Annotated in this window: 52 protein-coding genes and 3 tRNA genes (1 of these 55 running past the window's edge); 24 read left to right on the top strand and 31 right to left on the bottom strand. The window is 42.8% G+C overall.

Annotated features, from left to right (window positions below; all coding sequences use genetic code 11):
* Positions 1 to 840: the 3' portion of a LysR family transcriptional regulator gene (locus tag FTU39_RS06155; RefSeq protein ID WP_180051873.1), read on the top strand. 42 nt of this gene lie to the left of the window's left edge; 840 of the gene's 882 nt are visible here — the last part of the coding sequence; the start codon falls outside the window, past its left edge; the stop codon is at positions 838 to 840.
* A gap of 71 nt (positions 841 to 911) precedes the next feature.
* On the opposite strand, the gene FTU39_RS06150 is transcribed toward FTU39_RS06155, so the two are convergent.
* Positions 912 to 1,157, bottom strand: coding sequence for a DUF2789 family protein (locus tag FTU39_RS06150; protein WP_136144729.1), 246 nt, complete (start codon positions 1,155 to 1,157; stop codon positions 912 to 914).
* A gap of 154 nt (positions 1,158 to 1,311) precedes the next feature.
* Positions 1,312 to 1,962, bottom strand: coding sequence for an HAD family phosphatase (locus tag FTU39_RS06145; protein WP_180051872.1), 651 nt, complete (start codon positions 1,960 to 1,962; stop codon positions 1,312 to 1,314).
* A 183-nt stretch (positions 1,963 to 2,145) separates the two neighbouring features.
* Between FTU39_RS06145 and FTU39_RS06140 the strand changes: the two genes are divergently transcribed.
* Both FTU39_RS06140 and ptsP read left to right on the top strand, forming a co-directional pair.
* Positions 2,146 to 2,628 (top strand): RNA pyrophosphohydrolase, encoded by a 483-nt coding sequence (locus tag FTU39_RS06140; RefSeq protein ID WP_004976084.1) that lies wholly within the window; start codon positions 2,146 to 2,148, stop codon positions 2,626 to 2,628.
* Positions 2,629 to 2,727: 99 nt separating this feature from the next.
* Entirely contained in the window at positions 2,728 to 5,025 is a 2,298-nt protein-coding gene (gene ptsP, locus FTU39_RS06135) for a phosphoenolpyruvate--protein phosphotransferase (RefSeq protein ID WP_167845752.1), read from the top strand.
* Positions 5,026 to 5,040: 15 nt separating this feature from the next.
* On the opposite strand, the gene FTU39_RS06130 is transcribed toward ptsP, so the two are convergent.
* Positions 5,041 to 5,232 (bottom strand): hypothetical protein, encoded by a 192-nt coding sequence (locus FTU39_RS06130; RefSeq protein ID WP_004976081.1) that lies wholly within the window; start codon positions 5,230 to 5,232, stop codon positions 5,041 to 5,043.
* Between the two features lie 442 nt (positions 5,233 to 5,674).
* Between FTU39_RS06130 and FTU39_RS06125 the strand changes: the two genes are divergently transcribed.
* Positions 5,675 to 6,166, top strand: coding sequence for a macro domain-containing protein (locus FTU39_RS06125; protein ID WP_004976080.1), 492 nt, complete (start codon positions 5,675 to 5,677; stop codon positions 6,164 to 6,166).
* 135 nt (positions 6,167 to 6,301) lie between these two features.
* On the opposite strand, the gene FTU39_RS06120 is transcribed toward FTU39_RS06125, so the two are convergent.
* Positions 6,302 to 7,954 (bottom strand): acyl-CoA dehydrogenase family protein, encoded by a 1,653-nt coding sequence (locus FTU39_RS06120; protein ID WP_131261059.1) that lies wholly within the window; start codon positions 7,952 to 7,954, stop codon positions 6,302 to 6,304.
* An 81-nt stretch (positions 7,955 to 8,035) separates the two neighbouring features.
* Here FTU39_RS06120 and FTU39_RS06115 point away from each other — a divergent pair, with 81 nt between their 5' ends.
* Positions 8,036 to 8,668, top strand: a complete 633-nt coding sequence (locus FTU39_RS06115) for a TetR/AcrR family transcriptional regulator (protein WP_131261060.1) — start codon at positions 8,036 to 8,038, stop codon at positions 8,666 to 8,668.
* Positions 8,669 to 8,936: 268 nt separating this feature from the next.
* Positions 8,937 to 10,457 (top strand): catalase, encoded by a 1,521-nt coding sequence (locus FTU39_RS06110; protein ID WP_096902685.1) that lies wholly within the window; start codon positions 8,937 to 8,939, stop codon positions 10,455 to 10,457.
* A 163-nt stretch (positions 10,458 to 10,620) separates the two neighbouring features.
* Here FTU39_RS06110 and FTU39_RS06105 read toward each other — a convergent pair whose 3' ends face one another.
* From FTU39_RS06105 to hcaE, 8 genes are all read right to left on the bottom strand, one after another.
* A complete protein-coding gene (locus FTU39_RS06105) occupies positions 10,621 to 11,673 on the bottom strand; it encodes an MBL fold metallo-hydrolase (RefSeq protein ID WP_180051871.1) in 1,053 nt (350 codons plus the stop codon).
* Positions 11,674 to 11,920: 247 nt separating this feature from the next.
* Positions 11,921 to 12,829 (bottom strand): DMT family transporter, encoded by a 909-nt coding sequence (locus tag FTU39_RS06100; RefSeq protein WP_096902690.1) that lies wholly within the window; start codon positions 12,827 to 12,829, stop codon positions 11,921 to 11,923.
* An 88-nt stretch (positions 12,830 to 12,917) separates the two neighbouring features.
* A complete protein-coding gene (hcaD, locus tag FTU39_RS06095) occupies positions 12,918 to 14,144 on the bottom strand; it encodes a 3-phenylpropionate/cinnamic acid dioxygenase ferredoxin--NAD(+) reductase subunit (protein ID WP_131261062.1) in 1,227 nt (408 codons plus the stop codon).
* Between the two features lie 4 nt (positions 14,145 to 14,148).
* Positions 14,149 to 15,114 carry a 3-carboxyethylcatechol 2,3-dioxygenase gene (locus tag FTU39_RS06090; RefSeq protein ID WP_167845747.1) on the bottom strand — a complete coding sequence of 322 codons (966 nt, stop codon included), beginning with the start codon at positions 15,112 to 15,114 and terminating at the stop codon, positions 14,149 to 14,151.
* A 71-nt stretch (positions 15,115 to 15,185) separates the two neighbouring features.
* Complete coding sequence (gene hcaB / locus FTU39_RS06085; protein WP_004976058.1) at positions 15,186 to 16,001, bottom strand: 3-phenylpropionate-dihydrodiol/cinnamic acid-dihydrodiol dehydrogenase; 816 nt, start codon at positions 15,999 to 16,001, stop codon at positions 15,186 to 15,188.
* Between the two features lie 2 nt (positions 16,002 to 16,003).
* Entirely contained in the window at positions 16,004 to 16,330 is a 327-nt protein-coding gene (hcaC, locus tag FTU39_RS06080) for a 3-phenylpropionate/cinnamic acid dioxygenase ferredoxin subunit (RefSeq protein WP_004976057.1), read from the bottom strand.
* Positions 16,330 to 16,848 (bottom strand): 3-phenylpropionate/cinnamic acid dioxygenase subunit beta, encoded by a 519-nt coding sequence (hcaF, locus tag FTU39_RS06075; protein ID WP_104853007.1) that lies wholly within the window; start codon positions 16,846 to 16,848, stop codon positions 16,330 to 16,332. Before hcaF ends, hcaC begins: the two co-directional genes overlap by 1 nt.
* Positions 16,845 to 18,212: a 3-phenylpropionate/cinnamic acid dioxygenase subunit alpha gene (gene hcaE / locus FTU39_RS06070; protein ID WP_180051870.1), complete on the bottom strand. Its 1,368-nt coding sequence runs from the start codon at positions 18,210 to 18,212 to the stop codon at positions 16,845 to 16,847. Before hcaE ends, hcaF begins: the two co-directional genes overlap by 4 nt.
* Positions 18,213 to 18,493: 281 nt before the next feature.
* Between hcaE and hcaR the strand changes: the two genes are divergently transcribed.
* A complete protein-coding gene (hcaR, locus tag FTU39_RS06065) occupies positions 18,494 to 19,393 on the top strand; it encodes a DNA-binding transcriptional regulator HcaR (RefSeq protein WP_180051869.1) in 900 nt (299 codons plus the stop codon).
* A gap of 314 nt (positions 19,394 to 19,707) precedes the next feature.
* Positions 19,708 to 20,385, top strand: a complete 678-nt coding sequence (locus FTU39_RS06060) for a DUF1345 domain-containing protein (protein ID WP_180051868.1) — start codon at positions 19,708 to 19,710, stop codon at positions 20,383 to 20,385.
* Positions 20,386 to 20,450: 65 nt separating this feature from the next.
* Here FTU39_RS06060 and FTU39_RS06055 read toward each other — a convergent pair whose 3' ends face one another.
* From FTU39_RS06055 to FTU39_RS06025, 7 genes are all read right to left on the bottom strand, one after another.
* A complete protein-coding gene (locus FTU39_RS06055) occupies positions 20,451 to 21,311 on the bottom strand; it encodes an alpha/beta fold hydrolase (protein ID WP_004976044.1) in 861 nt (286 codons plus the stop codon).
* Positions 21,312 to 21,589: 278 nt separating this feature from the next.
* Positions 21,590 to 22,909, bottom strand: a complete 1,320-nt coding sequence (locus FTU39_RS06050; protein WP_179989465.1) for an OprD family outer membrane porin — start codon at positions 22,907 to 22,909, stop codon at positions 21,590 to 21,592.
* Positions 22,910 to 23,336: 427 nt separating this feature from the next.
* Positions 23,337 to 24,356, bottom strand: coding sequence for a 4-hydroxy-2-oxovalerate aldolase (gene dmpG, locus FTU39_RS06045; protein WP_096901305.1), 1,020 nt, complete (start codon positions 24,354 to 24,356; stop codon positions 23,337 to 23,339).
* 11 nt (positions 24,357 to 24,367) lie between these two features.
* Positions 24,368 to 25,264, bottom strand: coding sequence for an acetaldehyde dehydrogenase (acetylating) (locus FTU39_RS06040; RefSeq protein ID WP_096901306.1), 897 nt, complete (start codon positions 25,262 to 25,264; stop codon positions 24,368 to 24,370).
* 25 nt (positions 25,265 to 25,289) lie between these two features.
* On the bottom strand, positions 25,290 to 26,087 hold the full coding sequence (locus FTU39_RS06035; RefSeq protein ID WP_180051867.1) for a 2-keto-4-pentenoate hydratase: 798 nt from the start codon (positions 26,085 to 26,087) through the stop codon (positions 25,290 to 25,292).
* 429 nt (positions 26,088 to 26,516) lie between these two features.
* Positions 26,517 to 27,185 carry an HAD-IA family hydrolase gene (locus FTU39_RS06030; protein WP_180051866.1) on the bottom strand — a complete coding sequence of 223 codons (669 nt, stop codon included), beginning with the start codon at positions 27,183 to 27,185 and terminating at the stop codon, positions 26,517 to 26,519.
* A gap of 353 nt (positions 27,186 to 27,538) precedes the next feature.
* Positions 27,539 to 28,501: an RluA family pseudouridine synthase gene (locus FTU39_RS06025; RefSeq protein ID WP_180051865.1), complete on the bottom strand. Its 963-nt coding sequence runs from the start codon at positions 28,499 to 28,501 to the stop codon at positions 27,539 to 27,541.
* Between the two features lie 762 nt (positions 28,502 to 29,263).
* Between FTU39_RS06025 and FTU39_RS06020 the strand changes: the two genes are divergently transcribed.
* From FTU39_RS06020 to FTU39_RS06000, 5 genes are all read left to right on the top strand, one after another.
* The gene (locus FTU39_RS06020) at positions 29,264 to 32,695 is read left to right on the top strand and encodes an Rne/Rng family ribonuclease (RefSeq protein ID WP_180051864.1); all 3,432 of its coding nucleotides are present in this window, start codon (positions 29,264 to 29,266) and stop codon (positions 32,693 to 32,695) included.
* A 259-nt stretch (positions 32,696 to 32,954) separates the two neighbouring features.
* The gene (locus tag FTU39_RS06015; RefSeq protein WP_180051863.1) at positions 32,955 to 34,796 is read left to right on the top strand and encodes a long-chain-acyl-CoA synthetase; all 1,842 of its coding nucleotides are present in this window, start codon (positions 32,955 to 32,957) and stop codon (positions 34,794 to 34,796) included.
* Positions 34,797 to 34,990: 194 nt separating this feature from the next.
* Positions 34,991 to 35,066: transfer RNA gene (locus FTU39_RS06010), tRNA-Lys, on the top strand.
* 21 nt (positions 35,067 to 35,087) lie between these two features.
* Positions 35,088 to 35,163 (top strand) — tRNA-Lys (locus FTU39_RS06005).
* Between the two features lie 52 nt (positions 35,164 to 35,215).
* Positions 35,216 to 35,291: transfer RNA gene (locus tag FTU39_RS06000), tRNA-Lys, on the top strand.
* Between the two features lie 261 nt (positions 35,292 to 35,552).
* Here FTU39_RS06000 and FTU39_RS05995 read toward each other — a convergent pair.
* Positions 35,553 to 36,080 (bottom strand): hypothetical protein, encoded by a 528-nt coding sequence (locus FTU39_RS05995; protein ID WP_368856237.1) that lies wholly within the window; start codon positions 36,078 to 36,080, stop codon positions 35,553 to 35,555.
* A 363-nt stretch (positions 36,081 to 36,443) separates the two neighbouring features.
* On the opposite strand from FTU39_RS05995, the gene FTU39_RS05990 reads away from it, so the two are divergent.
* Positions 36,444 to 36,710, top strand: coding sequence for a PspC domain-containing protein (locus FTU39_RS05990; protein ID WP_096901311.1), 267 nt, complete (start codon positions 36,444 to 36,446; stop codon positions 36,708 to 36,710).
* A 226-nt stretch (positions 36,711 to 36,936) separates the two neighbouring features.
* On the opposite strand, the gene FTU39_RS05985 is transcribed toward FTU39_RS05990, so the two are convergent.
* Positions 36,937 to 38,040, bottom strand: a complete 1,104-nt coding sequence (locus tag FTU39_RS05985; RefSeq protein ID WP_096901312.1) for an HPP family protein — start codon at positions 38,038 to 38,040, stop codon at positions 36,937 to 36,939.
* A gap of 201 nt (positions 38,041 to 38,241) precedes the next feature.
* Between FTU39_RS05985 and glyQ the strand changes: the two genes are divergently transcribed.
* From glyQ to FTU39_RS05960, 5 genes are all read left to right on the top strand, one after another.
* The gene (gene glyQ, locus FTU39_RS05980; protein WP_004976017.1) at positions 38,242 to 39,228 is read left to right on the top strand and encodes a glycine--tRNA ligase subunit alpha; all 987 of its coding nucleotides are present in this window, start codon (positions 38,242 to 38,244) and stop codon (positions 39,226 to 39,228) included.
* On the top strand, positions 39,228 to 41,297 hold the full coding sequence (glyS, locus tag FTU39_RS05975; protein ID WP_180051862.1) for a glycine--tRNA ligase subunit beta: 2,070 nt from the start codon (positions 39,228 to 39,230) through the stop codon (positions 41,295 to 41,297). The genes glyQ and glyS overlap by 1 nt, the downstream gene beginning before the upstream one ends.
* 70 nt (positions 41,298 to 41,367) lie before the next feature.
* The gene (locus FTU39_RS05970; protein WP_096901352.1) at positions 41,368 to 42,315 is read left to right on the top strand and encodes a COG2958 family protein; all 948 of its coding nucleotides are present in this window, start codon (positions 41,368 to 41,370) and stop codon (positions 42,313 to 42,315) included.
* A gap of 66 nt (positions 42,316 to 42,381) precedes the next feature.
* Positions 42,382 to 42,771 carry a hypothetical protein gene (locus FTU39_RS05965; RefSeq protein WP_004976007.1) on the top strand — a complete coding sequence of 130 codons (390 nt, stop codon included), beginning with the start codon at positions 42,382 to 42,384 and terminating at the stop codon, positions 42,769 to 42,771.
* Between the two features lie 359 nt (positions 42,772 to 43,130).
* The gene (locus FTU39_RS05960) at positions 43,131 to 43,646 is read left to right on the top strand and encodes a hypothetical protein (protein WP_180051861.1); all 516 of its coding nucleotides are present in this window, start codon (positions 43,131 to 43,133) and stop codon (positions 43,644 to 43,646) included.
* Positions 43,647 to 43,712: 66 nt separating this feature from the next.
* On the opposite strand, the gene FTU39_RS05955 is transcribed toward FTU39_RS05960, so the two are convergent.
* Together FTU39_RS05955 and FTU39_RS05950 are read right to left on the bottom strand one after the other, a co-directional pair.
* Positions 43,713 to 43,913, bottom strand: coding sequence for a hypothetical protein (locus FTU39_RS05955; RefSeq protein ID WP_180051860.1), 201 nt, complete (start codon positions 43,911 to 43,913; stop codon positions 43,713 to 43,715).
* Positions 43,914 to 44,031: 118 nt separating this feature from the next.
* Positions 44,032 to 45,300: a hypothetical protein gene (locus FTU39_RS05950; RefSeq protein ID WP_154321092.1), complete on the bottom strand. Its 1,269-nt coding sequence runs from the start codon at positions 45,298 to 45,300 to the stop codon at positions 44,032 to 44,034.
* A gap of 120 nt (positions 45,301 to 45,420) precedes the next feature.
* On the opposite strand from FTU39_RS05950, the gene FTU39_RS05945 reads away from it, so the two are divergent.
* Together FTU39_RS05945 and FTU39_RS05940 are read left to right on the top strand one after the other, a co-directional pair.
* Positions 45,421 to 46,197 (top strand): class I SAM-dependent methyltransferase, encoded by a 777-nt coding sequence (locus FTU39_RS05945; protein ID WP_180051859.1) that lies wholly within the window; start codon positions 45,421 to 45,423, stop codon positions 46,195 to 46,197.
* Between the two features lie 14 nt (positions 46,198 to 46,211).
* Positions 46,212 to 46,766: a hypothetical protein gene (locus tag FTU39_RS05940; protein WP_180051858.1), complete on the top strand. Its 555-nt coding sequence runs from the start codon at positions 46,212 to 46,214 to the stop codon at positions 46,764 to 46,766.
* A 6-nt stretch (positions 46,767 to 46,772) separates the two neighbouring features.
* Here FTU39_RS05940 and FTU39_RS05935 read toward each other — a convergent pair whose 3' ends face one another.
* Both FTU39_RS05935 and FTU39_RS05930 read right to left on the bottom strand, forming a co-directional pair.
* The gene (locus FTU39_RS05935; RefSeq protein WP_104852989.1) at positions 46,773 to 47,975 is read right to left on the bottom strand and encodes a TIGR03862 family flavoprotein; all 1,203 of its coding nucleotides are present in this window, start codon (positions 47,973 to 47,975) and stop codon (positions 46,773 to 46,775) included.
* Positions 47,976 to 47,981: 6 nt separating this feature from the next.
* The gene (locus tag FTU39_RS05930; protein ID WP_257224400.1) at positions 47,982 to 48,674 is read right to left on the bottom strand and encodes a tRNA (guanine-N(7)-)-methyltransferase; all 693 of its coding nucleotides are present in this window, start codon (positions 48,672 to 48,674) and stop codon (positions 47,982 to 47,984) included.
* 86 nt (positions 48,675 to 48,760) lie between these two features.
* Here FTU39_RS05930 and FTU39_RS05925 point away from each other — a divergent pair, with 86 nt between their 5' ends.
* Positions 48,761 to 48,934, top strand: a complete 174-nt coding sequence (locus FTU39_RS05925; protein ID WP_180051856.1) for a DNA gyrase inhibitor YacG — start codon at positions 48,761 to 48,763, stop codon at positions 48,932 to 48,934.
* Positions 48,935 to 49,368: 434 nt separating this feature from the next.
* Here the strand turns inward: FTU39_RS05925 and FTU39_RS05920 are convergent, their stop codons facing one another.
* The 5 genes from FTU39_RS05920 to FTU39_RS05900 form a co-directional block, all read right to left on the bottom strand.
* Positions 49,369 to 50,013, bottom strand: a complete 645-nt coding sequence (locus FTU39_RS05920) for an MBL fold metallo-hydrolase (protein WP_178866025.1) — start codon at positions 50,011 to 50,013, stop codon at positions 49,369 to 49,371.
* Between the two features lie 18 nt (positions 50,014 to 50,031).
* Positions 50,032 to 51,045: a ferrochelatase gene (hemH, locus tag FTU39_RS05915; protein ID WP_104852985.1), complete on the bottom strand. Its 1,014-nt coding sequence runs from the start codon at positions 51,043 to 51,045 to the stop codon at positions 50,032 to 50,034.
* A gap of 65 nt (positions 51,046 to 51,110) precedes the next feature.
* Positions 51,111 to 52,139, bottom strand: a complete 1,029-nt coding sequence (locus FTU39_RS05910; RefSeq protein ID WP_096901324.1) for a DUF4062 domain-containing protein — start codon at positions 52,137 to 52,139, stop codon at positions 51,111 to 51,113.
* A gap of 86 nt (positions 52,140 to 52,225) precedes the next feature.
* On the bottom strand, positions 52,226 to 53,101 hold the full coding sequence (gene murI, locus FTU39_RS05905) for a glutamate racemase (RefSeq protein WP_004975969.1): 876 nt from the start codon (positions 53,099 to 53,101) through the stop codon (positions 52,226 to 52,228).
* A gap of 46 nt (positions 53,102 to 53,147) precedes the next feature.
* Entirely contained in the window at positions 53,148 to 53,759 is a 612-nt protein-coding gene (locus FTU39_RS05900) for a DUF1285 domain-containing protein (protein ID WP_004975967.1), read from the bottom strand.
* Positions 53,760 to 53,954: 195 nt separating this feature from the next.
* On the opposite strand from FTU39_RS05900, the gene FTU39_RS05895 reads away from it, so the two are divergent.
* Complete coding sequence (locus FTU39_RS05895; RefSeq protein WP_004975965.1) at positions 53,955 to 55,667, top strand: electron transfer flavoprotein-ubiquinone oxidoreductase; 1,713 nt, start codon at positions 53,955 to 53,957, stop codon at positions 55,665 to 55,667.
* A gap of 408 nt (positions 55,668 to 56,075) precedes the next feature.
* Positions 56,076 to 57,209, top strand: coding sequence for a hypothetical protein (locus FTU39_RS05890; RefSeq protein ID WP_180051855.1), 1,134 nt, complete (start codon positions 56,076 to 56,078; stop codon positions 57,207 to 57,209).
* Positions 57,210 to 57,346: 137 nt separating this feature from the next.
* Here the strand turns inward: FTU39_RS05890 and FTU39_RS05885 are convergent, their stop codons facing one another.
* Entirely contained in the window at positions 57,347 to 57,598 is a 252-nt protein-coding gene (locus FTU39_RS05885; RefSeq protein ID WP_180051854.1) for a hypothetical protein, read from the bottom strand.
* Positions 57,599 to 57,671: the final 73 nt, after the last annotated feature.

Here is a 57,671-nt window from a genome sequence, read left to right as displayed (position 1 = left end):
ACAGGTTCTATTTCTTTGGCAGCAGATCAGTTATTTATTACCCAACCTGCGGTGACCAAACGTATTCACAGCCTAGAAGACTATTTTGGCGTGAAACTGTTTGAATCGGCAGGTCGCGGGGTGCAAGCCACGCATGCAGCACACTCACTATTGCCCAAAGTCAAAAACTGGCTGAATGAACTGGGCGATATTCACCACACCCTCAGTCATGAGCAAGGACAGGTTCAAGGCAAACTGAAAATCGGCACCAGTCACCATATTGGTTTGCACCATTTACCCAATCATTTACGTGAATATGTACAGGAATTTCCCAACGTCACGTTAGATGTGCATTTTGTCGACTCAGAACAGGCACATGAACAAGTTTTGGCAGGCGATTTAGAACTGGCTTTTCTGACCTTACCGCCCAAATTAGATGAACGTCTGTCTTATGTCACCATTTGGAATGATCCATTGGTGTTTGTGGTCGCATCTTTTCATCCGCTTGCACATCAGAAAAACCTGCAATTGACCGATTTACTCGCCTACCCTAGTTTGTTGCCTGCCGCGCAAACCTATACCAGTCAAATCACTTTGGCAGAGTTTGAAAAGCAAGGTGTTAAACCTAAAGTCACCATGAGCAACAATCCGTTAGAATCAATTCGGATGTTGGTGTCAATTGGTTTGGGATGGTCTGTTTTACCTAAAACGTTGGTCAATCAGGACTTACAACAGTTAGATATTGACTTAGAAATGAACCGTCAATTGGGCATGGTATGGCATCCGGGACGGACGCAATCACGCGCTGTTTTAGAATTGATTGAGATGATGAAACACTCAAAGATTAATGGTTTCTTTTGAATGAAAACACCCTCAAACACGATTGTATTGAGGGTATTTTTTATTGGCTTAATTTAGGTGCAAGTGAGGTCTTAACGATTCACCGAATCTTCATGTAAAGATTCATTCAATTGATCTACCACAATTGCCCATGAACCATCCGATTTCATTTTTTCGACGATAAACTGACGCTGTGCTTCCGTCCAAAATTCTGCCTCGGCAATTGTTGTTTCTGCATTCAATTGATGCGTTTCAATAAATTGCTGAATCGCAGCTTCACTGGCATCCAAACCCAGTTGTTCAAATAAATGTGTCATTCTTGGGCGTACACCACTCATTTTTTCACTCCTGATCATTTTTAATTCTTGTCTTACCTTAGCATGCCTATTCTAAAAATGAATGACATAATCCAACATTGCAATAAATAAAAACAAAAAACAAATCAATAAGCTAGTAAAAGCCAAAGTAGCAACACCTCAAAAAAATTCAGACTTAAATTGACCAGTCCTGCACACCCCAACCTTGCTCTTCAGCCAAAGCCTGTAAACGTGCATCAGGATTTACAGCAATGGCGTGATCTGCATATTCCAACAAGAAACGGTCATTAATTGAGTCTGAATATGCCCAAGATTCTGTGACTTCGCGCCCTGCAAGCCACTGCTCCAAACGCACCAACTTGCCTTGTTGATAACACGCAGTATTAATGACTTTGCCTGTATATTTACCATCGACCACTTCGGCATTGGTGGCAATAATTTCACTAATACCAAACTCACGGAAAATAGGTGCAGTAATAAAGTCAGATGTTGCTGTAATCCCCACCAATTCATGCCCTAATTCTTGATGACGCTGAATAGCTTTAAACCCTTCAGGGCGCATTTGTGGACGAATCACCTTTTGCATAAATAATTCATGCAAATCTGTGAGGTACTGATTGTCGTGCTGGGTTAAAAACTCAAATACAAATTCGTTATATGCAATTGGGTCGAGTTGCCCTGCTTTGTAGTCTTCATAAAACTTGTCGTTCATGGCGCGATGGCGAACAGGATCGACCAAGCCTTCACTTACCAAAAACTCACCCCAAGAATGATCTGAATCAGTATTTAACAAGGTGTGATCGAGATCAAATAGCGCCAATTTCATGAAAATACTCGTAAAAACTGAAATTTAAGAAAAAAATTGTAAATCTATCTCCGCTAGTCGATAGAAATTCGTTAAGATCATAGCAATTTTAACATTATTTACACTTTGCGTTTTCGAGTTGGAGAAAAGAAATCATCATCCCCGAGTGCAAAGTCATAAATTAAACAATATTTAGGTAGCCAAATGATCGACTCAGAAGGTTTCCGACCCAATGTCGGGATCATTTTGGCAAACGAGTTTGGACAAGTTTTATGGGCAAAACGCATTGGTCACAATGCATGGCAATTTCCGCAAGGAGGTATCCAATATGGAGAAACCCCTGAACAGGCACTTTATCGTGAGCTGAGAGAAGAAGTTGGCTTACTGCCCGAACACGTCCAAGTTATCGCGCAAACTAAAGGTTGGCTGCGTTATCGTTTGCCACATCGGTATATACGCACGGATTCGGATCCCGTATGTATTGGTCAAAAACAGAAGTGGTTTTTATTGCAACTGACAGCGTCAGCGCATCATATTCGGCTGAATTTGTCAGATCCACCCGAATTTGATCAATGGCAATGGGTCAGTTACTGGTATCCGCTTGGTCAGGTCGTCAATTTTAAACGTGACGTCTACCGTAAAGCGATGGTGGAGTTGTGCAATCAATTGCCCCTGAAAAAACCTTAAAATTTGCATGAAGATGTAGATTTTTTAGCTTATTGTTATAGGGTCATCTGTGGTGTAAAACTGACCTCAAATCATTGATTGGAATATGGAGTAGCGCGTATGTCGAACATGCAACTGGATACCCTTAGACGCATTGTACAAGAAATCAATGCGTCCACCAGTTTGCATGAATCACTCGATATTATGGTCAATCAGGTCGCAGAAGCCATGCATGTGGATGTCTGCTCTATTTACCTGCTCGATGAACGCAATCAACGCTATTTGCTCATGGCATCAAAGGGTTTAAATCCTGAGGCTGTGGGGCATGTGTCTCTACATACCAGTGAAGGTTTGGTCGGTTTAGTCGGACAACGTGAAGAAATTGTCAACCTAGACGACGCACCTAAACACGAACGCTTCATGTATTTGGCCGAAACAGGCGAGGAAATTTATAATTCTTTCCTTGGCGTGCCTGTCATGTATCGCCGTAAAGTTATGGGCGTTCTTGTGGTGCAAAACAAGGACAAACAAGACTTTTCTGAAGCGGCAGAATCCTTTTTAGTCACACTTTGTGCTCAGCTTTCAGGTGTCATTGCGCATGCGCATGCCGTGGGCAACATTGATGTGTTCCGCAAACCCAACAACCTGCCTGCCTACAAAACCTTTCAGGGCGTATCAGGTTCGGGCGGGATTGCACTGGGTCGTGCGGTAATTCTGTATCCACCTGCAGATTTGGCGGCTGTACCTGATCGTGAAGCTGAAGACATTAGTGAAGAGTTAGAATTACTAGACAACGCACTAGATGCAGTGCGTCAAGAAATTCAGGCACTAGATGACAAAATGCAGGATGCCTTAATGGCAGAAGAACGCGCTTTATTCAGTGTGTTCCTACGCATGTTGGATGAAAATGCCCTGCCTGCAGAAATTAAAGAACTGATTCGTGAAGGTAACTGGGCACAAGGTGCAGTGCGTATTGTAATTGACAATCACATTGCCCTATTTTCGCAAATGGAAGATGACTATTTACGCGAACGTGTTTCTGACCTGAAAGATTTAGGGCGTCGTATTCTCGCCTCTTTACAAGAAGCCGATGCCAGTCACCGTGAACTGACCGATGAAAGTATTTTAATTGGCGAAGAAATTTCCACAGCAGCTTTGGTAGAACTACCTGTCGATAAAATTGCAGCGATTGTTACCACCGAAGGCGCAATGAATTCTCACATGGTAATTGTGGCACGTGCTTTGGGTATTCCAACCGTAGTTGGCGTAACTGAGTTGCCGATCAACAGCCTAGACGATGTGGAAATGATTGTAGATGCGCACCAAGGTCGGGTGTTTATCAACCCGCCACGTCGCATGCGGACACGCTATAAAGAAATTCAAAAAGAAGAAGAACAGATTGCCAAAGACCTCAAGCAATATGAAACCAAAGATGCCATTACCCCTGACGGCGTAGCGGTAAAATTGTATGTCAATACAGGCTTGATGATTGACGTGGTGCGTGGCGTACAACGCGGTGCTAAAGGTGTTGGTTTATATCGTTCTGAAATTCCATTTATGCTGCGTGACCGTTTCCCGGGCGAAGAAGAACAGCGTGCTATTTACCGCCAACAGCTCAGTCACTTTGCCAACAAACCTGTGGTGATGCGTACGCTAGATATTGGCGCAGACAAGGACTTGCCGTACTTTTCGATTGAAGAAGAAAACTCAGCCTTGGGTTGGCGCGGGATTCGCTTCACGCTAGATCATCCTGAAATTTTTTCTTCGCAAATTCGTGCCATGCTCAAAGCCAGTATTGGTTTGAATAATCTGCATATTTTGCTGCCAATGATCACCAGTGTCAGCGAGGTTGAAGAAGCCTTGTATTTGCTAGATCGTGACTTGCAAGCAGTGCAGGAAGAAGAACAGGTTAAAATCACCAAACCGAAAATTGGCATTATGGTAGAAGTACCGAGTGTGCTGCTGCAAATTGATGAATTTGCCCCGTTGGTGGATTTTTTCTCGGTAGGATCAAACGATTTAACCCAGTATTTATTGGCAGTGGATCGTAACAATCCGCGTGTGGCCAACGTCTATTCACACTTTCATCCTGCAGTACTGCGCGCCTTAACCCGCTTGGTGAAAGAATGTCATAAATATGACAAGCCTGTGAGCGTTTGTGGCGAAATGGCAGGAGATCCGCTGTCTGCGGTAATTCTGATGGCAATGGGCTTTAATACCCTGTCGATGAGTTCAAGTAATATCTTGCGGGTGCGTAAAGCAATTTGTCATGTACCGATGACCGATGCGCAACATTTATTAGATCAGGCGTTAAAAATGAATAATCCGCTGATGGTGAAAAGTCTGATGGAATATTATTTTAAAACCCATGGCTTGGGCGATATGGTGAAACTAGCGACACGTATCGTATCTCCATAAAACTTAGTTTAAGCCTCAAGCAACACACCATTCACTCCAAAAACAACAAGGGCGATAATCATCGGAATATCGCCCTTGTTTGTGTTTGCTATAGCCTCGTTTGGCATTTTTCTTACGGTCTACAAAAACCTGACTTTTGTTGACTTCGTGCATGTGTTTGGCCACAAAGTTATGCTGAATAAGCTCAGGCTGTTTTTTCTTTGCCATTGCGCTGTTCCTTTCGGTTGATCATAGAAATGAGCAGTGTCACTACTCTTTATAGATGGAGATGTTGAGGGAAAATTCAAGCCAATTGCTTCTGCATAACGTGACTATTCTCTCGCCAATGTTCCATGTTCAATTGGGAAGCCGATCATACGCTTTTTTGTACATTTTACAAGCGACTTTCATTCAATAGTGCTAAGATAAAAAGAAGGGTAAATAAATTATTGCGCCACTTTATCAGATTTTTCTGACGGTTATTTTTGAAGGCTATTTTAAAGAATACTCAGCGGCTTTACCCATACAATTATAGCATGAAATTCTAAAAAATTTTATTACTTTGCAAAGACTTAGTAGTTATAAAATCCGCTAGAAAAACGGCAATGATTGGCTAATATGAATATAGAAGATCAGTTTAACAAGACCATTAAAAACAGGAGTCAAATTCATGATTTATGAAGTTTCTGGAGATATTTTACTGAGCGAAGCACGTGCGATTGCTCACGGTGTTGCCCCTAACGATAACTTTGCAACAGGTTTGGCTTTAAGTCTGCGTGAGCACTGGCCTGCGCTATATAAAGACTTCCGCAACTATTGTCATATTTACCATCCTAAAGCGGGTGAGCAATGGACTTGGGTCAATGCCGAAGGTCAACGCATCGTCAACCTGATGACTCAGGAAGCGGCTTATGACAACGGTTCAAAACCAGGTAAAGCATCGACAGAATACGTCAACCGCACTTTGAAAAACTTAAAACAGTTGATTGAAGAAGAGAAAATTGAAAGCTTGGCGTTACCGCGTCTTGCAACAGGTGTAGGCGGTTTAGATTGGGAAGATGTACGTCCACTCATCTACAAACACTTAGAAGATTTGGATATTCCAATTTACATCTACACTCTATATCAAAAAGGTGTAAAAGCTGAAGAGCCTGCGAAATAAGTTTCGCTGAAGCAATCAGCTTTGCTACAAGCGAGCGTGATTGATCACGACTCGACTGCAATATACGGTTCAATTCACCCGTTTGGTTTTACCAAGCGGGTGAATTTTTTGTGCAGAATCAAGTAGCAAGGGATGCTATGCTGAAAATGCACGCTGCAAGATGGATGCAACATCGACCTGTTTAGGTTTAAGCATACCCACCACTTGCCCATGCAATGCACTATAACGCGACTGAATAAAACCTTCTGCCACAAAACTTGGCGCATAACGCAACAACAAAACCGCTTGTGCCAAAATCACCAAACGGCTCACCAAAGCACGTGCCATAAATTGTAAATCGTTGCTGTTCGTGGTCTGCAATAACTGCTGCAAACCATCTAATTCACTGCCCAAAATAGGATGAGTAACGGCAGTGCGAGCAAAATCCTGCAATAACACCTGAATCAGCTCAGGTTCTCGCTGCATAGCGCGTAGTACATCCAGACACATGACATTGCCTGAACCTTCCCAAATGGTATTTACAGGTGCTTCTTTGAAAATACGTGCCATGATGCTGTTATCGACATAACCATTGCCACCAAAAACTTCCATCATCTCACCTGTAAGTTCCACCGCGCGTTTGCAAATCCAGAACTTTGCAGCAGGGGTCATTAAACGCTTCCATGCCAAAGACACAGCATCATCGCTTTCATAACAATGTGCCAAATGAAAACTGAGCTGTACCGCAGCTTCAGTTTCCAAAGCCAAATCTGCCAAGACTGCCTGCATTAATGGCTGATTCGCCAAAGTCTGTCCAAATGCTTGACGTTGTCGAGTATAGGCAAGGCATTGCACCAAGGCTTGACGCAGCATGGCACTACTGCCCACAGCACAGGTTAAACGAGTGTAGTTCGCCATTTCAATAATGGTGGGAATACCGCGCCCTGCTTCGCCAATCATGATGCCCCACGCCTGCTGAAATTCGACTTCAGAACTGGAGTTACTCCGATTTCCCACTTTGTCTTTTAAACGCTGTACCTGAATATTATTTTTTCTGCCATCTTCTAACCAACGCGGTACAAAGAAACAAGCCAAACCATCTTGTTCGGTATTGGCGACCACCAAATGTGCATCACACATTGGTGCAGAGAAAAACCATTTATGACCTGTGAGCAAATAGGCTTGCCCACGCCCTGTTGCTGCGACTGGAATGGCAAGCGTTTGGTTGGCACGTACATCTGAACCACCCTGCTTTTCGGTCATGCCCATGCCCAACCAAATAGATTTCTTTTGTGAAATCGGCACATCACGCGGGTCATATTCATGCGATAACAGTTTTTCGCCCATGCTTGCCCATAATTCAGGTTCACGCTGAATGAGCGGAATACTGCCTAAAGTCATGGAATTTGGACATAAATTGCCACACTCAACCTGTCCTGCCAAATAAAAACGACTGGCCCAATCGACCCATTTTGCCGTAGATTGCGGTTGCTTAAATGGATGTGCATGCGTGTCAAACTTACGATTCAGCGCCATCCAGTGATGCCACGCAGGATGAAACTCCACTACATCTTTACGACGTCCACGTGCATCGAAGGCATGTAAAATAGGCGTATGCCGATTGGCTAAATCGGCATAGTGATAATATTCTGCCGATGCTGCAATATGTCCCAATTCGCTCAGTCGAGTCTGATCTTGACTGCCATAACGGGTTAAAATTTCTTGTAAAACCGTATCGGTTTCAAATAAGTTATAGTCTTGTAATTCATCAAACTGATTTTGAATTTGATGGGTCATCCATGTCTGCATTGTGTCACTCCTAGACAAACGCGATGCTATCATTGCATTTAGTATAGAGAAAAATATGTGCTCAGGTGTTCGGCTTTATTTATGAAAAATTCTGAGGTTCAAGTGCGCCGTAAGCCGCGCCAATCGCGGGCTAAACTGACTCAAGAGGCTTTACAGGAAAGTTTTGTTCGGCTTTTGCATGAACGCTCGGCAGCTGAAATTACCATTCGTGAAATTACTAATTTGGCAGGTGTCGGTTTAGGCACTTTTTATGAATACTTTGCCAAGAAAGAAGATTTACTGGCATTGACGATTCACCTGCAAGTCAAACAGCATGCAGAACACTTAAAAAGTTATGCCCAACAGCAACTTGAGTTATCCACAGTTGTTGAAATAAACCGCTATATTGCAACCATCATTCAGTTTCAGCTTCAGCAAATTCAGGCACAACAATGGCTTTGGGCGCAGACTTTTTTACTGGAACGGCAGGTATCACACATTGAAACTTACCAAAAAAGTTACAGCATGATGCTACAGATGTGGCAACAGATTTTCGCACCTGTCATACACAATGCCGAACAACAACTGCGCCTTGCTTTGAATCTGCATCGCATCAGTTATGGTTTTATTTCGCAAAGTTTATTAATCAATCCACATTATCAAGATTGGGATGCCTTGCACACCGATATTTCATTGGCGATTCAACCGTTTTTAGCAGCAGTTTCAGACATTTAGTGCAGCAAAACTGATTATTTAGTTTACAAAGATCTATCGAATACACCAATCATAAACAATAAATTTATCTATTTGTAAAATTATAAAAATCGTTTTACATTAAAATGGTGAGATTTGAAAAGCTTTCATCTACAAAGCCCGATCTGCATGGTATTGTGGTGTTGTAGTTGATTTTTTAAACAAACAAAACGGTTCATGGCCGCTTGTTTTAGAAGCTAAATTTCTAATACAGCCCACCACATGATGATCACAATAATGGAGAACAACGATGAGCCAAGAGATAAAAAAATGCCCTGTAACGCATTTAACCACCGATGCAGGCGCACCTGTTGTAGATAACCAAAATAGTATGACTGCGGGCGCACGTGGCCCACTCCTTACTCAAGATTTATGGCTCAATGAAAAGTTGGCAAACTTTGTACGTGAAGTAATTCCTGAGCGTCGTATGCATGCCAAAGGTTCAGGTGCGTTTGGTACGTTTACGGTCACGCACGACATCAGCCAATATACCCGTGCCAAAATTTTCTCTGAAGTTGGCAAAAAAACTGAAATGTTTGCTCGTTTCTCTACCGTTGCAGGTGAGCGTGGCGCTGCCGATGCAGAACGTGACATTCGTGGTTTTGCTTTAAAATTCTATACTGAAGAAGGCAACTGGGATTTAGTCGGTAACAACACACCAGTGTTCTTTTTCCGCGACCCACGTCAATTCCCTGACCTGAATAAAGCGGTAAAGCGTGACCCACGCACCAACCTGCGTAATGCGACCAATAACTGGGATTTCTGGACTTTGCTGCCAGAAGCACTGCACCAAGTCACCATTGTGATGTCGGATCGTGGTATTCCTGTGGGTTATCGTCACATGCATGGTTTTGGTAGCCACACCTATAGTTTTATTAATGCCAATAATGAGCGTTTCTGGGTGAAATTCCACTTCCGCACTCAACAAGGCATTCAAAACCTGACCGATGCAGAAGCAGCAGAATTGATTGGTCGTGACCGTGAAAGCAGCCAGACTGACCTTTACAATGCCATTGAACGCGGTGATTTCCCGAAATGGACGCTGTTCGTGCAAATCATGCCTGAACTGGATGCAGAAAAAGTCCCTTATCACCCATTTGACCTCACCAAAGTTTGGCCGAAAGGTGATTATCCACTGATTGAAGTGGGTGAATTTGAACTGAACCGTAACCCTGAAAACTACTTCCAAGATGTTGAACAGGCTGCCTTTGCACCAAGCAACCTTGTACCAGGAATTAGCTACTCGCCAGATCGCATGTTACAAGCGCGTTTGGTCAACTATGCCGATGCTGCACGTTACCGTGTTGGTGTGAACCATTCACAAATTCCAGTGAATGCTGCACGCTGCCCTGTGCACTCAAACCGTCGTGATGGTCAGGGTCGTATGGATGGCAACTATGGCAGCTTGCCACACTATGAGCCAAACAGCTTCCATCAATGGCAAGAGCAACCACAATACCGCGAACCACCGCTAAAAATTCGTGGCGATGCAGATTTCTGGGATTATCGTGAAGATGATAGCAACTATTTTAGCCAGCCGCGTGCCTTGTTCAATTTAATGAACCCTGAGCAAAAACAAGCACTGTTTGATAACACGGCACGTGCTATGGGTGATGCTTTAGACTTTATTAAGTATCGTCATATTCGTAACTGTTATGCATGTGACCCTGCTTATGGCGAAGGCGTTGCAGCAGCTTTAGGCATGACCGTTGCCGATGCGCAAGCAGCACGTGCCAGTGACCCTGCACTTGGTCAGCCTGGCGTACTGTAATCTTTGTAGTTAAAGATCAAGTCAGTCTAAACAGCAAGACTTTAAACACCAAAACAAAGCCCCTATTTCGATAGGGGCTTTGTGTTCTATATCTATCATTGCCACTTTTCAGTAGCGTGAAAAGTAGCGTGTCACTTTTATTTAAGGTCAAGTTTTTAAAAGATTAAACAATTAATTTCTTACCCTCACGAATACAATAAAACGGATTCATTAATTTAGATGAACGCTTCATGGCATGATGCAAGTCTGCCTCTGGTTGCTCACGCCCTTCATCGGTCAGCTCAAAAGTGCGGTAATGAATGGCCAAAGAACATTTGGAATGTAAATCTTTATGGGCCTGAAAGGCATCTTCAGGGTTCATATGCATATAACGCATCAGATTCCGTGGCTCGTAAGAACCTATAGGTAAAAGTGCCACACGTGGTGCGCCCATACGGGTTTGAATTTCTTTAAAGTGTGGCGAATAACCCGTATCACCCGCAAAGAAGCAATGATCTTGCCCATGTAAAATAGAAAAACCACCCCATAACGCCATGTTCTGATCGCGTGCGCCACGTCCAGAACCATGTTGTGCAGGAGTGTACACAATTTTCAACTCTTTAAACAAAGCCGACTGCCACCAATCCATTTCAATCACATGCAAGTCTGGTGGTAAATACCAACTATTGCCCAAACCTGTATAAATAGGCATGGCAAATTTGTGATTGAGCCATTTTAAGGTGGCTAAATCCATGTGGTCATAATGGTTATGGCTTAAGAAGACGGCATGAATGGTCGGTAAATCTTCCAGTGCAATCCCTGCAGGACAGGCACGTTTAGGCCCTCGCCCCTGTTTCGGACTGGCATGCTCTGCCCAGACTGGATCGGTTAAAAAGTTATACGGTCCAATTTGAATCAGCACCGTTGCATGCCCCACAAACCAAACTTGCCAATCATCCAAACTGGCGTGTGGACGTAATTGTGGCAAAGCACTTGGCGCTGTAAAAAATTGCTGTGCTTCTTGTTGCGGATTGACATTCCAACTGTTCGATTTGCGTTTTAGCAACCATTTCAATAAATCAGTTTGGCTGCGCCCCTCAGGACACGCAATCGGATTAAAAAACTGCGCTCCATCATAATGATTTGAAGGCAAAAACTGCAGCTTGGGTTTACGCCAAGTATGCGACCAACAGGCTTCCGTTGGCAGTTGAAAATGCTTTTGTTCCACGTTGTTCATGTAAGCCCAATAATATATAGCGCATCTACCATGATGCTTTTTATCCTGATCTGTTCAGAAAAAAACACAGCTTTGGTTCATGTGTTGACTCTATCACGCATAGTAGCGAAATCAAGCAGGCAATTTCCTTTATGTTTTTGTTGTTTTGAGAAAAAAGTCGTATCGACAGCGGGTTAATGATCGGAAATTTACACCTCAGATAAACGAGGCTTTAGAAAAACCTAAACACGGGTATAGCAATGCGGGCTTAGCGTTTAGCAAAATATTGTTCGCGCCATTCTTTCCAGAAATACATCACAATCCCGAACATCACCACGGCAATGCCAATAAACGCATTCATGCTGATGTGTTCATTATTTAAGGTCGCACCTAAAATTAACGCGATGATGGGAGTCATCACATTACTTAAAGATACGGTTGAGGCATTTAAACGACGAATCAGCCAGAAATAACACAGCATGGCGACAATAGACGACATGATCATGGTAAATACAAAACCAATCATGGCTTGGCTGCTTGGCATTTGAGTCGGGAAATGCGACCAAATAAAGGGAATTAATAACAATGACCCTGCCGATGATACCAATAAAGAACCTGTGGCTTGTGACATCGGCTTTAAAGGAGCATTGATTTGTTTGACCCAAAAAATTGAGCTGATATAGGACAGCATACTGATAAACATCAACACCACGCCCCATGGATTCACTTTGCTGTCGGCAGAGTCTGCAAAGACAAAGCTGAGTCCTGCAATCGCAATTGCCATCCCTGTCCACTGTAAGGCAATCAATTTTTGCGTGCGTAAAATCACATGACCAATCAAGCCTGCGATTAAAGGAGAAAAACCAAAAATCAGTGCCATTAAGCCTGAAGTTAAATAATTGGCGGCCAAGTAAATAAATAGCTGTGCACCAATTAAATTCAGACTACCCGCCAAATAGCTTTTCATTGAGGTGTGATCAAAAGGCAGTGGATCGCGCATGAGTTTAAGCACGCACAGCGCAATCACGGAAGCCCCAAAGTAGCGGATAATCAAAACCCACATTGGATGAATTTCCTGCACACTCCAGACAATCGCCAATGGCGTGGTCGCCCAGATGAGTACCAATAAGGCATAAATACTGGCGGTTACCACAACAGGAGATGTATTCGTATTCATCGCTTGCTCAACATAAAATGGACACTTTTCTTCGGCAGATAAAAAACAGACCCAAGTTGCCTCAGGTCTGTTTTTCATCAGTTCAAGCTTACTTCACCAATTTGCGAAGGTCTTGGCTCACATCTAAATATTTGTCTGCTTCAAAAGCAGCTTGTTTAGCAATCAGCTTTTTCAAGTGACGCATATCTTTGGCTGAGTTGACGGTAATTCCGCCGACAATCACGCCATCGGTCACACCAAACAATACGAATGAAGACTCACTGCGTTTGGAAGCATCCATCTCACCACGCACATGCCATTCTGCTGCTGACATATCTCCTACAAATTGGTAGTTAATGTCGAGTTGATCAGTCCAGAACCAAGCGGGATTGGCTACAGGATGTTCCACGCCCATCACATGACGCGCGAATATACCTGCTTGCAGGTTGGCATTTTCCCAAGTTTCTACACGACGATGGTTGCCACATTCACGCAGTTGTGATGCGACATCACCCGCGGCATAAATATCTGGGTTTGAAGTTTGACAGTTTTCATTCACATGCACCGCAAAGTCTGCATCTAAACCTGCTTCAACTGCCAATTGTGCGTTTGGAATAATGCCAATACCGTAAATCACCGCATCGGCACGTAGTTCTTCGCCACCTTCTAAGGTCACGACAATTTCTTCACCATCTAGCTTGCAGTCTGCAATTTGCGTAGACAGACGTACATCAACTCCTGCCAATAACTGCTGTTGCAGTAAAAACTCACTCAAGATGAGTGGTGATGAACGTCCCATCACCATTGGTCCCATTTCAATGACGGTTACCTGACAGTCTTTAAAGCGTGCTGAAGATGCCAACTCTAAACCAATCACACCACCACCAATTAAGATGATGCGACGACCCGCTTGTAATACAGGGACTAAGGCTTGCGAGTCTTCAAGATTACGCAACGTGTAAACGTGTTTACCTAAGGCATCAAAATTTGGCAAGCGACGTGCAGCACCGCCTGTGGCAAGTAACAACTTGTCGTAGGCAATAACCTCACCATTTTGCAATTCAACCGTATGTGCTTCGGCATTGATTTTGCTCACGCCATTGCCACGAATAGTGGTCACACCTAGTTCTGCCAATTTTTCTTCCGACAGAATCTCGATTTTGGTTTCTTCAGGACGCAAAATCACATCTTTAGACAACGGTGGACGCTCATAAGGCAAATGTGTTTCATCACCAATTAAGATGATATTGCCTGCATATTGATTGCCGCGCAGCTCAAGAATGGCGCTCGCCCCTGCCTGACCTGCACCCACAATCACAATTGTTTCTACGCTCATGGGCTTAACCTTTTAACTCGGCAGATACGATGCCAAAGCCCGCAATCCACTCACTAATATCTTCATAGCAATGCGTGGTCATTTCATACGCACCCAGTTCATCTAACGCAGCAAAAGCAGCCATCCACGAACGGACTTCCTGACCACCACGACCACCATCTCGACGAATTTCAGCTTCGGTCATGGCTTCCATAGCCACAAAGTCTGCCTGTTTGAATTTTTCAAGCAAGGCAATATCCCACTCAGGGCTGAGCGGCACAGCCACAGAGGTATCACCTGCTGCAAGTTTTTGACCGACTGCAATCACTTTAGCCTGACGTGCATGACGTGCTTCAGGACTCGGATTACGACCTGCAATTAAAAATTCTTCAACTTCAGGCGGTACTGAACCCATTTGCGGTGTTGGTGGATCGTGCGACAAACCACCTGTACCTAAAACAAGAACACGTTCATTTTCAAGATTCAACGACTTGATAAATTGACCCACAGCACGCCCCAAAGCAATGGTACGCTTGGTGGTTGGCATCGGCGCTGCAGCGCCATTAATAAACACGGGAATGGTTGGATAACGATCTAGCTGCCCTTCACACAAAAAGTGTAATGGCTGAGTCACCCCATGGTCGGCCTGCATACGATACGAATATGCAACATCTACACCTTCATCCAACACACGGCGCACCATCGCCAAGGCTTTGTCTTCAGGCACATCAATACGGTTGTTGTCTTTGCCGTAGTCCCAGTCACCCGCAGCCGTAGCACGAATACCGACACAGAAACTTGGCATCAAATCGTAAAAGAAACCGTTGAAATGGTCTGGACCAAAGGTAATGATCAGGGTTGGATCGTATGCTTTGACTTCGGCAGAAAGTTGCTCAAAGGCAGCACGAACTTTTTGTTCTTTAGATTGATCTTGCGGTGTTGCAAATTCCATTAAAGGACTGTGCGATGCACAAATGAGTTTAACGGCCATGAAAGACTCCTAAATAAGGAAGGCAGCCCAGAGAAAGGCTGCCGATTCGTCTATTGAATTTAGACTCAATTTTATTCGTCAAAAAAACCTGCACGTGGTTGACGCAAACCACGAATACCCAAACCACATTCTGCATTGATCAGAACGCCAGTCAGCGCACGGTTATTTTGACGCGATGCCAAGAGCACATACGAACCAGTCATGTCTTCTGGCTCAGGCAAGAAATTCAGCGGCATACCGCGTGCAATTTTTTCAGGATCACGTGCATCGAGTAAGCCTAGGTTTTCCTGACCTAAAGATGCTGCGCCCTTAATATTGACATTCATCGCTGAAGGCGCAACAGCATTGACACGTACTTTAGGTGCCAATTCATAAGCCAACTCTTTCATGATGCCAACACCTGCATGTTTAGATGCAGTGTAAACAGGACCACCGCCTGAAGAATACAGCGCAGAATTGGATAAGGTTAAGATGATAGAACCTTCAGATTTCACCAACTCATCCAGTGCTGCTTTTGCCCCCAAGATTAACGCCTTGGTATTGATGCCCATGATTTCATCAAAGGCTTTTTCAAGCTGCTCACCAGAAGTATTGACGATATCTGCGTAGTGATCCCAAATCCCTGCATTGCCAATAAAGCAATCCAGCTTTCCAAAACGCTCCACAGTGGCCTGCACAGCACGGACATTGTCTGCATAGTTGGCAACATCACCAGCGACTGCCACGATTTGATCACCAAAACGTTCTTTTAAGGCATCGACTTTAGATTGTGAGCGCTGTAACACGCCCACATGCGCACCTTCTTCAAGAAAGCGCTCGACCAAAGCCCAACCTAAACCAGAACCGCCACCTGTAATCAGTGCCACTTCGCCTTTTAGCCAACCCATGCTTACTCTCCTGCCATTTCTACATATAACGCGCCGTCTTCAACCACCACAGGGAAAGTTTGAATCGGGTCGGTGGCTGGCAAGCATAATGCTTGACCAGTCTTTAAACAGAAACGTGCAGAATGCAGTGGGCATTCAACTGTGCCATCATCTTCAAGATAACCTTCAGACATTGAGGCATTGCCGTGTGAACAACGGTCATTCATGGCAAAGAACTCACCACCGTTGTTGAATACTGCCAGTGCTTCAATACCATTCACACCGCAATCCACTTTTAACGCTTCGCCTTCGTCTAATTCGTCAACTTGGCAAACAAAGATTTTATTCATTAGAAGAATACACTCAGGTTGTGTGAGTTATAGGTTACTTGGTCAAGTACAATCTTACGGTTGAAGATCTGGAAGCCTAAGCCACCTTCAACACGACGGATTTTGTCATGGCGCTTACCACAGTAAATAGTCACGTCTTTCTCTTTTTGAGTACGGTACAACAAGTAAGTCACGTGTACGTCGTATTCGCCTTCTACCTCTGTCGCTTCAACAATCACGTTGCTGACCATATGCGTGGTACGTGACGGAGGTTCTTCAGCCCATGCCATACCTGTTTCCAGACGTGCAACACGGCGCTCAAGCAAGTGTTTGTTGTCGTTGAACACCCAAGTTGTAGGTGGTTCAACTGAACGACGACGGTCACGGGTTTGCGCATTTGGTGTGGTACGCAAGGTATAAGAAATGTCTTCTGCCATGAGGTCTAACCACTCACGGAATTTCCAGTCGTCCAGCAATTTTGCTTCGCGATACAAGAATTGGCTCACTTCATGTTGAAGTTCTAAACTGATTTGACTCATTTCATTAGCTCCTTCTCGTATTCGTCAGCTGCTTTTTCAACGTCTTCCCATTTTTCATGGATCAGCAAGTCTGCCCAACGGCGGTACATACCACGTGCTGCAGTTTCAGAGAAAATGTAGTTGGTGATTCCTGGAATACCATCTTCACGTACTTTTTCGTTGCCTTTACCCATTTCGACAATGAGCTTGTTTTGACGTGCTTTATAGCCGCGCAATACTTTTTGAATTTCAATCCAGTTTTCAGAGTCATCTTGCTCTAAGAAACCTGCAGGACCGAAAGCACGTGTTGCAGAACGCTCAAATGCTTCTTTCACGTCTTGAGGTGCTTCAGCATCGGCAATACAGAATGCCCATACTTCAGTTTTGTTTGGACCACGTGGATGCCATACGCGCAGTGTTGCAGTACCGTTCAACCAAGACAGTGTTGGGAACATGGTGTTGTGACCTGCAAGACGTAAAGCACGTACTTCGCCTAAACGCTCTTTCACTTCTTCGTAAGTTTCGCGGAAGTAATTGGCAACTTCACCATCAACCCATACGTTTGCATCTGGTTTTTCTGTAAAGAAGAAACCTGAACCGTGACCACGTGAACCGTATTGAAGTGCGTCTTTCGCAGTTTCCCAAACAGGACGAGCGGTTTGTGCAGCACCCAATTGTTTACTGCTGTCATCATCTGGTTTTGCACCCAAAACCTGAATGGCAGATGCGTGAGAGAACAATGCGTGGTATTGGTCAGAGGCAAACTGTTCTGCAGCAAATTTCCAGTTACAGTCAATTTCCCACTTGTGTACACCACCAATAATTTCTGTACCACCCGGACGACGATCCACTACGCCATCTAAGTACCAAGCGATATCACCCATGTATTCTTCTAGGTCAGGAGTCGTTTCATCCCAACAACCGAATACCAAGCCTTTGTAAGACTTCACACGGTTCACTTCCACCAAGCCCCATTGCTCTTTACAAGCACCTTGAGGATAAGCACGTTCTTCTAATGGAATATCTTTGAGTGAACCATCAATACCGTAAGACCAGCCGTGGTATGGGCAAGTAAATGCACGCGTATTACCACAGTCTGCGAAGCTCACACGCATTGAGCGGTGACGGCACTGGTTTAAAAATGCTTTGATTGAACCGTCTTTTTGACGTGCCACAATAATTGGATCTTCACCCATGTAGGTGTTGAAAAAGTCGCCAGCTTTAGGAATTTGGCTTTCATGACACAGGAACAACCACGTACGGCCGAACACGCGTTCAAGTTCTAATTCGTAGATATCTGGATCTGTATAAATAGATGGAGTGATACGTCCATTTTGTGCATCGACCAAAGCGTCGATTTCGCGCACATCAATTTTTCCACTCATGAAAAGCTCTCCTGTGACCAACAACGGCACAAAGTAAATAGACTCAACTTTGGATGGATAATGATTTTTTAGGGACGTTTAGTGAAATATTTTTTTTGTTTCAATTAATAGATTTTATAGATTAATAAAACTTTATATTATGCGATTAAAACATTACACAATGATAAAACCCTATTTACTTCCTAAATGACACAATAATTTTCATCTGATGGTTGTTTATAGATTATACTTTTATTAATCTATAGTAAGACATATTTTGAATTAATCTTTGGAATGGCTGTATGGAATTACGTCACCTTCGCTACTTCATTACCGTGGCTGAAGAACTCAACTTCAGTAAAGCGGCACTTAAGCTTTATACGGCTCAACCTTCGCTGAGTCAGCAAATTAAAGACTTAGAAGAAGATGTTGGCGTTAAACTGTTAAACCGTACCAAACGCAAGGTTGAACTGACCGAAGAAGGCGCTGTATTTTTGGAACAGGCTCGCCTGACCCTTGCCCAAGCCGACAAAGCCGTTGCCATGGCACGTCAAGTTTCACAAGCCAAACAGCAAATGCTGCGTATTGGCTTTGTACCGGTGGCGGAAATGAAAATTTTCCCCTTTGTACTGCCTAACTTACGGGTACAAAACCCAGATTTGAAAATTGAATTGCTCAGCTTGAACAATACCGAGCAAATGAAGATGATCAAAAAAGGTGGGCTCGACATCACCTTTACCCGACACAATATCAATAGTGATGAAATTGAAAGTCAGTTTGTGCTACGTGAGCCGCTGATTTTTATTTTGCCTAAAGATCATCCATTAGCAAAATATGAGCGTATTCCTGTTAAAGCTTTAAATGGCGTAGATTTTATTATTCCTGCGGCAGAAGCATCTTATACCTTGCACCATTTGATTGTCGATTTTTCTAAACAACATAATATTGAACTGAATATTGTGCAAAAAGCAGACAATATTTTATTTAATATCAACTCTGTAGGCATGGGTTTGGGCTGCACTATTTTACCGGGCTATGTTGCGCCGCTGACCATGGAAAATACTGTGATTCGCCCCTTAGATGTGGAATTACCATATTTAGACTTATATGTGAGTTATGGCAAAAACAGCAACTCACATGCTGTACAGAAATTTTTAGAGCTGCTCACTCGCGTGTTCTATTTGGACATAAACCGCGAATAAGCCACAAGTCTGAAATACCCAATCATAAAAGTGCTTTTTCTCCATTACGATAAAAAGCACTTTTTTATTGTTTCTGCATCAATACTCAGCTTTAGACTTAAGTCTAAACTTATTTTTGAAAAATAATACAAAATGAATGCTTATTGACTTCAAATATCACAGCGCCTTTCTATATAAAATTGCTGCCATCTAGCGTCTTAAATTACAACTTAAGTCTAATAAGCAAACCTACCTGAAATACCCAGAATTACTTAGACTCATGCCATAAAACAGCGCACAATCAGGTGAGAACAAAAGCCTTAAAAGGAATAAGAATGCTAAAAAATCCATTTACACGCATGCGATCTGGTATTCAGTCACGTCCTTATTTCTTTATTAGTTTTGTAATTACTATTGTGCTGTATGCCATATTTCAAACTTTCAGTACATGGGTATGGTCAAGTTGCTTATTACTAAGCTGGAGTATTGCCATTTCCTGCTATTTACTGCTGACCATGCTTAATCTGTGGCACAGTGATCATGCACATATTTTGCAACGCGCCCAACAGCAAGATGCCAGCAAATGGCTGATTTTATTCTTGGTATTTCTAACCTTAGTGATGTGCTTTATTGCGATCATTGTCGAGGTGAATTTATTTGCACAAAGTGAGTTTGTGCGCATGGGACATTTTATTTTATCCATTACCACTATTTTATGTGCTTGGTTTTTTATGCACACCATTTTTGCGATTCACTATGCGCATGACTATTATTTGGCACTGCAACAGCAGCAAGAAGGTGGTTTGGATTTTCCCAAGACGTCGCATCCAACCTATCCTGACTTTTTATATTTCAGCTATGTGATTGGTACATCTGCACAAACCGCCGATGTCTCGATTAGCTCACAACCCATGCGGGTACTGAACACGCTACATATTATTTTGGCTTATAGCTTTAATACCACTATTTTGGCAATTTGCATTAACTTGGTCGCGAGCTTTATTCAGCACTAAATTGGGTACATAAAACATCCATAAAAAAGGATGGCAAATTGCCATCCTTTTTTACCTCACTGCGCTTAATTTACGCCACGTGCAGTTAAGTAGTTTTTAATCACAGTGTTAAATTCTTCCGCTTTTTCAACCTGTGACCAGTGACCACATTGGCTGAAAATGTGTGCATCGGCATGTGGCACAATATTTAAAATATCCCATGTACGCGATACTGGAATCACCACATCTTGCGTACCGTGAATCAGCAATACAGGCACAGTGATGTCTTTCATTTTGTCAAAGTCGAGTGGGAACTCGAAACGGTCACGGTCACGCGCGCCCACAACATCCATTAAACGGTCTGAAGCATAGTCATTTTTTGCAGAAGCAAAACGGACTTTGACCAACTCATCTGTAATCAAGTCTTTATTTACCACGAACATTGAAAGCGTCTTTTTAATGCCTTCTTCAGTCAATACAGGATTTGCATGCGCTTTGAGGGCTGCAGTCTGTTTTGCACCGCCTGTACCCATTGAGATAATACCAAGAACACGCTCTGGGTAATCCAATGCCAACTGGAATGCCAACCAGCCACCCAACGAGTTACCCACCAACCAAGTTTTTTCAATGCCCAATGCATCTAAAGTACGTACAGCATGATCTACCCATGCACGGATGCCATATTGTGTGCCCGGTGCAACCACAGTTTGACCATAGCCGATGGTATCAATGGCGATACAACGTGCTTGCTCACCAATTTGTGGCAAGTTTAACCACCAGTTTGCAGCAGCCGATACGCCTGTACCTGAACCGTGTAAAAATAGAATAGGTGTACCTTCACCCACTTCATGATAATGCGTTAATTCGCCTTCTGCTGTTTCAATCCATTTATCTTCTAAGCCAAAGAATGGATCTGTTGTATAGTCAGGGATTTGAACAGTGCTCATATATACTCCTCGTACAGTCTTTAGCTTGCGTTTGGCTCTAGGTATAGAATTTGACGTCAAGTGGACTCATTCAACATTACTTTTACAGGCTTATATTACCTGTTCACACGGCATCAACTGATACAAATTTACGATCACAACCTACAAAAAAACGATTAAACAACTCTTTGAATTTTATAAATTTAATAAAATAAAAGTCTTAATTTATATAAGGTATTTATTCAGTAAATATTAAAAAAAGAGCGACTATAAAAAGCCGCTCTGATTTTTATCTAGCTTTAGAATTTATAAGTGTAAGTCGTGGCGATACGGTGTTCTTCTAAGTCATTCGCAAAGTTAAAGTTGGTATCGATGAACATGTACTGAAAACCAAGTCCTTTAAGTTTACCTTCAGGCACAACATAATTTACGATTACATTCGTTTCGTTTTCTTTACCCTCTTTAAGCGACTGACCAGCATTGTTGGTTAACTTATGGTAAGTACCATCTATATTATCACCGCGAAAATGACGTACTGTCGCTGTTAAACCAGATACACCCACATCAGCAAAATTATAGGTATAACCCAAACTCCAAGAACGCTCATCTTTACGAATGAAGCTCGCCACAGACCAGTTGTCTAAGTAAGGCTGCGGCACCCACCCGCCCAAGGTCGGGAACATTGGGGCTTTTGTACCGTGCTCACCAAACATTTGTTGATAACCTAACTGTACAGTGTGCATCCCATTGTTGATTTTTGCACCCGCAGACACGGCCTGGCTGTCAATATTGCCATACAGCTTGTCACCCGATTCGCTGTTGTCAAAATAGCGTACATGGGTATCCAGCTTAGTTTTTTCAGCCAAAGTCGTTTTATAGTTTGCAGCGACATAATGTTGTTGATAGATGTTGGTTACATCCGCATACCAATAACTTCCACCTACTTTAGGGGTAAATTGATGATCTACTCCCACAAGATACATGCCATCGTCTGTGCTTAATTTATTCGCTTCAGCAGCAGAAAAATTATTTTGAGGGAACAACGTAAAATCTTGGTATTGGTTATCATAACGTGCATTAATACCATCTAAATAAGCCAAAGTTAATTTAGTATCTTTTAAATCCTTTGATTCTAACCATGCACCGCTATAAGTCGTTAACAATTGACGCGATGGGTCAAAAAACACCACAGGTGACATTGGTAATAAGTCACCTACTTTTAATTCAGTTTCAGAAAATTTAACTTTTAGAGTTGCACCAACTTTTGCATTATCACGCTCAGTACGCTTCTCGGTATAGTTAAAAGGCATGTGAATATCATTCACTTCACCACGTGATTTTAAACCTATCGCATATTGAGCTAATAAATCTGCACCGACTTGAATGCCTGCACCAATATCTTGATAGCCAGATTTGGCATCTAAAGTTACAGCTTGAGTCCAGTTTCCATAACCCGGAGTAACTGAGCGTCCTGCTTCATGAGCATATTCACGATCTAAATAAAAATTCTTAAATTTAAGTTGAATATTGCTGTCGTCAATAAAATCTGCCTGAGTTGCAGTTGTCCCTAAAGTTGCTGTCGCAGCAAAAAGTACTATCCATAAATTGTGACGATGCATGCGTTTTTCCTATTCATCCAATAAGCGAATCTGGGCATCATGCAAAACTCTTGTCATGAAAAAAATCCGACCACAGTATTAAGCTTTTCTACAAATTCAGCACTTTCTGTATCGAGCAGCTTTTTTCCAAGTTTTTTAATTCTTTTTAACGATAAAAAATTAAGCTCAAAATCCTCACTAAATGAATTTTTATTTGAATTCACTGCTTAATTTAGGTGAAAAACGCTGTTATTTTTTGCATCATGTGAAGGATTAATCTTTTTTAACTTTAACCCCATGTGTTAGCGTTATTTTCTATAAACCTAACTTATAAGAAAAACATTTTAATTAGCACAAAATTCAGCACGTTTTACATCTTTCACAGCATAAAAAAAGCACCCCAAACGCATTTGGAGTGCTTAATTCAAGCCTGCTTTATATTAAAAACTTAGGCTTGCATTTCACGTGCTTTAGACATAGTCAATGCCAAGTCTTCAATCATATCTTCCTGACCGCCCACCGTACCGCGACGACCAAGCTCAAGTAGAATTTCACGCGCAGATACTCCATATTTTGCTTCGGCACGTTTTGCGAACAATAGGAACGATGAGTAAACACCTGCATAACCTAAAGTTGCTGCATCACGGTCTGCACGAATTTGATGCGTCATCATTGGAATGATCAAGTCTTCAGCAATATCCTGCACTTTAAACAAGTCCACACCTGTTTCCATTTGCATACGGTTTGCGACCGCTACAAACAATTCAAGTGGTGTATTACCTGCGCCTGCACCTAAACCAGCCGAAGCCAAGTCAACACGGGTTGCACCTGCGGTCACAGCCGATACAGAGTTCGCAACGCCCATGCCCAAGTTATGGTGACCATGGAAACCAATTTCGATGTCTGAGGCGAGGTTGGCACGTAAAATACCTACGCGATCAGTCACATCTTGAGGCAACATATAGCCTGCAGAATCTGTTACATAGATACAGTTTGCACCGTAAGACACCATTTTTTGTGCTTCTTCGAGCAATTTTTCAGGAGAAGCCATGTGCGCCATCATCAAGAAGCCCACAGTGTCCATACCCAGTTTACGTGCTGCAGTAATGTGCTGTTCAGAAACGTCTGCTTCAGTCGAATGTGTCGCCACACGAATGGTTGCCACGCCTACATCATGCGCCATTTTCAGATGATCAACTGTTCCAATACCTGGCAGTAATAGTGCAGAAACTTTTGCCTGTTTCAGGTTTGGAATCACTGCTTTCAGATATTCTTCATCAGTAGCGGCTGCAAAACCATAGTTCACAGAGTTACCACCTAAGCCATCACCGTGTGTGACTTCAATTAAAGGCACACCTGCATCATCCAAAGCAGTGGCAATCGCAACCATTTGCTCTGGCGTGGTTTGATGGCGCATTGGGTGCATACCATCACGTAAAGTCATATCATTAATAATAATCTTAGACATTTTGGTATTCCTTAAGCTTCAGCAGTTTTGAAAACGTGTTCTGCAAACATTTCTGCAGTACGTGCAGCCGCTGCAGTCATAATGTCTAGGTTACCTGCATATTTAGGCAAGTAATCACCCAAACCTTCAACTTCCAAGAAAATTGAAACACGGTTGCCATCAAAAACAGGGCCGTTTACAAGTTTGTAACCCGGTACATATTTTTGCACTTCTTTGATCATGGCATGCACAGATGCTGTAATCGCTGCCTGATCTGGCTCACCTTCCACTAAGCAGTGAACGGTATCACGCATCATTAAAGGTGGCTCAGCTGGGTTAATGATGATGATGGCTTTACCTTGTTTTGCACCGCCAACTTCTTCAATCGCGCCTGCAGTTGTACGGGTAAATTCATCAATGTTTTTACGTGTACCCGGCCCCACAGATTTAGTCGATACCGTTGCAATAATTTCACCGTATTCCACAGGTTGAACACGAGAAACTGCAGCCACCATAGGAATTGTTGCCTGACCACCACAAGTCACCATGTTGACGTTTGGCACTTCGCCCGCTTGTAGCAACGCTTCAAGGTTCACTGGTGGTACGCAGAATGGGCCAATTGCTGCAGGCGTTAAGTCAATCATCAACACGCCAAGTTCATTCAGTTTGCGACTGTTTTCTGCATGCACATAAGCGGAAGTTGCATCAAAAGCAATTTTAATGTCATCTTCAAGTACGTGAGGAAGAAGACCATCTACACCGTCACTTGTGGTTTTTAAACCCATTTTTGCCGCACGAGCTAGACCTTCAGAGGTTGGGTCAATTCCCACCATCCACACAGGCTCTAACCATTCACTGCGTTGTAATTTATAAAGCAAATCTGTACCAATATTACCTGGACCAATCATTGCACATTTAATCTTTTTCATGCATGTACTCTCTTAGAATCTCGATTTATTCCGCAGCAAACGCAGCTGTCACTGAACCAAAGCCTTCAATTTCGACTTTAAATTCTTCACCTGGCTGTGCAACAACCATAGGACCTAAAGCACCAGTTAAGATGATGTCGCCTTTTAACAATGGACGACCACGGCGCACCATTTCATCGGCTAACCACACGGCAGCGTTTAATGGATTTGCTAAACAAGCTTTACCCACGCCTTGAGAAACTACTTCTTCACCACGGGTCATCACCATTTTGCAGTTCACCAAATCCAGATTTTCTAGCTTGACTGGTTTTGAACCTAGAACGAATGCAGCAGAAGATGCGTTATCGGCCACGGTATCAATCAAACTAATTTTCCAGTTTTCAATACGGCTATCGACCACTTCAATGGCAGGCAAGGCATATTCAGTCGCGCTGATAATATCCGCATACGTGTGTTTTTCTTTGGTTAGATCTTGGTTAATCACCAATGCAATTTCTACTTCTACTTTTGGCTGAATCAGCAAACCTGCAGGAATCGCTTCACCATCACCATAAGCCATATCGGCAAACAACATGCCAAAGTCAGGCTGATCTACACCCAGTTGTGCTTGAACCACTTTAGAGGTCAAACCAATTTTACGCCCCACCAAACGACGACCTTCTTTTAAGGCACGTTCGGTATTCACTTCTTGAACGGCATAGGCAATATCTACGTCAGCACTTTCACCACCAAGTTCTGGGCGGATTGGCGCAATCGCAGTTTGAGAGAGTTCGGCAGTACGTAATGCTTGCGCAACTGATTCAACAACAGCAGAATTCGACATCAATGTTTCCTTAAACTGCAAAAATTGGGCATATACCCCGAGATGTTGGAAAGGTAATAATAGAAAATAGGGATGATGACCCCGATCTTGTCCATTCTCAGGACAAGCTATCCAGCTCAGAGGTATGTAAACTGATTAAGAATCGGAAAAATGGCGGGTTTATGCCAATACTTATTTTCTTTTTTTCAATAGCTATTAGCTATTAATCTATTTTTATAAAAAGCAAGCAAAACAGTTGTCTGTAGGCTATGACATTATTTTCCGAGTCATTGACTCGGCAATTCGCAGCAATCTTAAAATGTCTTAATCCTAACTTTAGACTAAAAGCTAAGCCTTTTTATGACGCTCCCAAAAGTACATAAAAAAAGAGCAACCTGAAATTTTTCAAGTTACTCTAATTTCAAATTCATCTAAATTGTTTTACTGGGTTTAACTCGCCTGACGTAAACGATATTGCTGCACTAAAAAATCATGCAAACTCGGCACATCATCTGCAATGGTTAAAGGCTGATAACGCTGCAACACCTCTACACTATGCACGCCATAACTCACGCCTACACGCGGCATAGCAATATTTTGTGCCATTTCTAAATCGTAAGAAGTGTCACCCACCATAATCGCTTGCCCGACCTGCACATCGGTACTGCTCAAAATTTCCTGCAGCATTAAAGGATCAGGTTTAGATTTGGTTTCACTTGCAGCACGTGTCGCCACAAACAAATCCTGACTTTGGGTTTGCGCCAACACTCGGTCTAAACCTTTACGGCTTTTGCCTGTTGCCACTGCCAATTTCAGTCCCAAACCTGACAACTCATCGAGCATATCTGCCACACCCTCAAACCAAGCATTGGTTTTTGAGTGTTCGACATAGTGTTCTGAATAGCACTGCAAAATCGCTTGATGCAGCTCTGGAACTTCAGGAAATAAACGCTGTGCCACTTCAGGCAAACCCAAACCAATAATACTTTTAGCCGCAGCATCGGTCAGGGGTTGCTGAAATTGTTGTGCTGCGAACTGCAAACTCGCCACAATTTGACCGACGGAATTAAATAAGGTGCCATCCCAATCAAAAATGATGAGTTCTACAGGTTTGTTCATATTAGATTCCTAGATTTGATTCGGCTTTTAAATTCCCTCGCTTTACCTTAACCCAAAAGGATAAACGACCAAGAATCAGCACATATATCACAACAAATATTCGATACGCGAAGGGCGACATGGATGTCGCCGTTTCGCTGTGGCACAGAGATGTTCCATCAGCGAAACAAAAGTTTTTTGTTACTTTTCATCTTTGAAAAGTAAGGCATAGCCTATACACCAAAAATTTAAATTAAAAACTTTAAAATGTGGCAGTGAATTACCCCTGAAAACCTCATCTCCTTTTTGCGAAACAATGTTCCTCATCTTTAAAAAGAAGCAAGCTGCTATCGCACAACAGAGAGTTACAAAAATTAAAACTCAGGTGGCGCCGTCGGCTTATCCGCCTTTTGCGCTCTCAACTGCGCCACCAAACTCTGCATATCTTCAGGTAAAGGCGCTTCAATCACAGGATAGCCTGGAATTTCCAAACGCATGGCATGTAAGCACAAACGACGTGGCGCAGGACCCCGATATTCAGTTTGATGACCATATTTATCATCACCCACCAACGGATGCCCAATGCTTAAACCATGCACACGAATTTGATGGGTACGTCCTGACAACGGCGAAGCATATACCAAGCTTGCATGCATAAAACGCTCAGCCACATTCCACTGGGTTTTAGACTCTTTACCTTCTTTAGATACACGTACACGACGTTCGCCATTCGCCAATTCATAACGATGCAACGGCGCATCAATCAATTGTTGATCCAAACTCACCTGCCCTTTGACAATCGCAGCATAAGTTTTTTGGATTTTATGTTCGCGCAATAAATCTTGCAGGGTTTTTAAGGTACTGCGTTTTTTGGAAATCATCACCAAGCCTGAAGTATCACGGTCAATACGGTGAATCAATTCCAAATATTTTTTACCTGTCGCAGCACGTAAGCCTTCAATCAACCCGTAGGCAACGCCACTGCCGCCATGGACTGCAATGCCCGAAGGTTTATTCACCACCATCAAGCCTTCATCTTCATAAACCACACGGCTCAATAAACCCTGTGCCACCTTGTCTGAAATTGGAGCAGCACTGTCGTCTTTTTGTTCATAGCGAATCGGCGCCACACGAATTTGATCGCCAATATTCAGTTTGGTTTCTGCTTTAATGCGCTTTTTATTGACCCGCACCTGCGCTTCACGAATCAAACGATAGATGCGACTTTTAGGCACCCCTTTTAAACGACTAAACAAAAAATTATCGATGCGTTGACCCGCTTGATGCTCATCCACTTCAAACCAAGTGACACTTTGCCATTGTTGGGTAGAATTCATACAGTTAAGAGACCTAATAAAATACTAAAATTGATTAAAAACTGATCATTTAGGCTATGCTTTACACAAGAAACATAAGCTTAGCCCATAGGCAGATGATGCAAGGTTTGATATAGTCAGCGCACGGAAACCATCGTCAGTGGGTTCACGTTGAATCTTTTCAGGTTTTTCTGAAATAGAGCAATCAACCAACATCCCACTACATACGAGCAGGTCCCAAAAGAATTATGCCGACGCCGAAGGCTTATTATATCGGCAAAAAAGCAAACTGTTGCGTTTAATTGTACCTCAGGTACATAAATCAGTTTGCCTGAAAAAATATGTCGCCAACTCTAGTTGGTTTTTAAACGTAAACTGATACACATCAGATTAGTCGCACCCTGAAAACCACTTCAGGCTAAAGCGTTTGATGTATTGGATCTGCACAATTTGTAAAGATACGACGATAATTCCGTATCAAGACACTCTATCTATGAAAGAAGAGATGATCTTCGAGCAATGTGACAGTGAAAGTTACACACATCCAATACACCGCTCGTCCGCCAGTGAAGCGATCAGGTGACTTTATCCGTTTAAAGGTTAAAGCCGTATTGCCATCATCAATACGTGAATCATACACCGCAGCCCCACACAAAAAGGCCGGTAAAAAAAACTCAGACCACAATTGGTTTTTTTGAGATCTGAGCAGTTGATCCGTGATGCTTGATGTTCGCTACGTGTCTAGCGATTTTTTGCTGTGTATCACTATTAGGTGTTACACCCATGAAACGTATGTTGATTAATGCAACACATGCCGAAGAAATTCGCGTTGCACTTGTCACTGGTCAGCGTCTTTACGATTTCGATTTAGAAAATCGTACCCGTGAACAAAAAAAATCGAATATCTACAAAGGTCATGTGACCCGTGTAGAACCTTCTTTAGAAGCCGTATTTGTTGAATACGGAGCAGGTCGCCAAGGCTTCCTGTCGATGCGTGAAATCGCAAACTCTTATTACAAAGCCGACCCTCGCCAAACTTCTAATATTCGTGAACTGATCACTGAAGGCACTGAGCTTTTGGTACAGGTAGAAAAAGAAGAACGTGGCAACAAAGGTGCTGCGCTCTCTACCTTCATTTCTTTGGCTGGTCGTTATTTAGTGCTTATGCCAAATAACCCGAAAGGTGGCGGTATCAGTCGTCAAATTTCAGGTTCTGTGCGTGAAGAACTCAAAGAAATGTTGGCATCTTTAAACGTGCCACGCGGCATGAGCGTGATTGTACGTACTGCGGGCATTGGTCGTTCACAAGAAGAATTACAGCTTGATTTACAACACTTGCTTGACCTTTGGGCGCAAATTCAAAACACCGCAAGCTCTGGCCCATCGCCAATGTTGGTACACCAAGAAGCAGGTGTGGTGACACGTGCGATTCGTGACTACTTACGTGATGATGTTGCCGAAATTTTAATTGACTCAGAACAAGCTTATAACGAAGCCTATAACTTCGTAAAAGCCGTGATGCCACGTCAATTAGACAAGCTAAAAACCTATACTTTAAATGAGCCGCTATTCGCGCATTTTGGCATCGAAAGCCAAATTCAAACAGCTTATGAGCGTGAAGTGAAATTGCCTTCAGGCGGCTCAATTGTCATTGACCAAACTGAAGCATTAGTTTCAATTGACATCAACTCGGCTAAGTCTACCCGTGGTCAAGATGTTGAAGATACTGCGCTTAATACCAACCTTGAAGCTGCCGAAGAAATTGCGCGTCAATTGCGTTTACGCGACATCGGTGGTTTGGTGGTCATCGACTTTATCGACATGACCAAAGACCGCAACCAACGTATGGTTGAAGCCAAACTTCGTGAAGCAACACAAAGTGACCGCGCACGTATTCAATTTGGTCAATTATCACGTTTTGGTTTAATGGAAATGAGCCGTCAGCGCTTACGTCCATCACTTGAAGAAGCGACTGGTTACGTTTGCCCACGCTGTCACGGTACAGGCATGGTACGTGACCTACGCTCTCTTTCACTTTCAATTATGCGTAAAGTGGAAGAAATTGCCCTGCGTGAACGTCATGGTGAAGTTCAAGTCGAAGTACCTGTTGAAATTGCAGCATTCTTACTGAATGAAAAACGTCACAGTCTGGTTTACCTTGAGCAAACCTCAAATGTGCGTGTGACTGTATTACCTCACCCACACTTAGAAACCCCGCATTACGAAATTTCGTATAATCCTGAAGGCTTTGCACCAACCAGCTATGAACGTACTGAAGCAACTCGTTCAAGCGAAAAAGAGTTGGGTTATGAATCTTCTGAATGGCATTTAGAAGAAGCCGATCAAGCGCACAGCCACGCTGCTGCACCTGCGGCAGAAAAAACCTCTGCAAGAAAACCACAAGCAGCACAGCAAAATAAAGCATCTGCACAACAGCAGCTTGCACCTGCGGCAGCCACAACAGCTGCAAGCCCATGTGCATGGTTAGAAAACCTGTTTGTTCAAAAGCAAGCCAGCACTATTGATCAAGCACGTAGTGCCAACAATGCTGCAGCAGCCATTGAGCAAATGGTAAATAGCGGTGCTGTGAGCCGTGGTCAGTTTGGTCAAATTGCAACTGCGTCTACTGCCCCTGCTGCAAGCAGTCAAAATGTGTACCTTGCACCATCAACAGTGGCACAAAAAACTGAACGTGACTCTGCAGATAAATCTGCTGAACGTGAAGACAAACCTGCTCCGCGTCACAACAACAAAAAGCCGCGTCACAGCAACAACAATAACAAGCACAAAGAGCAACGTGAGCCGCAAACTCAGCACGATAATCAACAACATCAAGTGCATGAAGAAGTGGTTCAAATGTCGCGTCAGGAGCAACGTCAAGAAGCGCGTGAAAACAAACGCAACTCTCGTCGTCAGCACAACAATGACCAAGCACCGCAGCAGCAAGAAGCTCAAAACAACAATGAGCAGCAGCAAAATGCCGTACCACGTCGTGACCGTCGTAACCAACCTCGTCCAGAACGCCCAAATCGTCACCGCGACCCAAGCGTATTGAATGAGCAAGCACCTACCGCAGTGGCTTCTAATCAGCCAAAAGTGGACTTAATTGATGCACCGCGTCAAGAGTTCAACACGACGGCTTTGGTAGTGAATGTCGATCAAGCTCAAACTGAAATTGTGGCATTGAATGCTGCGCCAGTAGCGGCTGAACCAGTGACAGCAGTAGAAGCAACTGTGCTTGAAACGGTTACTGAACCAACTCAAGCTGTTGCAGTGGTAGAAGCTGCAGCCGTTGTTGCAGAAGAAACAGCTGCACCTGCGGAAGCTCAAGCACAACCGACTGCGCCTGCAAAACGTGCCAGCAATGACCCGCGTCAGCGTCGTCGTCAGCAACGTGAAGGTCAAGCGCAGCAAGTAACTGCACCAAAGTTAACACCTTCACAGGTGCCAACTTTAGCGCAATACAGCATTGGTAGCCTGATTCGCCACGTATATGGCGAAGATTGTTCAGTTCTGATTGAACAGTTTGGTTTAATTCCAACGTTCAATCGTGCTTTGCAGAAGTTCACTGACGAGTATGCTGCAAGCCTTGTTAGCACTGCGCCTGTGGCAGAGAAAAAACCTGTCACTCGTGATGTGGAAGTTGCCAAAGCTGCTCCTGAAGCTGAGCCTGCACCTGTGTTAGACCTAACACCACCAAAACCAGTGTCAGATAAGCGTGTTGCCAACGATCCGCGTGAGCGTCGTCGTTTAGCCAAACAAGCTGCTGAGCAAGCATTGGAACAAGCCAAGCAAGCACAGGCAGTAGAAAAAGCTGAAGCGGAAAGCACACCTGCAGCAGAGCCAACGACTGAAGTTGTGGCAGCTACAGAAGGATCTGTAGAAGCAAGTTCTACGGTAGAAACGTCTGCAACAGTAAGCACTGAAGTCGAAGCAACTACAGAAGTAAACCCTGAAGCAGTGGCTACAACTGAAGCTACTCAGCCTGAGTTGAACGCGCAAGACGACCTTGCACAAGCTGTCACTGAAACTGCAGCAGCGCAAGAAGAAACTGCCGTTGAAGTGGTCGCACCTGTACAAGCGGAATTGGCTGTAGACGACCCAGTCGAAACTGCTGAATCTGAACAGGACAAAGCAGAGAAAGAGAAAACTGCGCGTCCGCGTCGTCCACGTGGCCGTCCACCTAAAAAAGTAACTCCGCCAACTGAGTCGTAATTCGCACTTTTGCAGCGGAATAAAAAAATCCAGTCATTTTAATGGCTGGATTTTTTTTGCTACTTTAGAGCCAACGCGGTGCTGACTTAAATTTAAGCGAGCTAATTTGAACTTAGGTGTTTTTGATTTTTAACAGCTTTTCTAAAAACACCTAACAAAGCTGAAAAATTAGGTTGATTGCACTAGGACTTAGGGATTACAAAACAACAAGACGTGATGCTGTGCAGATGCAACGGATGATGACAAAAACAGGATTCTTATGAACCAGATGACAAAAAGCGATTTAATTGGCTTAACGGATGTTGCGGCAAAAATTCCGCAGTTTATGACTAAAGTGCCTCACCTGATCACAGGGTTAAAGCAAGCCTATTTACGCACACCCAACACGCCTGCAGGCTTAGGTCTAGCATTTGAAAAAGCCGTGCATCGTAACCCGCATGGCTGTGCACTAATGTTTGAAGATCAGCAGTACAGCTATTTACAGCTCAATGCTTGGGCCAACCAAATTGCCCATTACTATTTAAGCATAGGTGCACGTAAAGGTGATGTCATTGCGGTGATGTTGGAAAATCGCCCTGAATTAATTGCCAGTGTCATTGGCTTAGCAAAAATTGGCGTTACCGTGGCTTTGGTCAATACCGCACAAGTTGCCAAAGTTTTGGCGCACAGCATCAATTTAGTCAAACCAATTGCCGTGATTGTGGGGGAAGAATGTCGTCAAGCCGTTGCCGATATTCGCCAAGAACTTGAGCTTACAGAAAATCGACTGTATTGGTTTGCAGATCAAAATACCCGTACCGATGCTGGCACTGCCCCTGAAGGTTTTCAAAATTTAGCGCAATGCATTGCATCATTCCCAAGCTTTAACCCTGCCACCACACAGTCAGTACAGGGCAAAGATGGGCTGTTTTATATCTATACCTCAGGTACAACAGGCTTACCTAAAGCGGTGATTTTCACCAATAGCCGTTGGACGTTGACTTATGGTACCTATGGTCATGTCTTGGGTTTAAATCAGGATGATGTGATGTACTGCACTCTGCCGCTGTACCATGCCACAGGTATTGTGGTGTGCTGGTGTGGCGTAATTGCAGGCAGTGCCACCTTTGCCATCCGTAGAAAATACTCCACTTCATGCTTCTGGCAAGATGTACACAAATTCAATGCCTCTGCGATTGGCTATGTGGGCGAATTGTGCCGTTATTTAATGGATGCGCCTGCTTCTGATTTAGAGCGTGGGCATCGTGTGACCAAAATGATTGGCAATGGCATGCGTCCTAATATTTGGAGCAAATTCAAAACACGCTTTGGTGTTCAGGAAATTCTGGAACTGTATGCGTCTAGCGAAGGCAACGTCGGCTTTAGCAATGTGTTTAACTTTGACAACACGGTTGGTTTTTCACCGACACCTTATGCGGTCATTCAGTTTGATAAAGAAAAAAATGAACCCGTACGCGATGCCAAAGGCAAATGCATGAAAGTCAAAAAAGGCGAAGTCGGCTTATTGATTGGAAAAATCACCCGTCGCTCACCGTTTGATGGCTACACCGACCCTGAAAAAAACAAGGCGGTGATGATGCAAAACGTGTTTAAACAAGGCGATGCCTATTTTAACACGGGCGATTTAGTCCGCGACATTGGCTTCCGTCACGCCCAGTTTGTTGATCGTTTAGGTGATACCTTCCGCTGGAAAGGTGAGAACGTATCCACCACAGAAGTAGAAAACATTGTCAGTGACTATGAAAAAATTGCTGAAGCTGTCGTGTATGGCGTTGAAATCCCACATACCAATGGTCGTGCAGGTATGGCTGCGATTACCTTAAACGAAGGCTGCCAGTTAGATGAACAAGACTTGCGTCAAATGCTGGTGGAGTTTAAAAAAGCAATGCCCGCTTATGCAGTACCCGTTTTTTTACGCATTCAAAAGCAAATGCAAACTACAGGTACATTTAAATATCAGAAGAACACCCTGAAAACTCAAGGTTTTGATTTAAAACAGTGTGATGAAAAAATTCTGGTGTTATTGCCAAACCAATCTGCTTATTGCGAACTGACCCAAGAAATTTACGACAATATTCAACAGTATCAATATCGCTTCTAAGCCACCAGGTTGCCTATTTTTTGATTAGATACGACAAATTTGTTGCATTTATAATCAAACATAGGCAACTTTTTTATTTTTTACTTGCGCTCGCTTCATATCTTGCTACAATACGCTCCATCAAACGAAGTGGTGCTTAAAACCCTCTGGTTTTTCTTGCACTTCACAATCAAGCCTGCTTGATTGCTGGTTCAGGGTCGTTAGCTCAGTCGGTAGAGCAGCGGACTTTTAATCCGTTGGTCCCGCGTTCGAATCGCGGACGACCCACCATTTCCTTGATCAACCTTAGATGGGTCGTTAGCTCAGTCGGTAGAGCAGCGGACTTTTAATCCGTTGGTCCCGCGTTCGAATCGCGGACGACCCACCATCTTCTTCAAGGTTGATACTTTAAAAATGATCATCGTCATTTTTACTCCTCTGGGTCGTTAGCTCAGTCGGTAGAGCAGCGGACTTTTAATCCGTTGGTCCCGCGTTCGAATCGCGGACGACCCACCATTCCTTCTAAAAAATCTTTAAATTACCAGTCATCACAGCACTGTTCTGTGGATCGTGCAGTTTCGTAATTTACTATAGAATTCCCGTATTCTGCCCTGTTTGACTAACACTTTTATCCACTACACCTTGCTCAATTCAGTTGTAGACGATGTGCCATCATTGATAAATCATACTTTACACATCCCAAATAAAAACTTGATGTAAAAAAACAAAAGCCCAAAAGTTTTTCACGAATGGGCTAAGAATTGAATGAGCGAATAATTAACTTGCTCTGATTAAATGATAGTTTTGCGAAGGTAAGGGATTGCTTTTAAAGTATTCACGATTATTTTCTGTTGCAATCGCAATTTTGTTTTTATCCATAATTAAATTATGGTCTTGATCAACATTATAGTAAAAGTTCACCCCAGAGGCGCGTGCCACCACAATTTGATGCGCGTCTTCATCATAGAACCATAAATCTTTGCGGTATTTTTTTTTATTGTCGTAACTGATTTGCCCCGCATTGACAAAAATACGATGCGCTGTCCCATCAGGCAATAAGGTCAGAATATAATCGACTTTTCCACTTTCGCACATAACAAACTTATCTTCACAGCTAATCTGAACGGTATAGCGCCCCACATAAGTCAGAAGATTCTCTGGAATATGATGTTCCGTTGCAGCCATTTGCATGGGTGCGATCGCCTGCCCTGCCACTTCAGTCAGTCTTTTGGTTTCTGCCTGTTCTGTATATTTTTGCACTGCAGCATGCTCAAGTTGTGAATCATCGCATCCAAGCAATGCCACTGCACTCCATATAGAAACTGCGCAAATATTTGATTTAGCCGACACACTATCCCTCATATAGAATGACTAGACTGAATATTCAGTCCTATTCAAACCACCGAATAGGCAGCTCAATGTAAGCCATGCTTTTCCTCAATCCTTTGTGGTCAAGCGCTTACTCTGCCCATTGCTTCTTTACGATATTTTAGGTGGATGCTGGTTTAAGCAACACCAAAAGTTACATAACTTTACTAATTGCTTTGCCACCGCCCTTTAAAAAACCCAAGTGCATCACCATTTTTATTTTATATATAGATGATGTGCTGTGAAGCTAAACCTCAGCCTGTATTTATTTTGAATTTTAGATCTCTCAAGGAGAATTAGATGGCCAATGTTGGTTTATATCGCTCAAACCGCTCAAATATGATTGCTGGGGTTATGGGTGGTATTGCTGAACGTTTTGGTTGGAACGCAAATTTACTGCGCTTAATTTTTGTGATTGTTTCCGTGATGAGTGCTGCCTTTCCAGGCATTTTGGTGTATTTGGTGTTGTGGTTGGTGATCCCTAAACAAAACCAGTTGAATACAGCAAACTATACTCAGGGCTACACAAGACCTGTACGCACGGTCAATTCTGATCAAGACCGATAAACGGTATTGAAATTTTAAAGACTGACCACATGTAAGATTTATAGGTTTTAATCGTTCGCTGATTCACTCTTAGATATCCCTTATTTACACAGTTTTTTTCTTTTTCGCTACGATTGCTCCCCCAAGCATCGTAGCTTTTTTTTGCCTTTCTACCTGCAATATATTTTAAAAGTCACAGCATTTCAGGATTGAGTCGTGTTGAATACGCATCGACAATACAAGTCAATCAATTGGTCTTTACAGCAAGCTGTTGATTTAAGACGGCAATCATATCGGCACGGCTAATAATCCCCACCAAACGCTGCTGCTCTACCACAGGAATGTAGTTAAAAGAACGCTCGACAAAGTACGGTACAAGGTCTTGAATACTTTGTTGCGGTTGCACCGTGACCACTTGGCGCAACATGATATGTTTTACTTGATGTTTCCAGCTATAAGGTAAATCTGTTGCGTGTTTAAACCATTCCACCACTTCATACAATGCCAAAGTTCCCACCAAATGTTGTTCAGTATCAATGACTGGCAAACTCATTAAATTCATGTGTTTGAATTTTTCTAAAGCACTGTGAATATCCTCATCTTGCTGCAAACTAACCACATCTTTACTCATAATATCGGCACAAGTCAGTGCTTGAGTTTGTCGTTCACTGGCTTTGTGTTGCGCTTCTAAAATGATTTTTTGTAAGTCATATTCACTAATATCTAGCAACTGGGTTTGGGCATCTAAAACATCTTGAATATCTTGCGGCTGAATAGTGGCTTTTTGAGTAGGCGTTGGGTCTTGGGTACGTTGATTCAACTGTGGCGTTTGAGGATAAGGCTTGCCAATCATGCGGTTAAATACGATTGCAATCATCATCAGCAAAACTGAATTAAGCAGCACAGGATAAAAGATGAAGTGATAACCCAGCTCACGCACGGCATCTCCGCCAAGCACTGCGGTAATGGCCACTGCTCCACTCGGTGGATGCAGCGAATCGGTGGTCATCATCAAGAAAATAGATAAAGCCACAGCCACACTAAAGGCTTCGGTTAAATTTGGAATATATAAAGCACAGCTCACGCCCATAATTGCTGCAATACTGTTCCCAACTACAATATTCCACGGCTGCGCCAAAGGACTGGCAGGCACAGCAAACAACAATACCGAAGATGCACCCATTGGCGCGATATACCATGCGTTAATATCGCCCAACACCCACCAACTGATCAGGGAAGATAATGCCAAACCCAATAATGCGCCCAAACCACAAAGTAGGCGTTCTTTTAACGGCAATACTTTAAAATTGGGTTTCAGCGTATTCAGCCAATCAAGTTGTGAATGAAACACGGGCAGGCAATCCAGTGGTGACAATTGGACAAGATTATAAGGCAATCATTCAGTAAGATGTATTTGTTTTATATCTTTCATTTATCAGTGAATTTGTAAAACCCCAAACAACCAACCGCTAGTTGTGCTTTAACCTTTGCCAGCACCCCGCAAAATCCTTATAATTGAGCACAATTTTTCTCTAATTTTAAGTGGATGACCATGAGTCGCGCCATATCGCATATTGATACCTTTCAAGGCTTAATTCTTGCCTTACAAAACTACTGGGCGGAGCAGGGCTGCGTCGTTTTACAACCTTACGATATGGAAATGGGTGCAGGGACATTCCACACTGCCACTTTCCTACGTGCTTTAGGTCCAGAAACATGGAACGCGGCGTATGTACAACCATCTCGTCGTCCTAAAGATGGTCGTTATGGCGAAAACCCGAACCGCTTACAACACTACTATCAATTTCAGGTGGTGCTGAAACCAAACCCAGACAACATTCAACAGTTGTATTTAGATTCTTTAAAAGCAATTGGAATTGACCCATTGGTGCATGACATTCGCTTTGTAGAAGATAACTGGGAATCTCCAACTCTTGGCGCTTGGGGCTTGGGTTGGGAAGTATGGCTAAACGGCATGGAAGTGACTCAGTTTACTTACTTCCAGCAAGTCGGTGGTGTTGAGTGCTACCCTGTAACAGGCGAAATCACCTACGGTCTTGAACGTCTGGCAATGTACTTGCAAGGTGTAGACTCAGTTTACGACTTGGTTTGGACTAAAGGACAGTTTGGTACTGTAACGTATGGCGATGTGTTCCATCAAAACGAAGTTGAACAATCGACCTATAACTTTGAATACGCACCTGTAGAAAAAATGTTTGAACTGTTTGACTTCTATGAAGTAGAAGCGAGCCGTTTAATTGCAGCAGAATTACCGCTACCTGCTTATGAGCAAGTGATTAAAGCATCTCACTGCTTTAACCTCTTGGATGCGCGCGGTGCAATTTCTGTGACTGAGCGTCAGCGTTATATTTTACGTGTCCGTACTTTGGCACGTTCTATTGCACAAAGTTATGTGGCTGCACGTGCAAAATTAGGCTTCCCAATGGCTGAACCACATTTACGTGATGAAGTCTTGGCACAATTAAAAGCACAGGTTGAAGCGGAAGCCAAAGCGCAAAATACTGAGGAAAGCAAATAATGTCTAAACATACAGTTTTATTTGAACTCGGTTGCGAAGAACTCCCACCGAAAAGCTTAAAAACCTTACGTGATGCACTACTTGCAGAAACTGAAAAAGGTTTAAAAGATGCAGGCTTGGCTTTTGATGCAATTGAAGCCTATGCAGCACCACGTCGCTTGGCACTTAAAATTGCTAATGTTGATGCCGCACAAGCAGACACACAAAAACGCTTTGACGGCCCTGCTGTTCAAGCTGCTTACGATGCCGAAGGCAAACCAACCAAAGCCCTTGAAGGCTTTATGCGCGGTCAAGGCATTACTGTAGATCAAGTATCTACATTCCAAGCAGGTAAAGTTGAAAAAGTGTGCTACTTAAAAGACGTGAAAGGTCAAAGCCTTGATGCGTTATTGCCACACATTTTACAAACAGCATTGGACAACCTGCCAATTGCAAAACGTATGCGTTCTGCTGCAAGCCGTACTGAATTTGTGCGCCCAGTAAAATGGGTCGTTTTACTTAAAGATCATCAAGTAATTGAAGCAACGATTCAAGACCATCAGGCAGGTAATGTCACTTATGGACATCGTTTCCATGCACCTGAAGCAATCACCCTTGCACATGCAGATGAATACCTTGAGAAGTTAAAAGCAGCGCACGTTGTCGCTTCTTTTGAAGAGCGTCAAGCGATCATTGATCAGCAAGTAAAAGCATTAGCGGATGAAGTGAATGCGATTGCAATTGTTCCTGCGGATCTACGTGACGAAGTCACTGCACTGGTTGAATGGCCGGTAGCTTTACGTGCCAGCTTTGAAGAACGCTTCCTTGCCGTTCCTCAAGAAGCCCTGATCACTACCATGCAGGATAACCAGAAGTATTTCTGTCTGGTGAATGCTGAAAACAAATTACAGCCTTACTTCATTACCGTTTCAAACATTGAGTCTAAAGATCCGACTCAAATTATTGAAGGTAATGAGAAAGTGGTTCGTCCACGTCTGTCAGATGCTGAGTTCTTCTTCCTGCAAGACCAGAAACAGCCATTAGCTTCTCGTAAAGAGAAACTGGCCAACATGGTATTCCAGGCACAACTGGGTACTTTGTGGAACAAGTCTGAACGTATTGCTAAACTGGCTGTCGCACTTGCTCCGATTACGGGTGCAAAAGCTGAAGATGCTGAAAAAGCTGCCCTGCTTGCAAAATGCGACTTAACTTCTGAGTTAGTAGGTGAATTCCCAGAACTTCAAGGCATCGCGGGTACTTACTACGCACGTCTTGAAGGTGAAAATGACGAAGTTGCAGAAGCTTTAGGTGAGCAATATTTACCTAAATTCGCGGGTGATGTTCTGCCTAAAACCAAAACGGGTACAACGATTGCCCTTGCGGATCGTCTAGATACTTTAACTGGTATTTTCGGTATTGGTCAGGCACCTACAGGTTCTAAAGACCCATTTGCGCTACGTCGTTCTGCCATTGGTATCCTGCGTCTAGTGACTGAAAATGAACTTGATGTATCTATCGAAGACCTGATCAAGCTGGCATTGGCTGCTTATGGCGATGTATTAAAAGATCACGACAAGACTTTGGCAGATGCTGTTGCATTCCTTGAAGGTCGTTACCGTGCGAAATATGAAGACCAAGGCGTTGCAGTAGATGTGATTCAAGCCGTTCAAGCTTTATCACCAAAATCTCCACTAGATTTTGATAAACGTGTGAATGCGGTAAATCACTTCCGTGCCTTGCCTGAAGCGGCTGCATTGGCTGCTGCAAACAAGCGTGTTGCCAACATTTTAGCCAAAGAAACCGCACCTGAAGGAAGCGTCATTGAAGCTAACTTGGTGGAAGATGCAGAAAAAGCATTATTCGCGGAACTTGCGAAAATCACACCTGTGGTGGAGCCATTATTGGCAGCAAAAGACTACACCACCGCACTCTCTCAATTGGCTGCATTGCGTGCGCCTATTGATGCTTTCTTTGACAGTGTCATGGTGATGGCAGATGATGCAGAGTTGAAAGCCAACCGCTTACGTTTACTTGCGCAGTTACGTGATTTGTTTACACGTGTTGCGGATGTAAGTGTATTGCAGCACTAAAATCTTAATTACTTGTAAATTAAAAGAAACCCCGCTATTTTGATAGTGGGGTTTTTACATATTGATGAAAATGAAATTATCACAACCACAAAAAATCGTAGCATTTTTAAAATCAAATCCTAATCAAAAGTTTACAGCACGTAAAATTGCAGAAGCAATCCTAAACTTATACCCTCAAGATTACTTAGAAAAACGCAATAACCCTCGTTTTAGTACGGATGCTGAATTGATTAATCAAATTGTCGCTGAAATTGGCGCTCATAAAAATGCTATTTTAAAAGCTGAACCCCTCATACAATTACAAGACAAACCGCGACCACGCTTATATTGGTATGATCCTAATATCATATCGAACAGTTTAAAAATAGATACTCAAAATGAGCCTGCTGATTTCGATGACCAACAAGAAGTTATTTCAACACTCACCACTAAAATCCTTTCAGAATATGATTTATATCCTGTACTAATTGAATATTTATCAAAAGAACTACAACTTTTCAGCTTGAGAATCGACGAAAAGAAATCATCCAATAATCGTGGTCAAAACGGCAATCAATGGTTACACCCCGATATTGTTGCGATGCAACCCATTGATAAAAAATGGCATGAATTAATAAGAACTTGTGTTAAACATGGTTCTGGACAAAATGTGCGTTTATGGTCATTTGAAGTAAAAAAAGAATTAACAGGCTCAAATATCCGAAGTAGCTTTTTCCAAGCAGTCAGTAATTCCAGTTGGGCAAATGAGGGCTACCTAGTAGCAACCTCTATTTCAACAAATGAAGTTGAAGAAGAACTGCGTATGCTTTCAGCTTTACATGGTATAGGTGTAATTTTACTCAACCCAGAAAATCCAACAGAAAGTGAAATCCTTTTGCCAGCTCGACGACGTTCAGAGGTGGATTGGCAATCAATAAATCGAATTTTGACTGAAAACTTGGATTTTAAAAACTTTATAGAGTTGGTTTCTATCTACTATCAAACTGGACGTATTCGTTCACAAGATTGGAATCATTAATCTGTAGGCATTTCACTTCAGATTCCCTATACTCAACCTAACAACACTCAACAAGAAAACAAGCTTATGAAACTTAAAACACTCATTTTATCGGGTTTAACTTGCCTTTCTCTTAGTGCGTGTACTTCTGCACCTGTCATTCCACAGCTCACAGCAGGTGTTTTACAAGAAGTGAAAAATATTGAAGTTTACCCAGACACTGTCAATAACAGCGCCAAACTCACAAAATTTATTGATAAATGCGTGATCGAATTTACAGGCACACTGCAAGCAGGTCGTTCTATTGAACAATGGGCATTTAAAGGCAATGCATTAATTTCAGCTGGTTCTGCAACATTTGCACAAGATGGGACTAGCATAGCAACTCACTTTGACTTGCATGATGCAACTGTGCAAAAGAACTTCATCACCTTACGCAACCATTTTCATAAAGATGCGCTTGCACAATGCAACTAAGCTAAAAACAGCTTTGAATGTATCTTGATGTAGCAAGATTGTTGGACTTTCAATATAAATGCAGCATCGCTGGATATTTCAAACTAAGATGATAAAAGCAGTGTAGCCATTGCTGCCCTGCTTTAAAAACTCTCCAGAGTAACAAGACCCACAATTTTATGTGGGTCTTCTTCTTTAAGCCTGAAATGCTGCCATAATTTCAAATATTTTAAAGTTTCAAACACTGTAAATTTCACCTAAAAATACATCATACTTGCGAAAAATAAACACTGCAGATCATCTAGGCTTTATACAATGCAGTACATTCTATTCAAAACCTTTCAACGACCAGTATTCAGCATCCTAAGAGGCACAGCACAATGAAAAAGATCAATATCAGCATTTGTATTGGACTATTGCTCAGTAGTGCTTCAGTGTGGGCACAAAGTAGTGATACGCAACCTCAAAGCAACAAACCAATTCAGCCTTATGCAGACAATCCAAACCTCTTGCATGTTTGGGCATATAAAACTCAGGAAGGTGTGATTCAGGCTGCACAAAAAGTTGGTGAAGTAACCGAAAAAGGTATTGAAAAAATTCGCCCATCGGCACATCAAGCTTTAGACAACGCCAAGCAATTAGGCAGTCAGGGTGCGGCTCAAGCCAAACATACCGGGCAGCAACTGGCCAACAATGTAAATACTAAAATTCAGGAAACCAAAGAAGTGATTACAGGACAAAGTGACCATGCCGTGCCTATCTATCAAGCACCATTAAGCGCGCCTTCACAGCATGTAGCCCCAGCAGCCACCAACACAGCACCTACTCAAGAAGCACAGACTCAGGCTGCACCAAATGCAGAGGCTGAAGAAGAAATTAAAGTGATTAAACTATAATTTTTTTGATTTATTGGTTGCTTGAAAAGCACAAAAATAACTCAGCGCAAATAAATAAGCCTGCATTTAATCTGCAGGCTTATTCATGTGAAAACGAATAGAGTTTTGTATTTGTCGGAACACATATAGGCTAAGCCCAAGTAATACCAACACAGCTAAAGCAAAGAATAAATAGGCTTTAGGCTCTGGCGCATCGACAAAAGCCGTTGCAGATACAATTAAACTGAACAATAAAACAAGCACAGCAGGCATTAACAACTTGGTCATACACACTACCCTTGGAATGATCAATAAAACAAGGTTTTAAGATCATCTTAGCCCAATGGCAAAACAATACAAGTGTCTAAAGTTTAAACCATCTAAATCATGGATCAAACTTTGCAGCTTACTGTTCCAGTTCTAGGGTAAATTTGGCAGTATCTGGCAAATCTTCCACAAAGTCATTGCCGCCAAACTCATCACTGCTCAGGTTTAAATCCTTATAACTCAAGACAAAATAGTCGCTATATTTTTTCAGTATTAAGGGATGCATGCCTGCCGCAAGCGCATCTTGTTCCTTGCATAGTTTCATGACATGACGATCATTCATACTAATTAAATAGCGTTCATCATTCAGATAAATTTGCACCAAACCACTGCCCTTTGCATAAATCGGAATCAGGAATTTATGGTTTAAGGCAATTGCATGTGCGGCATAGCTCTCAATTTTTTGGCTGATGATGTTAAATACCAAACCATGACCAAAATGGTCGAGCAAGACATTACGATTTTCATACGGCAACTGAATTTGTAAGCCAAGTTTGTTTAAATCGTGCTGATCGACCTGTTTATTACTAAGCAAAGAGCGAATCAGGTTTTGTTTTAACTTGGCATCAAAAAAGTTACTGTCTAGCTGTAAGTTATTGTATTTTAAAATACGACCTAAAGACCAACGATGATTCGGCAAGACATTTTCAATCACTTTACGATAGTAAAACTTGCTGTTCTTTTTCACCTTGCGAATTTTTTGGTAAAAGAACGGCGCATCAAAAGGATGGGTTAAAAAGTCATTCAGTAATTCAGAGTTGGCTAAAATCGCAATTGCATCATGCCCTGTAAATGGCAAATGTAAGGTATGTAAATGCGGAATTAAAGGCTGAATTTTTAAATAATGCCCACGATCTTCAGCATAATATTGGTCATAGACCACAATATATTCACGCTGTGCCGATACATCTTGCGCTTGAATGCGCATATTAGCATTTAAGTCTGCATGATAAAACATGTTATAGCGTGGGTCATGAATATCTTCAGGGTCAATTGAATATTGCGGCACCAAAGCCACAATGCGGTTTAAATCCAGCAAATTGGAATATTTAATTGCCGCATAGCCACCCATTGAGCCGCCATAGCCCACTCGAATTTTAAACGAGGCAATCAGGTCTTGAATGGCTGCCAACATGGCGCGCATAGAAGCTTCAGGAAACCATGATTTTTCCTTAGGCATGACCCCAATCACATTAAAATGAAACTTTTCCAGTGATTTTTCGGCATTAATAGACGTTCCTTTGGCCCGTGTAATTAAATCGCCAAAAGAAAAAATCAGCTCCTGAGATGAGCCTTTCATGAAAATAGCGCGGATATGTCCGTCTTCAAAAATTATGTGTTTGTCCATTCCCACACCGGCGCCAAGGCGCTGAATTAAACCGTTACTTTAAACTTGAATACACTGTACGCAAGTTCAAAAGTGAATATGTTATTTTATAGATGCACAGCAGATTAAAAATCGCAAAATATGACACAATCTCTACATCCTGCCGCACAACAAGGCTTTGCTTTAGGGGCAAACCTATATCAACAAGTTCGCCCCAGTTACCCGCAAGAAGTCGATGTTTTCCTGCAAGATCAGCTCCAAGTTCCACTTAATAGCAATATTGTAGACTTGGGTTCTGGCACAGGAAAGTTCCTGCCACATTTGCTCAAACTGACAACTCAGCTTATAGCGGTAGATCCGATTGCCAGCATGTTAGCCGAATTAGAACAACTTTACCCACAAGTTAAGACAATTCAAGCACGAAGTGAGCAATTACCACTGCACGATCAATATGCAGATTTGGTGAGCTGTGCGCAATCTTTTCATTGGTTTGCCAATCTGCAAAGTTTAAAGGAAATTCACCGAATCTTAAAACCGCAAGGTCATTTGCTGTTAATTTGGAATCAACGTGATATTTCAGTCAATTGGGTCAATCCACTGGCAAAGATGATTTTGCCTTTTGAGGGCGATACACCGCGTTTTCACAATCAGGACTGGCGTCAGGTATTTGCCGATACAGATTTATTCCAACTTACTCACGAGCAGAAATTTCATCACACGCATGTTGGTACAGTCGAACAAGTGGTATCTAAGCGTTTGCTTTCGACCAGTTTCATTGCTGCAATGCCAACTGAACAGCAACAACAACTCAAAACACAATTTGAACAATTAGTATTAGAATATACGAATAAGCATGTGCAAGATGAAATTGAATTTCCCTATTGCACACATTTGTATGTCTATCAAAAAGTTGAATGAGAGGGAGCAAATAAATGCAAATAACCTTTAAACACGCGATTGCTCCCTTAACAATTTTTTTGGCGTTCTCCCTCAGCGCTTGCGAGCGCAGCAAAGTAGAACATGCAGACAAACTCAGCCCTGAAGATCAAATCATGCAAACTCAGGTCGAGCAAGCCGCGATTCAGCCCTTTGAAATGACTGCGGATGACCCGCATGATATTCAATTGCTGATGGATTATGAACAACGCCATGACCAAATGAGCAATGATTTGGAAGATGAGTTAGAACGCTTGCATGAAAGCCAACAACTCGATGCTGCATTTGCACAAAATTGCCTGCAGGACAACATTCAATCTGCCTTGAGTATGCTCAAAGAACTGGATTTAAAGACACCGCAAGGGCGTTATATTCAAGGCCTAATGAGTCATTATTGGGAACAGCAAGCGCAATATCTAGCAACTCAAAATACAACTTCTGCACCTTATCCTGTCAGTAAAGAACAACGTCAGCAAGGCTTAGCAGACTTGCTACAGGCGCAGCAACAACTAGAACATTGGCGTGGGCAATATCCACAACTTGATGAATAACGTGTTTTACGGACGCTGCTGTAAATACTGATGCACTCCTTCAGCGGCAGCGCGTCCTGTAGCAAAACAGGCTGTCAGCAAATAGCCGCCCGTTGGCGCATCCCAATCCAGCATTTCACCACAGAGAAAAACGTGTGGATTGGAATTTAACTGCAATTGTGCAGATAAAACCTCACGTTTGACTCCGCCCGCACAGCTAATTGCTTCTTCAATAGGACGAAAACCCTTTAAAGGCACCGTTAAATTTTTAATCTGCTGCGCCAATTGCATAGGTTGCTGCCAAAGGGCTTTATCCACCAACTCACGCACGACTGCAGACTTCACGGCATCCAAACCTGCCTTACGCCAAATATTGCTTACAGACTGTTTTTTGGAAGGTTGCAACTTTTGGTAGAGTTGCTCAACGGTTAAATCGGGTAGCAAATCGAGTTGTAACTGCAGCGGTTGTTGAGCGTGCTGCAACTGTCGCAATGCTCGCCCTTGCTTATAAATTAAGCCACTTTCCAAACCATAATGGCTAATCACAATATCGCCCATGCTCGCTTCAGCGCCTTTCACCCATGCTTGCACACGTTTTAAAGGTTGTCCAAAAACTGGCTGCATATAGTTAGACCAGTGACATTCCACCCCTGCATTACTGGCTTGAAAAGGCTGAATTTCATTGGCAGATAACCAACGCTGCCATGCACCATCACTACCTAATTTTGACCACGACACTGCTCCACATGCCATCACAATAGCGGCAAACTGCTGTTGTTCAACTTGCGCTGTACTTAGATTTTGAATACTGAGTTGATTGTTCTTTAAATCACATACCTGATGCCGATAATGAAACTGCACGCCTGCATCAACCAAGCGTTTTAACCATGCGCGTAGCAAAGGTGCGGCTTTCATTTCTTGTGGAAAAATTCGCCCCGATGAACCTACATAAGACTGAATACCTAAACCCTGCATCCAGTTTTGAATCCAAGCCGCATCCCATTGTTGAATCCACGGCGCCAACCATTCCGCCCGATCATAACGCTGAATAAATTGTGCAATCAGTTCGGCATGTGAAATATTCAGCCCCGTTTTACCTGCCATCAAAAACTTACGTGCCGCTGAAGGTTTCTGCTCATAGACATGCACATCATAGGCATACTGGCTCAGCACTTCGGCAGCCATTAGCCCTGCTGGTCCTGCTCCTATAATTGCAATGCGCTGTTTCATGCCTGTTTACTCAGTTGTTGCACTTGAATCTGCAAGCGCTTTCGCCTCAACTGCAGCAGGTGTTAAAGTTGGCTGCTGTCCTTGCAAAGGCTGAAAATCATCAAAACGGGTTGTATAAGCTACTGGTTTGGTGATCAACAGTTCCTGACAACGCTCGCCACGTGCTAAATATTTGATTTCAAAGTGAGTGCGTGCTGAATCTACTGGAACATCCTGCTGAATAAATGGCAACTTCCACACTTCAATCAGCTGTTGCTGTGCTTCTGCAATATATTCAGGAATATTACTCACCAAAGTAATGCTGCCACCTGCTTTTAAGCGTGACAATAAAAACTCAAAAAACGGCATATTCAACCAACGCTGGGTGGCATTATGCGGTTCTGGATTCGGATATAAAATAAAGAATTGCTCGACTTGAGCAGGAAATAAAGCATGCACAATCCATGGAATCGCATCGGCATGAACAATCTGTAAGTTCTGCTGACCTTCAAGTTGATGCTGTTTTTGCATCGCTACAAATTTTTCGCGGGTACGCTCAATCGCAATTAATTTTTTATCGGGATGTTGCCCACTAAATAATAAAGCATGCTTGCCTTTTCCCGCACCAATTTCAACACAAATCGATTCATTGGCAATAGCTTGAAAATCACGAGGGGCATGCATACGCTGGGCTTGAAATTGACGAATTGGCATAATCAGATCAAACTTACAAAATTCGGCACAAGTCTATCAAGTCAGGTGCTATTTGCCTAATCCAATCCTGCATTTTTCATTTGGAGTTGATCATGCCACGCACTTTTCCTTGCCCTCGTTGTGGTGAACCTTCGCAATGGGAAGACAATCCTTTTCGTCCATTTTGTTCTGAGCGTTGCAAGCTCATTGATTTAGGCGCATGGGCAAATGACGAGTATCGTTTACCCACCCAAGATGCTCCGCAAGCAGAAAACTCTGAGGAATAAGCAATAAATTTCCACGCCAAATATTGCCTAAAACTACACACAGTTTCATGGAATTTTTCACATTTTTAGAAAAATTATTCAAAATTTAGTTGTTCTATAATTGCTTTCAGCAGAATTAGCACAGGTTATACTTTGCACTATTCGTGACTCCGTCACTGCACATAACAATAAAGAAAGCAAAAAATAACCTAGGAACATTTCACCATGGAAATCATGTTAAAAGGAATTGTAATGCTGTGTATTTTACTCTCTACCAGCAGTTTAGGCTTTGGACTGTACGCGCATGATTTACTCATGCTGTGCATAGGCATCTTACTAACAATTTTCACAATGCTGTTTGCAATTGAAAGCAAACAAATGCTGAATAATCCCTTTCGCAAATAAAAAAGTCAGCGACTGCTGACTTTTTCTTAAAGCATAAATACACACTGCTTTTAACCTGCTTGCCCTGCTACAAACGGGTTATGCTGTTTTTCAAAACCAATGGTGCTGATTGGCCCATGCCCCGAAATAAACTGGGTGTCATCAGGCAAACTAAAACACTCGCGCTGAATTGAATCTAATAATTGTTGATGATTCCCACGTGGAAAATCGGTGCGTCCAATCGAGCCTTTAAATAGCACATCGCCTGTCCACAAGACGCCATATTTTGCATTATAAAACATCACATGGCCTGGGGTATGCCCTGGTGCATAACGCACTTCAAAGCTTTCTTGACCCAATTGCAGCACTTCACCACCCTCTAACCACTGTGTAACCGTGACTTGTTCAGGGATAGGAAAACCATAACGTGCAGACACTTCTTGCAGTTGATCTAACCAAAAAGCATCTTCTTTCTGTGGACCAATCACAGGAACATTCCAGTAATGTTGCAACGCACCAACAGCCCCCGCATGGTCTAAATGTCCATGAGTGAGCCACAAAGCTTTCACCGTTAAACCCAACGCTTCAACTTCGGCTTTCAGCTTTTCAGGCTCACCGCCTGCATCAATCAAAATTGCTTCTTTGCTTTCTGCATCCCACACAATCGAGCAGTTTTGCTGAAAAGCGGTGACGGGAACAATTTTGACTTGCAACATGGTGGCGAACCTCAAAAATTAATGGCTTAGGTTAAGCTTTACAGCATCAAGATTAGCTTGAAGTAAATGTTTGAGCAAATCCAAATGATCGGCACGGGTATTCAGTGCAGGAATATAGGCATATTCTTTGCCACCTGCTTGTAAAAACAATTCTGCGTTTTGAATTGCCAATTCTTCTAGCGTTTCCAAACAATCTGCAGAAAAAGCAGGACTCATAATTTGCACCGACTTCACGCCCTGCTGTCCCCATTCTTCAAGTAAGACATCGGTATAGGGTTTGACCCATTCTTGTTTGCCAAAACGTGACTGGAAGCTAATTGCCCACTGATCATCATTTAAATTTAAAGCATCGGCAAGCAATTTGGCCGTGATCCGACAACGCTCTGCATACGGATCACCCTTATCGGCATACGGCTGTGGAATGCCATGAAACGACATCAATAATTTTTCTGCCACACCATGCTCGGCTTGAAATTCACGCACACTTTGCGCCAACGCCTGAATGTATAAAGGATGCTGATAATAATCACGAATGATGGATAAGCCCGGCAAATTACGCTGCTGTGGCACCCATTTGGCAACGGCATCATATAAAGGTGCAGTCGAAGTTGCCGAATATTGTGGAAATAAAGGGAACAAAATCACGTGATCTTGAGGATTTTGACTCAAAGCTGCCAAAGCCTGTTGAATACCCGGATTGCCATAGGTCATTACCGGTAGAATATTCAATTCAAACTCAGGATATAGCGGCAATAACTGCTGTTTTAAAGCATCAACCTGTTGCAACAAAATTTCCCGCATGGGTGAATCTTGCTGCCATACCATAGCATAAGCATGTGCAACACGCTTAGGACGAAATGGCAAAATGAATAAGTTCAAAATGATTTGCCAAATCGGTTTGGGAATTTCAATCACGCGCTGATCAGATAAAAACTGCTTTAAAAAACGGCGAACCGCTGCTGCAGTCGGTTCATCAGGCGTACCTAAATTGGCTAAAAGAACGGTTACTTTGGGTTTTGCTGTAGACAACATCCAGCCCTCGTGTCTGATGATTGAGCCCGACTACTTTAACAGTTTTTTCACTCTGTATTGAGAGATTAATACGGTGTTTTAAATGAATAAACCCGATCGGTATCTAGCAAATTGCTCTCTAAAAGTTTTTGCGCTTTTGCCGTGGTTTGCCACAACATCCGCTGACGATCATCACGCCCCGCCTGCACAATCCAGTCATTTTGACGCATTTGCATTTTAATCTGATGCAAGGCCCGAATATTGATTTGGGCACGTGCAACTGCATGCGCACGTGGCATGATCCGACGTGCATCCTCCAAACCAGTTTCATTCAAATATTCATTCATGCGTTTCGAAAAATATTCTTCAGGGGTTGGATGAATAAAAGTATTGCCTAAAATTGCCAACAACTGCGCCCAACTTAAACTTCGCTCAACTTTCAGCTCTCTAAAGTTACCATCCTGATAGGCATGCATGCGATATTCAAAACGATATGATTCATTCATCGACACTTTAGATACGCTTAGAAACGGGTCTGCTTCGCGCTGTCCCACATCGGTTTCCAGCTGACGTAACTTACTTTTTAAACGTTCAATTTCATCATGCAAAGCTTGTGTATTTTGCGGGCGCACCCAACCAGAAGTCGGATAACGTTCTAGCATTTGCGACATATTAAAGCGGACAGCAAGCTCTAAATCACGCAGAGTGCGGTAGCTAAACACCTGATCGACTTCTTGTTGTAATAATTTACGGAACTCTTTGAATTTTTCACGCAATTCAGGTTTTTCATCATGTAAAGATGAATCACGTGAATCTGGGTCTTCGTGCATAAATACAATGATCGGCTTTTGCTTGGTGACTGCATAAATATACTCTAAATGCATATACCCCACGCCCGACACCGATTGCTCACCGTACTGGCTGCCCAATAGAATCACCACATAATCACAATCATCAATTTGACGGCGTGCAAATGCAGTGCTGAGTGGGGTACGTTGTTCTAAACCCCACGAAAAAAAACCCATTCCCACCAATGTTTGTGCCAAGATCACTCGTTCTGGCTGCATATCTGCCCCAGACGTCGAGATAAAGACCTGATAGCGCTTATCGAGCATTGGTTTCCCCTCTCCTATTGCCATTACAAGTCGGTCACCGTCTACTTGTAATGCCTTTCCCCAATCATAAAAAAATTATCTTAAAGTCAGTCCACAGTACTCACATTTGCGATACTCCAAGAAATATTGCCTGGAATAAGATGCTGCAACACGGGCTTTAATTGTTCTGCATTGTTCCCGCTGACATAACACGCAATTTGTAAAGTATCTGCCAAACTTTGTTCAAATAATAACTCATTTTTAATTAAAATGCGGGAAGTTTGACGCGCAACGGCAATTCCTGAGTCAATTAATGTCAGTTTCTGACCAAAAATGGACTCAATCGCAGGTTTTAGGAAAGGATAATGGGTACAACCGAGCACCAAATAGTCCGCACCCTGATCGACCACAGGTTGCAAACTCTGCTGTAAGGAACTTAAACATGCCTCACTCATTTGCGCCCCTTGCTCAACAAAAGGCACTAAATCTAGATTGGTGACATTCAAGACTTGCACTTGAGCAGGAATCGCAAAACGCTGCATCACATCTTTAATAAGTTGTCCGCGAAAAGTCGCAGGCGTCGCAAGTACAGCCACAGTTTTGCTTTGGCTATTTAATACGGCAGGCTTTAAAGCAGGCACTAAACCAATAATGGGAAAATCTTCGCCGTAATGATCGCGCAGATAATCTAGACTAAAAGCAGAAGCAGTATTACACGCCACGACCGCAACTTTACAACCTTGTCGATATAACCATTCGATTGCAGCTGCAGTGAGTTCTCGAATATTTTGATCATCACGTGGGCCATACGGCACATGTGCAGTATCGGCATAATAAAGGATGCGCTCATTGGGCAAATATTCTGCAATTTCAATGGCAACTGACAAGCCTCCTATGCCCGAATCAAAAATACCAATTGGCGCACTGGCTTGTGCTTTTGGCATGGCTTGATTTAAGGGAGAAACAGGATGAATGGCTGTCATAGCAAGAGATTCAGCAATACAAAATGGGATGAATAAAGCTTAAACCTCAGCTGCTTAAATGCAAGTGCAAATCACCACTTTTCAACGATAAAATCGTTTCGCCCTGCGCATTTTCACTCAGCTCGCCCAATTCCACCAAATGTAAAAAAGCCGCACGCTGAATCAGGGCATTAATACCAAAACGCACATGCACATAAGGACGCAGCTCACCTGCATATTCACGCATAAAAATAGGATGCTCGGCATCAACAATCACAATATCCTGATGTGTAGTGATAAGTTGAATATAATTTTGCTGTCCGATTTCGACCACATCAACCTGATTGATGAACAAAGGCTCATCTTCTACCTGGATTTCAATTTGTTCCACTGGGGTTTTTAAATAAAACTTGCCCTGCTCTTTCCATAACACACTAGAAAACAGATCAACCAATGCCTGACGTTTGATCAATTGACCTTCGTGCCACCATTCTCCATTGGCTTTGACCAGCAAATCCATTGCTCCACAATGCTTTGGATGCCATTGCTCCAAAGGAGGGATTGATCTTTTGTGACCTGACTGTCCAGTTTTTATATATTGTGCAATGTGCATTAAATTTTTATTATCAGCCGTAGCTACATTTTCTGTCGGTTTGATTGAATTATCGTCATGCTTCATGCTGCAGTACCTTACTGACGGAAAAATAATACGATTCAGCCAATTGGCTAAGACTCGGTTTAAAACTATACTAGCTCACAATACTTACCCATACTGTAAAAGACACGATTAAATTTGTGTCTGGCAACTAAAAATACTCATGGCAGCACCGTTGCTTGATGCGGTTGCCACCTTCAATTATATGAGGAGTCCTACATGGAACACATCGAACGTGAATCGATGGAGTTTGACGTAGTCATCGTAGGCGCAGGCCCTGCGGGTCTTTCTGCTGCGATCAAAATTCGTCAACTTGCAATTGAAAACAATTTAAATGATCTGTCCGTTTGTGTGGTCGAAAAAGGCTCTGAAGTTGGTGCGCATATCCTTTCGGGTGCAATTCTTGAGCCTCGCGCCATCAACGAGTTATTTCCTAACTGGAAAGAAGAAGGTGCGCCTTTAAATGTGCCTGTGACTGAAGATAAAACTTTCTTCTTGATGTCACCTGAAAAAGCTCAGCAAGCACCGCATTGGATGGTGCCTAAAACCATGCATAACGATGGTAACTACGTGATCTCGTTAGGCAACGTGGTGCGTTGGTTAGGTCAAAAAGCCGAAGAATTAGAAGTTTCTATTTTCCCTGGCTTTGCGGCATCTGAAATTCTTTACCATGCCGATGGTACGGTTAAAGGCATCCAAACTGGTGACATGGGCATTGGTAAAGATGGCGAGCCAACGCATAACTTCACACCGGGTTATGAACTACATGCCAAATACACCATTTTCGCAGAAGGCTGTCGTGGTCATTTAGGTAAGCGTTTAATCCAGCAATTCAATTTGGATAAAGATGCCGATCCGCAACACTACGGGATTGGTATTAAAGAACTTTGGGAAATTGACCCTGCAAAACACAAACCAGGTTTAGTCATGCACGGTGCAGGCTGGCCATTAAGTGAAACAGGTTCTTCAGGCGGTTGGTGGTTATACCACGCAGAAAACAACCAAGTGACTTTGGGTATGATTGTGGACTTGTCGTATACCAACCCACACATGTATCCATTTATGGAAATGCAGCGCTGGAAAACTCACCCTCTAATTAAACAGTATCTAGAAGGCGGCAAGCGTATTTCTTATGGTGCACGTGCTGTGACCAAAGGTGGCTTTAACTCATTGCCAAAATTCACCTTCCCAGGTGGTTCTTTAATTGGTGATGATGCAGGCTTCTTAAACTTTGCCAAAATCAAAGGCTCTCATACCGCCATGAAGTCTGGCATGCTTTGCGGTGAAGCAGTATTTGAAGCGATTGCTGCAGGTGTCGCAAAAGGCGGTGACTTGGCGATTGCTCGCGTAACTGAAGGCGAAGATTTCTTTGTGAAAGAGCTAACGGCTTACACTGAAAAATTCAACAACAGCTGGCTGAAAGAAGAACTTTATAGCGCACGTAACTTTGGCCCTGCAATGCATAAGTTTGGTCAATGGATGGGTGGTGCGTTTAACTTTATCGACCAGAACGTGTTTAAAGTACCATTTACTTTGCATGATTTAGTGCCTGATTTCAGCGCACTCAAAACTGTAGATGCAACCAGCTTTAAACCGAACTATCCAAAACCAGATGGCAAGCTGACTTTTGACCGTTTATCTTCAGTGTTCGTATCGAATACCGTACATGAAGAAAATCAGCCAGCACACTTAAAGTTGACAGATACCTCTATTCCAGTGAACGTAAACTTACCTAAATGGGATGAGCCTGCACAGCGCTACTGCCCTGCGGGTGTTTATGAAATCATGGAAAATGATGATGGTTCAAAACGCTTCCAGATTAACGCAGCCAACTGTGTTCACTGTAAGACTTGTGACATTAAAGACCCATCACAGAACATCACTTGGGTAACACCTGAAGGTGGCGGTGGTCCGAATTACCCGAATATGTAATTGCGAATCGCAATTGAGAAACCCAAAAGCAGTGCCTCGGCACTGCTTTTTTATACACAGTTTACAAAATTACCAAGGTCTCATAATCCCTTACATTTTTCAGGTATTTCTCTATTCAAAAGCAGGCGATTGAATAACTTTCCTTGTTATGCTGTTTTTGCTTATTTTTTATCTTTTCTATTTTTAGTTTTTTATTTCGTTTTTTTCAGACTTGAACAACCGAAAATGTTGTTTTGTCAGCTTTTATACAATGCTATTCGGCATTTTATGCAGCACTTAGCACGGTAGCAAAATGTTGTAGATGCTGACTAAAACTGACTTGAGTGGAGTATAAAGCAGTACTTTGAGTTTTATCTTGCTCAAGCATTTGGTTGTTCTTCTTATTTTCATTAGAAGAGGAATTCCAACATGCTTAATTTAACAGACACCCTCAACCAACTTAAAAATGTGCAGGCACAACCTGCAGTCAGCTTATTTCTACCCACACATCGTACCTTTCCAGACAATCAGCAAGATGTGATTGCTCTTAAAAACCAACTTAAACAACTCGAAGAACGCCTGTTGGCAGACTATGACAAACGTCTGGTGGCACAAATTTTAGAACAGATTCATCGTCAAACCAAAGATTTGAATCCCAACTACCATTTAGACAGTCTGGCTATTTTTGCCACAGCCGACAGTGCACAAGTACTGCGTCTGCCATTCCCTACCCAAGAACGTATTGTGATTGATCAACAATTTTCAGTGCGTGATTTTATTCGTGAGCTATCTTATGCAGTGCAATACTATGTGGTAGTGATCAGTCGTGAAGTTGGACGTCTGATTAAGGCCTCCAATGATCGTGTAATCCATGAGTTTTCTGTAGATGACAGCGACTTGAATGAACGACTGCCACATGGTGCATTTCCTGTTCAAAATGATAACTTATATAGCACCAGCGGTGCAGAACGTGCCACAGCCGCCAATGAAGACCGTTTACTCAAAGAGTTTTTAAACCGTGTCGATAAAAATGTGCAAACTGTACGTGCCAGTGAGCCATTGGGCTTGGTCATTGTGGGTGATCGACGCAATATCAGTTTTTATGAATCTATTTGCGACCAACCCAATGCCATTATTTTCAGTGTAGATAACGTCACTCAGCTAGAACAAGGCAGCGCACAACACATTATTGACAGTATTCAGACCGAGCTAAAAAGCCATCAACAACAATTGCATCAGCAACATGCGCAGCAACTGGATGAACTCTATGCCAGTGACCGTGTTGTGACCGATCTGCAGCAAATTTATCAGGCAGTGTTGCAAAATAATGTCGATACTTTATATGTTCAACAAGGCTACATGCAGACAGGTTGGGTCGATACCGACCAGCAACGAATTTATCTAGATCAAGCGCACGCACCTGACAGCGCACAAGCCACAGACGATGTGATCAACCATATTATTGATGCAGCACAGCAACACGCTGCCAATATCGTATTTATTCCTGCCGATTATTTACAGTCCAAAGCACCACTGACTTTAATGAGTCGCTATGCGGTCTAAAACTCAGTCCATTTGACTGTGATCTAAAAAACAGCCATGCAGATTTATCTACATGGCTGTTTCAATCAAGATTCAAACTTCTCATTCATACGCAAATCTACGCTTTTTCATGACTTTCTCATGAATAAAACGATCAATTAGAATCGAGTCGTTACCGCCAACTGTACCCGATGACTGTCGCTATGTGATCGCCCGCTATATTCATAATTCAAATTGAGAAAACTATGTTGTCCAAAGTGAAGTTGTGAACCTAAGGCAGCATGATATTGACCTTGATCGGCATGCCATGCATCAAACTTCAGTTTCTCCGCTGTGCCTACATAATGGGTATCTAAATAACCCGAATTACGGATAAGAAAAGCCCTTGAAAAAAAGGTAGTTAGAGCCATTTAGAAAGTTACGACACAACCCAAAGGCTCTAACTACCATGTACGATTTTACAGAAATTTTTTGTATTGTTGA

The sequence above is a fragment of the Acinetobacter sp. YH12099 genome, from assembly GCF_013419195.1.
Classification (GTDB): domain Bacteria; phylum Pseudomonadota; class Gammaproteobacteria; order Pseudomonadales; family Moraxellaceae; genus Acinetobacter; species Acinetobacter towneri.
This window is presented reverse-complemented; position numbering and strand designations above follow the sequence as displayed.

What these genes read in the sequence shown, in the direction of transcription:
- FTU39_RS06150 (WP_136144729.1), bottom strand. Translation starts at nt 1,157, where the DNA reads ATGAGTGGTGTACGCCCAAGAATGACACATTTATTTGAACAACTGGGT.
- FTU39_RS06145 (WP_180051872.1), bottom strand. Translation starts at nt 1,962, where the DNA reads ATGAAATTGGCGCTATTTGATCTCGATCACACCTTGTTAAATACTGAT.
- FTU39_RS06140 (WP_004976084.1), top strand. Translation starts at nt 2,146, where the DNA reads ATGATCGACTCAGAAGGTTTCCGACCCAATGTCGGGATCATTTTGGCA.
- ptsP (WP_167845752.1), top strand. Translation starts at nt 2,728, where the DNA reads ATGTCGAACATGCAACTGGATACCCTTAGACGCATTGTACAAGAAATC.
- FTU39_RS06130 (WP_004976081.1), bottom strand. Translation starts at nt 5,232, where the DNA reads ATGGCAAAGAAAAAACAGCCTGAGCTTATTCAGCATAACTTTGTGGCC.
- FTU39_RS06125 (WP_004976080.1), top strand. Translation starts at nt 5,675, where the DNA reads ATGATTTATGAAGTTTCTGGAGATATTTTACTGAGCGAAGCACGTGCG.
- FTU39_RS06120 (WP_131261059.1), bottom strand. Translation starts at nt 7,954, where the DNA reads ATGCAGACATGGATGACCCATCAAATTCAAAATCAGTTTGATGAATTA.
- FTU39_RS06115 (WP_131261060.1), top strand. Translation starts at nt 8,036, where the DNA reads ATGAAAAATTCTGAGGTTCAAGTGCGCCGTAAGCCGCGCCAATCGCGG.
- FTU39_RS06110 (WP_096902685.1), top strand. Translation starts at nt 8,937, where the DNA reads ATGAGCCAAGAGATAAAAAAATGCCCTGTAACGCATTTAACCACCGAT.
- FTU39_RS06105 (WP_180051871.1), bottom strand. Translation starts at nt 11,673, where the DNA reads ATGAACAACGTGGAACAAAAGCATTTTCAACTGCCAACGGAAGCCTGT.
- FTU39_RS06100 (WP_096902690.1), bottom strand. Translation starts at nt 12,829, where the DNA reads ATGAATACGAATACATCTCCTGTTGTGGTAACCGCCAGTATTTATGCC.
- hcaD (WP_131261062.1), bottom strand. Translation starts at nt 14,144, where the DNA reads ATGAGCGTAGAAACAATTGTGATTGTGGGTGCAGGTCAGGCAGGGGCG.
- FTU39_RS06090 (WP_167845747.1), bottom strand. Translation starts at nt 15,114, where the DNA reads ATGGCCGTTAAACTCATTTGTGCATCGCACAGTCCTTTAATGGAATTT.
- hcaB (WP_004976058.1), bottom strand. Translation starts at nt 16,001, where the DNA reads ATGGGTTGGCTAAAAGGCGAAGTGGCACTGATTACAGGTGGCGGTTCT.
- hcaC (WP_004976057.1), bottom strand. Translation starts at nt 16,330, where the DNA reads ATGAATAAAATCTTTGTTTGCCAAGTTGACGAATTAGACGAAGGCGAA.
- hcaF (WP_104853007.1), bottom strand. Translation starts at nt 16,848, where the DNA reads ATGAGTCAAATCAGTTTAGAACTTCAACATGAAGTGAGCCAATTCTTG.
- hcaE (WP_180051870.1), bottom strand. Translation starts at nt 18,212, where the DNA reads ATGAGTGGAAAAATTGATGTGCGCGAAATCGACGCTTTGGTCGATGCA.
- hcaR (WP_180051869.1), top strand. Translation starts at nt 18,494, where the DNA reads ATGGAATTACGTCACCTTCGCTACTTCATTACCGTGGCTGAAGAACTC.
- FTU39_RS06060 (WP_180051868.1), top strand. Translation starts at nt 19,708, where the DNA reads ATGCTAAAAAATCCATTTACACGCATGCGATCTGGTATTCAGTCACGT.
- FTU39_RS06055 (WP_004976044.1), bottom strand. Translation starts at nt 21,311, where the DNA reads ATGAGCACTGTTCAAATCCCTGACTATACAACAGATCCATTCTTTGGC.
- FTU39_RS06050 (WP_179989465.1), bottom strand. Translation starts at nt 22,909, where the DNA reads ATGCATCGTCACAATTTATGGATAGTACTTTTTGCTGCGACAGCAACT.
- dmpG (WP_096901305.1), bottom strand. Translation starts at nt 24,356, where the DNA reads ATGTCTAAGATTATTATTAATGATATGACTTTACGTGATGGTATGCAC.
- FTU39_RS06040 (WP_096901306.1), bottom strand. Translation starts at nt 25,264, where the DNA reads ATGAAAAAGATTAAATGTGCAATGATTGGTCCAGGTAATATTGGTACA.
- FTU39_RS06035 (WP_180051867.1), bottom strand. Translation starts at nt 26,087, where the DNA reads ATGTCGAATTCTGCTGTTGTTGAATCAGTTGCGCAAGCATTACGTACT.
- FTU39_RS06030 (WP_180051866.1), bottom strand. Translation starts at nt 27,185, where the DNA reads ATGAACAAACCTGTAGAACTCATCATTTTTGATTGGGATGGCACCTTA.
- FTU39_RS06025 (WP_180051865.1), bottom strand. Translation starts at nt 28,501, where the DNA reads ATGAATTCTACCCAACAATGGCAAAGTGTCACTTGGTTTGAAGTGGAT.
- FTU39_RS06020 (WP_180051864.1), top strand. Translation starts at nt 29,264, where the DNA reads ATGAAACGTATGTTGATTAATGCAACACATGCCGAAGAAATTCGCGTT.
- FTU39_RS06015 (WP_180051863.1), top strand. Translation starts at nt 32,955, where the DNA reads ATGAACCAGATGACAAAAAGCGATTTAATTGGCTTAACGGATGTTGCG.
- FTU39_RS05990 (WP_096901311.1), top strand. Translation starts at nt 36,444, where the DNA reads ATGGCCAATGTTGGTTTATATCGCTCAAACCGCTCAAATATGATTGCT.
- glyQ (WP_004976017.1), top strand. Translation starts at nt 38,242, where the DNA reads ATGAGTCGCGCCATATCGCATATTGATACCTTTCAAGGCTTAATTCTT.
- glyS (WP_180051862.1), top strand. Translation starts at nt 39,228, where the DNA reads ATGTCTAAACATACAGTTTTATTTGAACTCGGTTGCGAAGAACTCCCA.
- FTU39_RS05970 (WP_096901352.1), top strand. Translation starts at nt 41,368, where the DNA reads ATGAAATTATCACAACCACAAAAAATCGTAGCATTTTTAAAATCAAAT.
- FTU39_RS05965 (WP_004976007.1), top strand. Translation starts at nt 42,382, where the DNA reads ATGAAACTTAAAACACTCATTTTATCGGGTTTAACTTGCCTTTCTCTT.
- FTU39_RS05960 (WP_180051861.1), top strand. Translation starts at nt 43,131, where the DNA reads ATGAAAAAGATCAATATCAGCATTTGTATTGGACTATTGCTCAGTAGT.
- FTU39_RS05955 (WP_180051860.1), bottom strand. Translation starts at nt 43,913, where the DNA reads ATGACCAAGTTGTTAATGCCTGCTGTGCTTGTTTTATTGTTCAGTTTA.
- FTU39_RS05950 (WP_154321092.1), bottom strand. Translation starts at nt 45,300, where the DNA reads ATGGACAAACACATAATTTTTGAAGACGGACATATCCGCGCTATTTTC.
- FTU39_RS05945 (WP_180051859.1), top strand. Translation starts at nt 45,421, where the DNA reads ATGACACAATCTCTACATCCTGCCGCACAACAAGGCTTTGCTTTAGGG.
- FTU39_RS05940 (WP_180051858.1), top strand. Translation starts at nt 46,212, where the DNA reads ATGCAAATAACCTTTAAACACGCGATTGCTCCCTTAACAATTTTTTTG.
- FTU39_RS05935 (WP_104852989.1), bottom strand. Translation starts at nt 47,975, where the DNA reads ATGAAACAGCGCATTGCAATTATAGGAGCAGGACCAGCAGGGCTAATG.
- FTU39_RS05925 (WP_180051856.1), top strand. Translation starts at nt 48,761, where the DNA reads ATGCCACGCACTTTTCCTTGCCCTCGTTGTGGTGAACCTTCGCAATGG.
- FTU39_RS05920 (WP_178866025.1), bottom strand. Translation starts at nt 50,013, where the DNA reads ATGTTGCAAGTCAAAATTGTTCCCGTCACCGCTTTTCAGCAAAACTGC.
- hemH (WP_104852985.1), bottom strand. Translation starts at nt 51,045, where the DNA reads ATGTTGTCTACAGCAAAACCCAAAGTAACCGTTCTTTTAGCCAATTTA.
- FTU39_RS05910 (WP_096901324.1), bottom strand. Translation starts at nt 52,139, where the DNA reads ATGCTCGATAAGCGCTATCAGGTCTTTATCTCGACGTCTGGGGCAGAT.
- murI (WP_004975969.1), bottom strand. Translation starts at nt 53,101, where the DNA reads ATGACAGCCATTCATCCTGTTTCTCCCTTAAATCAAGCCATGCCAAAA.
- FTU39_RS05900 (WP_004975967.1), bottom strand. Translation starts at nt 53,759, where the DNA reads ATGAAGCATGACGATAATTCAATCAAACCGACAGAAAATGTAGCTACG.
- FTU39_RS05895 (WP_004975965.1), top strand. Translation starts at nt 53,955, where the DNA reads ATGGAACACATCGAACGTGAATCGATGGAGTTTGACGTAGTCATCGTA.
- FTU39_RS05890 (WP_180051855.1), top strand. Translation starts at nt 56,076, where the DNA reads ATGCTTAATTTAACAGACACCCTCAACCAACTTAAAAATGTGCAGGCA.
- FTU39_RS05885 (WP_180051854.1), bottom strand. Translation starts at nt 57,598, where the DNA reads ATGGCTCTAACTACCTTTTTTTCAAGGGCTTTTCTTATCCGTAATTCG.